At 58.2% G+C, this 55,603-nt stretch carries 57 protein-coding genes, 4 tRNA genes and 1 riboswitch (2 of these 62 running past the window's edge); of the genes, 34 read left to right on the top strand and 27 right to left on the bottom strand.

Features of this window, described 5'->3' with window-relative positions:
• Positions 1–562 carry the 3' portion of a hypothetical protein gene (locus NITLEN_RS09120; protein ID WP_121989276.1) on the top strand. The gene continues 104 nt to the left of window position 1, outside the view, so only the last 562 of its 666 coding nucleotides appear in the window; its start codon lies off the left edge, out of view; its stop codon occupies positions 560–562.
• A gap of 81 nt (positions 563–643) precedes the next feature.
• Here the strand turns inward: NITLEN_RS09120 and NITLEN_RS09115 are convergent.
• The 3 genes from NITLEN_RS09115 to gltX form a co-directional block, all read right to left on the bottom strand.
• Positions 644–717 (bottom strand) — tRNA-Gln (locus NITLEN_RS09115).
• Between the two features lie 54 nt (positions 718–771).
• Positions 772–845: transfer RNA gene (locus NITLEN_RS09110), tRNA-Gln, on the bottom strand.
• Between the two features lie 74 nt (positions 846–919).
• A complete protein-coding gene (gltX, locus tag NITLEN_RS09105) occupies positions 920–2,332 on the bottom strand; it encodes a glutamate--tRNA ligase (RefSeq protein ID WP_121989275.1) in 1,413 nt (470 codons plus the stop codon).
• A 105-nt stretch (positions 2,333–2,437) separates the two neighbouring features.
• On the opposite strand from gltX, the gene NITLEN_RS09100 reads away from it, so the two are divergent.
• Positions 2,438–3,142, top strand: a complete 705-nt coding sequence (locus tag NITLEN_RS09100; protein ID WP_181416745.1) for a ferredoxin--NADP reductase — start codon at positions 2,438–2,440, stop codon at positions 3,140–3,142.
• Here NITLEN_RS09100 and NITLEN_RS09095 read toward each other — a convergent pair.
• Positions 3,139–3,555: a 2Fe-2S iron-sulfur cluster-binding protein gene (locus tag NITLEN_RS09095; protein WP_121989273.1), complete on the bottom strand. Its 417-nt coding sequence runs from the start codon at positions 3,553–3,555 to the stop codon at positions 3,139–3,141. The two genes, NITLEN_RS09100 and NITLEN_RS09095, sit on opposite strands and share 4 nt — an antisense overlap.
• A 138-nt stretch (positions 3,556–3,693) precedes the next feature.
• Between NITLEN_RS09095 and NITLEN_RS09090 the strand changes: the two genes are divergently transcribed.
• Genes NITLEN_RS09090 through iscX form a run of 7 tightly spaced genes read left to right on the top strand, consistent with a single transcriptional unit; the run spans position 3,694 to position 8,967 of the window.
• Positions 3,694–4,167 carry an RrF2 family transcriptional regulator gene (locus tag NITLEN_RS09090; protein WP_121989272.1) on the top strand — a complete coding sequence of 158 codons (474 nt, stop codon included), beginning with the start codon at positions 3,694–3,696 and terminating at the stop codon, positions 4,165–4,167.
• Positions 4,164–5,381, top strand: coding sequence for an IscS subfamily cysteine desulfurase (locus tag NITLEN_RS09085; protein WP_121989271.1), 1,218 nt, complete (start codon positions 4,164–4,166; stop codon positions 5,379–5,381). The genes NITLEN_RS09090 and NITLEN_RS09085 overlap by 4 nt, the downstream gene beginning before the upstream one ends.
• A gap of 28 nt (positions 5,382–5,409) precedes the next feature.
• Positions 5,410–5,793 carry a Fe-S cluster assembly scaffold IscU gene (gene iscU, locus NITLEN_RS09080; protein WP_121989270.1) on the top strand — a complete coding sequence of 128 codons (384 nt, stop codon included), beginning with the start codon at positions 5,410–5,412 and terminating at the stop codon, positions 5,791–5,793.
• Positions 5,794–5,816: 23 nt separating this feature from the next.
• Positions 5,817–6,173 carry a HesB/IscA family protein gene (locus NITLEN_RS09075; protein WP_121989269.1) on the top strand — a complete coding sequence of 119 codons (357 nt, stop codon included), beginning with the start codon at positions 5,817–5,819 and terminating at the stop codon, positions 6,171–6,173.
• A gap of 13 nt (positions 6,174–6,186) precedes the next feature.
• Positions 6,187–6,906, top strand: coding sequence for a Fe-S protein assembly co-chaperone HscB (gene hscB / locus NITLEN_RS09070; protein WP_121989268.1), 720 nt, complete (start codon positions 6,187–6,189; stop codon positions 6,904–6,906).
• A 5-nt stretch (positions 6,907–6,911) separates the two neighbouring features.
• Positions 6,912–8,732, top strand: a complete 1,821-nt coding sequence (gene dnaK, locus NITLEN_RS09065; protein WP_121989267.1) for a molecular chaperone DnaK — start codon at positions 6,912–6,914, stop codon at positions 8,730–8,732.
• A gap of 22 nt (positions 8,733–8,754) precedes the next feature.
• The gene (gene iscX, locus NITLEN_RS09060; RefSeq protein WP_121989266.1) at positions 8,755–8,967 is read left to right on the top strand and encodes a Fe-S cluster assembly protein IscX; all 213 of its coding nucleotides are present in this window, start codon (positions 8,755–8,757) and stop codon (positions 8,965–8,967) included.
• Between the two features lie 4 nt (positions 8,968–8,971).
• Here the strand turns inward: iscX and NITLEN_RS09055 are convergent, their stop codons facing one another.
• Entirely contained in the window at positions 8,972–11,380 is a 2,409-nt protein-coding gene (locus NITLEN_RS09055; protein ID WP_121989265.1) for a penicillin-binding protein 1A, read from the bottom strand.
• Between the two features lie 306 nt (positions 11,381–11,686).
• Between NITLEN_RS09055 and NITLEN_RS09050 the strand changes: the two genes are divergently transcribed.
• The 5 genes from NITLEN_RS09050 (at position 11,687) to NITLEN_RS09030 (ending at position 18,275) form a co-directional block, all read left to right on the top strand.
• Positions 11,687–15,577, top strand: coding sequence for a PAS domain S-box protein (locus tag NITLEN_RS09050; RefSeq protein WP_181416744.1), 3,891 nt, complete (start codon positions 11,687–11,689; stop codon positions 15,575–15,577).
• Between the two features lie 297 nt (positions 15,578–15,874).
• Positions 15,875–16,378 carry a response regulator gene (locus NITLEN_RS09045; RefSeq protein WP_121989263.1) on the top strand — a complete coding sequence of 168 codons (504 nt, stop codon included), beginning with the start codon at positions 15,875–15,877 and terminating at the stop codon, positions 16,376–16,378.
• A gap of 3 nt (positions 16,379–16,381) precedes the next feature.
• Positions 16,382–16,717 carry an Hpt domain-containing protein gene (locus tag NITLEN_RS09040; RefSeq protein ID WP_121989262.1) on the top strand — a complete coding sequence of 112 codons (336 nt, stop codon included), beginning with the start codon at positions 16,382–16,384 and terminating at the stop codon, positions 16,715–16,717.
• A gap of 36 nt (positions 16,718–16,753) precedes the next feature.
• Complete coding sequence (locus tag NITLEN_RS09035; protein ID WP_121989261.1) at positions 16,754–17,152, top strand: response regulator transcription factor; 399 nt, start codon at positions 16,754–16,756, stop codon at positions 17,150–17,152.
• A gap of 22 nt (positions 17,153–17,174) precedes the next feature.
• On the top strand, positions 17,175–18,275 hold the full coding sequence (locus NITLEN_RS09030; protein WP_121989260.1) for a HEAT repeat domain-containing protein: 1,101 nt from the start codon (positions 17,175–17,177) through the stop codon (positions 18,273–18,275).
• 13 nt (positions 18,276–18,288) lie between these two features.
• Here the strand turns inward: NITLEN_RS09030 and NITLEN_RS09025 are convergent, their stop codons facing one another.
• Genes NITLEN_RS09025 through NITLEN_RS09015 form a run of 3 tightly spaced genes read right to left on the bottom strand, consistent with a single transcriptional unit; the run spans position 18,289 to position 23,723 of the window.
• The gene (locus tag NITLEN_RS09025) at positions 18,289–20,181 is read right to left on the bottom strand and encodes a hypothetical protein (protein ID WP_121989259.1); all 1,893 of its coding nucleotides are present in this window, start codon (positions 20,179–20,181) and stop codon (positions 18,289–18,291) included.
• 3 nt (positions 20,182–20,184) lie between these two features.
• Positions 20,185–22,032: a tetratricopeptide repeat protein gene (locus NITLEN_RS09020; protein ID WP_121989258.1), complete on the bottom strand. Its 1,848-nt coding sequence runs from the start codon at positions 22,030–22,032 to the stop codon at positions 20,185–20,187.
• A gap of 11 nt (positions 22,033–22,043) precedes the next feature.
• Positions 22,044–23,723, bottom strand: coding sequence for a hypothetical protein (locus tag NITLEN_RS09015; RefSeq protein WP_146216148.1), 1,680 nt, complete (start codon positions 23,721–23,723; stop codon positions 22,044–22,046).
• Here NITLEN_RS09015 and NITLEN_RS09010 point away from each other — a divergent pair.
• The 5 genes from NITLEN_RS09010 to NITLEN_RS08990 all read left to right on the top strand — a co-directional run bounded on the left by NITLEN_RS09010 (position 23,704) and on the right by NITLEN_RS08990 (position 28,909).
• The gene (locus NITLEN_RS09010; RefSeq protein WP_121989256.1) at positions 23,704–25,110 is read left to right on the top strand and encodes a glycosyltransferase family 2 protein; all 1,407 of its coding nucleotides are present in this window, start codon (positions 23,704–23,706) and stop codon (positions 25,108–25,110) included. The two genes, NITLEN_RS09015 and NITLEN_RS09010, sit on opposite strands and share 20 nt — an antisense overlap.
• A 123-nt stretch (positions 25,111–25,233) precedes the next feature.
• On the top strand, positions 25,234–27,093 hold the full coding sequence (gene typA / locus NITLEN_RS09005; protein WP_121989255.1) for a translational GTPase TypA: 1,860 nt from the start codon (positions 25,234–25,236) through the stop codon (positions 27,091–27,093).
• Between the two features lie 13 nt (positions 27,094–27,106).
• Entirely contained in the window at positions 27,107–27,856 is a 750-nt protein-coding gene (locus NITLEN_RS09000) for a hypothetical protein (protein WP_121989254.1), read from the top strand.
• 180 nt (positions 27,857–28,036) lie between these two features.
• Positions 28,037–28,507 (top strand): peroxiredoxin, encoded by a 471-nt coding sequence (locus tag NITLEN_RS08995; protein WP_121989253.1) that lies wholly within the window; start codon positions 28,037–28,039, stop codon positions 28,505–28,507.
• A 69-nt stretch (positions 28,508–28,576) separates the two neighbouring features.
• Positions 28,577–28,909 (top strand): thioredoxin family protein, encoded by a 333-nt coding sequence (locus NITLEN_RS08990; RefSeq protein WP_121989252.1) that lies wholly within the window; start codon positions 28,577–28,579, stop codon positions 28,907–28,909.
• A 94-nt stretch (positions 28,910–29,003) separates the two neighbouring features.
• Here the strand turns inward: NITLEN_RS08990 and NITLEN_RS08985 are convergent, their stop codons facing one another.
• The 7 genes from NITLEN_RS08985 to NITLEN_RS08955 form a co-directional block, all read right to left on the bottom strand.
• On the bottom strand, positions 29,004–29,483 hold the full coding sequence (locus tag NITLEN_RS08985; RefSeq protein WP_121989251.1) for a YybH family protein: 480 nt from the start codon (positions 29,481–29,483) through the stop codon (positions 29,004–29,006).
• Between the two features lie 6 nt (positions 29,484–29,489).
• On the bottom strand, positions 29,490–30,242 hold the full coding sequence (locus NITLEN_RS18110; protein WP_181416743.1) for a 6-carboxytetrahydropterin synthase: 753 nt from the start codon (positions 30,240–30,242) through the stop codon (positions 29,490–29,492).
• A gap of 80 nt (positions 30,243–30,322) precedes the next feature.
• Positions 30,323–30,910 (bottom strand): DUF3501 family protein, encoded by a 588-nt coding sequence (locus tag NITLEN_RS08975; protein WP_121989250.1) that lies wholly within the window; start codon positions 30,908–30,910, stop codon positions 30,323–30,325.
• Positions 30,907–32,181 carry a heterodisulfide reductase-related iron-sulfur binding cluster gene (locus NITLEN_RS08970; RefSeq protein ID WP_121989249.1) on the bottom strand — a complete coding sequence of 425 codons (1,275 nt, stop codon included), beginning with the start codon at positions 32,179–32,181 and terminating at the stop codon, positions 30,907–30,909. The genes NITLEN_RS08975 and NITLEN_RS08970 overlap by 4 nt, the downstream gene beginning before the upstream one ends.
• Before the next feature lie 107 nt (positions 32,182–32,288).
• Positions 32,289–32,717 carry a rubrerythrin family protein gene (locus tag NITLEN_RS08965; protein WP_121989248.1) on the bottom strand — a complete coding sequence of 143 codons (429 nt, stop codon included), beginning with the start codon at positions 32,715–32,717 and terminating at the stop codon, positions 32,289–32,291.
• 114 nt (positions 32,718–32,831) lie between these two features.
• On the bottom strand, positions 32,832–33,389 hold the full coding sequence (gene rfbC, locus NITLEN_RS08960; protein WP_121989247.1) for a dTDP-4-dehydrorhamnose 3,5-epimerase: 558 nt from the start codon (positions 33,387–33,389) through the stop codon (positions 32,832–32,834).
• A complete protein-coding gene (locus tag NITLEN_RS08955) occupies positions 33,379–33,786 on the bottom strand; it encodes a hypothetical protein (protein WP_121989246.1) in 408 nt (135 codons plus the stop codon). The genes rfbC and NITLEN_RS08955 overlap by 11 nt, the downstream gene beginning before the upstream one ends.
• A gap of 89 nt (positions 33,787–33,875) precedes the next feature.
• Here NITLEN_RS08955 and NITLEN_RS08950 point away from each other — a divergent pair, with 89 nt between their 5' ends.
• On the top strand, positions 33,876–34,151 hold the full coding sequence (locus NITLEN_RS08950; RefSeq protein ID WP_121989245.1) for a MoaD/ThiS family protein: 276 nt from the start codon (positions 33,876–33,878) through the stop codon (positions 34,149–34,151).
• A gap of 149 nt (positions 34,152–34,300) precedes the next feature.
• Here the strand turns inward: NITLEN_RS08950 and NITLEN_RS08945 are convergent, their stop codons facing one another.
• Complete coding sequence (locus NITLEN_RS08945; RefSeq protein WP_121989244.1) at positions 34,301–34,588, bottom strand: HU family DNA-binding protein; 288 nt, start codon at positions 34,586–34,588, stop codon at positions 34,301–34,303.
• 307 nt (positions 34,589–34,895) lie between these two features.
• Here NITLEN_RS08945 and NITLEN_RS08935 point away from each other — a divergent pair, with 307 nt between their 5' ends.
• The 4 genes from NITLEN_RS08935 (at position 34,896) to NITLEN_RS08920 (ending at position 36,369) form a co-directional block, all read left to right on the top strand.
• Complete coding sequence (locus NITLEN_RS08935; protein WP_121989242.1) at positions 34,896–35,453, top strand: hypothetical protein; 558 nt, start codon at positions 34,896–34,898, stop codon at positions 35,451–35,453.
• Positions 35,454–35,459: 6 nt separating this feature from the next.
• A complete protein-coding gene (locus NITLEN_RS08930; RefSeq protein ID WP_121989241.1) occupies positions 35,460–36,107 on the top strand; it encodes a YkgJ family cysteine cluster protein in 648 nt (215 codons plus the stop codon).
• Positions 36,108–36,154: 47 nt separating this feature from the next.
• Positions 36,155–36,231, top strand: a tRNA-Arg gene (locus NITLEN_RS08925).
• A gap of 62 nt (positions 36,232–36,293) precedes the next feature.
• Positions 36,294–36,369: transfer RNA gene (locus tag NITLEN_RS08920), tRNA-Lys, on the top strand.
• A 115-nt stretch (positions 36,370–36,484) separates the two neighbouring features.
• On the opposite strand, the gene NITLEN_RS08915 is transcribed toward NITLEN_RS08920, so the two are convergent.
• The 4 genes from NITLEN_RS08915 to NITLEN_RS08900 form a co-directional block, all read right to left on the bottom strand.
• A complete protein-coding gene (locus NITLEN_RS08915; protein WP_121989240.1) occupies positions 36,485–37,417 on the bottom strand; it encodes a porin family protein in 933 nt (310 codons plus the stop codon).
• 88 nt (positions 37,418–37,505) lie between these two features.
• Positions 37,506–37,964, bottom strand: a complete 459-nt coding sequence (locus tag NITLEN_RS08910) for a c-type cytochrome (protein ID WP_245924419.1) — start codon at positions 37,962–37,964, stop codon at positions 37,506–37,508.
• Positions 37,965–38,067: 103 nt separating this feature from the next.
• On the bottom strand, positions 38,068–38,586 hold the full coding sequence (locus NITLEN_RS08905; protein ID WP_121989239.1) for a DUF1264 domain-containing protein: 519 nt from the start codon (positions 38,584–38,586) through the stop codon (positions 38,068–38,070).
• Positions 38,587–38,865: 279 nt separating this feature from the next.
• Positions 38,866–39,630, bottom strand: a complete 765-nt coding sequence (locus NITLEN_RS08900) for a PSP1 domain-containing protein (protein WP_181416742.1) — start codon at positions 39,628–39,630, stop codon at positions 38,866–38,868.
• 242 nt (positions 39,631–39,872) lie between these two features.
• On the opposite strand from NITLEN_RS08900, the gene NITLEN_RS08895 reads away from it, so the two are divergent.
• Entirely contained in the window at positions 39,873–40,121 is a 249-nt protein-coding gene (locus NITLEN_RS08895; protein WP_121989237.1) for an ImmA/IrrE family metallo-endopeptidase, read from the top strand.
• A 12-nt stretch (positions 40,122–40,133) separates the two neighbouring features.
• On the opposite strand, the gene NITLEN_RS08890 is transcribed toward NITLEN_RS08895, so the two are convergent.
• On the bottom strand, positions 40,134–40,607 hold the full coding sequence (locus NITLEN_RS08890; protein ID WP_121989236.1) for an EVE domain-containing protein: 474 nt from the start codon (positions 40,605–40,607) through the stop codon (positions 40,134–40,136).
• An 83-nt stretch (positions 40,608–40,690) separates the two neighbouring features.
• Here NITLEN_RS08890 and NITLEN_RS08885 point away from each other — a divergent pair, with 83 nt between their 5' ends.
• Complete coding sequence (locus tag NITLEN_RS08885; RefSeq protein ID WP_121989235.1) at positions 40,691–41,506, top strand: YdcF family protein; 816 nt, start codon at positions 40,691–40,693, stop codon at positions 41,504–41,506.
• Between the two features lie 64 nt (positions 41,507–41,570).
• On the opposite strand, the gene NITLEN_RS08880 is transcribed toward NITLEN_RS08885, so the two are convergent.
• Positions 41,571–41,978: a hypothetical protein gene (locus NITLEN_RS08880; RefSeq protein WP_181416741.1), complete on the bottom strand. Its 408-nt coding sequence runs from the start codon at positions 41,976–41,978 to the stop codon at positions 41,571–41,573.
• A 97-nt stretch (positions 41,979–42,075) separates the two neighbouring features.
• Between NITLEN_RS08880 and NITLEN_RS08875 the strand changes: the two genes are divergently transcribed.
• From NITLEN_RS08875 to NITLEN_RS08865, 3 genes are all read left to right on the top strand, one after another.
• Entirely contained in the window at positions 42,076–42,846 is a 771-nt protein-coding gene (locus tag NITLEN_RS08875; protein ID WP_121989234.1) for a YkgJ family cysteine cluster protein, read from the top strand.
• Between the two features lie 34 nt (positions 42,847–42,880).
• On the top strand, positions 42,881–43,498 hold the full coding sequence (thrH, locus tag NITLEN_RS08870) for a bifunctional phosphoserine phosphatase/homoserine phosphotransferase ThrH (protein ID WP_121989233.1): 618 nt from the start codon (positions 42,881–42,883) through the stop codon (positions 43,496–43,498).
• 77 nt (positions 43,499–43,575) lie between these two features.
• On the top strand, positions 43,576–43,992 hold the full coding sequence (locus NITLEN_RS08865) for an endonuclease domain-containing protein (RefSeq protein WP_121989232.1): 417 nt from the start codon (positions 43,576–43,578) through the stop codon (positions 43,990–43,992).
• Between the two features lie 22 nt (positions 43,993–44,014).
• Here NITLEN_RS08865 and NITLEN_RS08860 read toward each other — a convergent pair whose 3' ends face one another.
• The 5 genes from NITLEN_RS08860 to NITLEN_RS08840 all read right to left on the bottom strand — a co-directional run bounded on the left by NITLEN_RS08860 (position 44,015) and on the right by NITLEN_RS08840 (position 50,454).
• The gene (locus tag NITLEN_RS08860; protein ID WP_121989231.1) at positions 44,015–45,874 is read right to left on the bottom strand and encodes a RecQ family ATP-dependent DNA helicase; all 1,860 of its coding nucleotides are present in this window, start codon (positions 45,872–45,874) and stop codon (positions 44,015–44,017) included.
• 221 nt (positions 45,875–46,095) lie between these two features.
• Positions 46,096–47,817 carry an alginate export family protein gene (locus tag NITLEN_RS08855; RefSeq protein WP_121989230.1) on the bottom strand — a complete coding sequence of 574 codons (1,722 nt, stop codon included), beginning with the start codon at positions 47,815–47,817 and terminating at the stop codon, positions 46,096–46,098.
• Positions 47,818–48,084: 267 nt separating this feature from the next.
• The gene (gene tatA / locus NITLEN_RS08850; RefSeq protein WP_121989229.1) at positions 48,085–48,384 is read right to left on the bottom strand and encodes a twin-arginine translocase TatA/TatE family subunit; all 300 of its coding nucleotides are present in this window, start codon (positions 48,382–48,384) and stop codon (positions 48,085–48,087) included.
• 110 nt (positions 48,385–48,494) lie between these two features.
• Entirely contained in the window at positions 48,495–48,779 is a 285-nt protein-coding gene (gene tatA, locus NITLEN_RS18550; protein ID WP_121989228.1) for a twin-arginine translocase TatA/TatE family subunit, read from the bottom strand.
• A 259-nt stretch (positions 48,780–49,038) separates the two neighbouring features.
• Positions 49,039–50,454 carry an SAM-dependent methyltransferase gene (locus tag NITLEN_RS08840; protein ID WP_121989227.1) on the bottom strand — a complete coding sequence of 472 codons (1,416 nt, stop codon included), beginning with the start codon at positions 50,452–50,454 and terminating at the stop codon, positions 49,039–49,041.
• A 254-nt stretch (positions 50,455–50,708) separates the two neighbouring features.
• On the opposite strand from NITLEN_RS08840, the gene NITLEN_RS08835 reads away from it, so the two are divergent.
• The 5 genes from NITLEN_RS08835 to NITLEN_RS08815 form a co-directional block, all read left to right on the top strand.
• Positions 50,709–51,296 (top strand): hypothetical protein, encoded by a 588-nt coding sequence (locus tag NITLEN_RS08835; RefSeq protein WP_121989226.1) that lies wholly within the window; start codon positions 50,709–50,711, stop codon positions 51,294–51,296.
• Positions 51,297–51,433: 137 nt separating this feature from the next.
• Positions 51,434–51,504: riboswitch (Fluoride riboswitch) on the top strand.
• A 19-nt stretch (positions 51,505–51,523) separates the two neighbouring features.
• The gene (locus tag NITLEN_RS08830) at positions 51,524–53,206 is read left to right on the top strand and encodes an ATP-binding cassette domain-containing protein (RefSeq protein WP_121989225.1); all 1,683 of its coding nucleotides are present in this window, start codon (positions 51,524–51,526) and stop codon (positions 53,204–53,206) included.
• 255 nt (positions 53,207–53,461) lie between these two features.
• A complete protein-coding gene (locus NITLEN_RS08825; RefSeq protein ID WP_121989224.1) occupies positions 53,462–54,193 on the top strand; it encodes a glycosyltransferase family 2 protein in 732 nt (243 codons plus the stop codon).
• A 17-nt stretch (positions 54,194–54,210) separates the two neighbouring features.
• Complete coding sequence (locus NITLEN_RS08820) at positions 54,211–54,504, top strand: lipid-A-disaccharide synthase N-terminal domain-containing protein (protein WP_121989223.1); 294 nt, start codon at positions 54,211–54,213, stop codon at positions 54,502–54,504.
• Positions 54,501–55,603, top strand: partial view of an ArnT family glycosyltransferase gene (locus NITLEN_RS08815; RefSeq protein WP_121989222.1) — the 5' portion only. 721 nt of this gene lie beyond the right edge of the window; the window shows 1,103 of its 1,824 coding nt (coding positions 1–1,103); its start codon is at positions 54,501–54,503; its stop codon lies off the right edge, out of view. The genes NITLEN_RS08820 and NITLEN_RS08815 overlap by 4 nt, the downstream gene beginning before the upstream one ends.

Below are 55,603 nucleotides of genomic sequence, written 5' to 3'. Positions count from 1 at the left end.
CGGAGGCGGGAGCGGGGGAAAGATGGAAGTGTTGCCGTCCCAGAAAGCGGCCCCGGCCGCTGTGTTTCTGGATACCCAGGGAACTGAAGCCGACCTGCGCCGACAACTTCGGCTCAAAACCGGTGTGGTGGAACTCAGCGCCGAAATCCCCCAGACCCGTTATTCCGTGGCGCCGGTCGGCAGCTTCGGATTCACGCCGCAGCAGGGACTTGGGTTAGCCTTGGTCTCACAGAGCCCGGATATGCCTTTGGAGCGGACCGCGCCAGCCGCCAATGCTTACGAGATCCACAAATTAGCCGACGGCAGCGCCCTGGTGGTCGGGTTCGTGAGCGCGGACCTGAAGCCGCAACTGACGCCGCAGCTACGCCCCAAGAACGTCAGGCTGGCGCTCTATTCCAATCCAACGGAGAAGGCCCCGCACATCGTCGCCGTGCCCCTCAGCAAATTGGCGGTCGATCAGATGCCTCATCGCCTGGATCCCAAGAATCCGAACAGTCCTGTTGTGTTGGAAATGGATCTACAGAGCAGCAGCAACCGTCAGTCGCCTCACGGCGGGCAATAGTCCGCCGATCAACCCACGCAGCCACCTCAACAGTCGACCGACTGCACAGTTCTGACTCAGCTGAGAGATAGAAAGAAAAAGTGGCTGGGGGACTAGGAATCGAACCTAGGTAGCCGGCTCCAAAGGCCGGCGTCCTACCGCTAGACGATCCCCCAGCGCGGTACGAAACGAAGACAGCGGCCTGAGAGTACGGCGTGGGAAAGAATTTTTGGCTGGGGGACTAGGAATCGAACCTAGGTAGTCAGATCCAGAGACTGACGTCCTACCGCTAGACGATCCCCCAACCGACGGACACAGTAATACACGGCTTGTGATTCCGTCAAGATCGATGCGGAATTATCGCCAGAATTCGGATGATTAGGCCGTGGCCCGTGCAAGCCCTTGCCGAAGACGGAGGAGAGTCCGGTCCCGGCCCAGGACCTCCATCACCTCAAACAGTCCTGGACTGGCAGTCCTGCCGGTCAAGGCGACCCGGACCGGCTGAGCAATCTGGCCCATCTTGATGCCTTCTTCTTCCACGAACTTCTTGAACGACTCTTCCCACACCGGCTTCGAAAACGCAGGCAGCGCCGCGAACCGCGCGAGCAACTTGTCTAACACCGGCGCGATGGCCGGCGTGAGAAACTTCTTGGCGGCCTCCTCTTCGAGGACGACGGACTCGCCAAAGTAGGGTCGTACCCACTCCACCATCTCGACCAGGGTCTTTGCACGTTCCTTGACCAATACCACCAGCTGCGCCAGCCACTCCAGCGATACCGCCTTCACCTGTTCGTGCAAACCGGCTTGGTCCAACAGCGGAACGAGTGCCTGCGCCACCTGGCTCGGCGGGGTCGTCTTGATGTATTCGGCATTGATCCACAGCAGCTTCTCAGGATTGAACACGGCCGGTGAGGACTGGACGTTCTTCCAAGAAAACTTTTCAATAAGTTCCTGCCTGCTAAATAACTCCTGATCCCCGTGCGACCAACCGAGCCGAACGAGGTAGTTCACCATCGCCTCGGGCAGATAACCCATATCTTTGTAAGCTATGACCGACGTGGCCCCGTGTCGCTTGGACAGCCGGGACTTGTCCGACCCCAGAATCATCGGCAAGTGGCCAAACTGCGGGACCGGAAATCCCAAGGCCTGAAAGATCGGAATTTGACGTGGGGTGTTGGTCAAATGGTCATCCCCACGGATGACGTGGGTGATATTCATAAGAGCATCGTCGACCACGACGGAGAAATTGTAGGTTGGGTATCCGTTTGAGCGGAGGATGATCAGATCGTCTGCCGCACTATTGTCAAACGTGATCTTCCCTTTAATCAAATCATCGACCACGATCTGACCTTCTTGCGGCGCCTTGAATCGCAGCGCGGCATCGCCCGGCGGGTTCGTAATCCCAAGAGTCCGGCAGCGACCGTCGTATCGAGGCGACAGTCCTTTCGCCTCAGCTTCTTTGCGGCGGGCTTCCAGCTCTTCAGCCTTACAGACACACCAGTAGGCCTGTCCTTTGTCCAGCAGCGCGAGGGCATGGCTGCGATAGATCTCCATACGTTCGGTTTGACGGAAAGGGCCCTCGTCCCAATCGAGCCCGACCCATTTCATGCCTTCAATGATGGCCTGAATGGACTCATCGGTCGAACGGTCCTGGTCCGTGTCTTCGATACGCAGCACAAAGACGCCCTTCTGCTGCCGGGCGAACAGCCAGTTGAACAGGGCAGTCCGGACTCCTCCAATGTGAAGAAACCCGGTCGGACTGGGTGCGAAGCGGACACGTACTTGAGTCATGCGTTCATCTCATGTTTAGTAGGGAAAGGCCGGTATCTATAACACGCACGGAAAAGTGTTGTACAGAATCAGACCGGTTCTGCTATGAGGATAGATATCGGTTGTATGGCAGAACTTACCCAACCAGCAGTCGTGCTTTCCACACTCGATCTGACACCCCATGTGCGGCAACTGGTCCTTCGCCCGCTCCAGCAGAAAATTCTATTTCAACCGGGGCAATGGGTCTCGCTGAAACTGCCAGTCGGGGACAAGCCGCCGCTTAATCGTGCCTACTCGATGGCCGATCCTTCTTCTCCCTATGGAGAGTTGACGCTGGTTTTTGACCGGATACCTGAAGGGGTCGGCTCAAGCTACCTCTATCGCCTGAAATCCGGCGATGAGGTTCCGATCTCTGGCCCTTATGGGAACTTTGTGCTGCCGATGCCCTTAGATCGGGAACTTCTCTTTATTGCCCGCTATACCGGCCTGGTTCCGATTCGCTGCCTCCTGAAACAACTGGCCGAAGCTCATACCAGTACCCCGGTCCTCCTCATCGCAGTTGCCCCGTCGGAGGACGAGTTATTGTTTCACCAGGAACTGCTTACCTTGGCTGTTCAATCCCCCTCCTTCCGATACCTGCCCTTGGTCATACCCGGCGGAGAAGCCGAAGCGATTGAACGAACGTTGGCCATGCTGCGTCCCCTTGTAGAAGGGCAGCCTAAAGTCATCCCGATGATCAGTGTAACAAAAGGATTTGTCCGGCCATTACGTACCGGGTTGATGGAATTCGGCTATGACCGGAAAGAAGTAAAGACAGAGACCTTCGATTAGTGCCCTTCCCTCACGAGATTTTTGTTGACGGCTGGAATCTCTACTACGATGTCCTTCGTGCCGTTCGGCACACATTGGCATCCGAGGCGAGACTGCAATGTCGTGATCGGAGCCTCATCCAGCTGATCGAATTCGTCGTCGGTCCCCTCACTACAGCTCTCAAGCCCTTGCTTGACGATCACATGGCAGGTCGAGCAGGCGCACACGCCACCACAGACATGTTCTAAATCAACCCCATTGGCCATCGCCACATCAAGAATGCTTCCGGGCAAACCGGTGGGCCCATAGGGAATCTTCGTGGGGTCGACGGCAACTTTGGTCACCGTGCCATCCGGCTCAATATAGGTGATGGTATAAGGGACCTGAGGGAGTTCGTGCGCTGCTTTTTCGATATACGGATTAGTGCCTCCCATACGCGGCGTCCTTTCTATTTCTATGCGAGAGATCCAAGATTCCGATGTTGACAGCCCCAAAAGCTGCGTGGTATCTTTAGTCCGACCTTATTGATCGGAGATCATTATAGTCTCCGATCCTATTGATCGGCAATAGCTATGTTGAAGATTTCAAAAAAAGCCGATTACGCCCTGATGGCACTCCAACACATTGCCTTGGTGCAATTCGGAGATGTGACACCGGGCCGCGTCGTCAATACCAAAGAAATCGCGGAGGAATATAACATTCCTCTCGAACTCCTGGCGAAGGTCCTTCAAACCCTTGCCAAGAACGGGTTGATTGAAAGCCACAACGGTCCCAAAGGCGGCTACCTCTTGGCTCGCAGTACGAGGCAGATCACGATCGCGCAGATTCTCGAAGGTATCGAGGGCCCGCTGGGCATTACAGATTGCTCGCATGAAAAAGAAGGTGAACTCTGCCTCCAGCGGGAACACTGTAATATCCGCACGCCGCTGCTCAAGGTTCAAGATAGTATTTATCAGCTCCTCAATAATATGACGTTGCAAGACATGATGGGCGGCACGCCCCTCATCACGATTCAGTCTCCCTCGGCACAAGGAGTCGCACAATGAAGCTCCCTATTTTTCTAGATAACCACTCAACCTCCCCGATGGACCCCCGAGTGCTGGACGCCATGCTGCCCTACTTCGTAGAGAAGTTCGGCAACGCCGCCAGCCGCAATCATGCCTTCGGTTGGGCGGCTGAAGAAGCCGTTGAAAATGCCCGGAAGCAGATCGCCAAGCTGATCAAGGCGGACCCCAAAGAAATCGTCTTCACCAGCGGCGCCACTGAATCGGACAATCTCGCGATCAAGGGCGTCTTAGAGATGTACAAGGAAAAAGGCGACCATATCATTACGTCGTCTACGGAACACCGCGCCGTGATCGATACCGCCAAAGCGCTTGAAGCGAAGGGCAAGGCGACCGTGACCTACCTGCCTGTCGACAAGTACGGAATGGTGAATCCGGAAGACGTGCGGAACGCGATCACGGACAAGACGGTCCTGATTTCCGTGATGCTCGCCAACAATGAAATCGGCACAATCAACCCGGTGAAGGAAATCGGCAAGATCGCCAAGGAAAAGGGCATCCTGTTCCACTGCGATGCCACTCAGGGCGTCGGCAAGATTCCTGTCGATGTGCAGGATATGGGCATCGATCTGATGTCATTCTCGGCCCATAAGATCTATGGCCCGAAGGGTGTCGGCGCGCTCTATGTCAGAAAGAAGAACCCCCGTGTGCGGATTGCGGCCCAAATGGACGGCGGCGGGCACGAACGCGGCATGCGGTCAGGCACCCTGCCGGTTCCGTTGATCGTCGGATTCGGCAAGGCCTGCGAATTGTGCGACCAGGAAATGGCTGCGGAGTCCGTACGCCTCGCCACAATGCGCGACCGCCTACAAGCCGGCATCATGAAAGAGATCGACGAAGCCTACCTCAACGGCCATCCGACCCAGCGCTTGCCGCATAACCTGAATATTTCCTTTGCCTACGTCGAGGGTGAATCGCTCTTGATGGGCATGAAAGACATTGCGCTCTCGTCCGGCTCCGCCTGCACCTCGGCGACGCTGGAGCCATCCTACGTCCTGCGGGCCCTGGGCGTGGGCGTCGAACTCGCTCACTCCTCTATCCGCTTCGGCTTGGGCCGTTTCAATACGGACGAAGAGATTGACTACACGATCAAGAAGGTTATTGAGATCGTGACGAAGCTGCGTGAGATGTCGCCGTTGTATGAAATGGCGAAAGAAGGAGTCGATTTGAAATCCGTTCAGTGGGCCGCTCACTGATCTCAGATAGACACAAGGAGGACGCATCATGGCATACAGTGACAAAGTCGTCGATCATTTCAACAATCCCAGAAACATGGGAAGTTTCAAGAAAGACGAAGACGGCGTGGGGACCGGTATGGTCGGCGCACCCGAGTGCGGCGACGTCATGAAACTCCAGATTAAGGTCCAGAACGACACCATCGTCGATGCCAAGTTCAAAACGTTTGGCTGCGGCTCCGCCATTGCCAGCTCCAGCCTGGCGACCGAATGGCTCAAGGGCAAAACCATCGAAGAAGCCCAGAAGATCAAGAACACTGACATCGTTCAGGAGTTGAATCTGCCGCCGGTAAAAATTCACTGCTCGGTGCTGGCGGAGGATGCGATCAAAGCGGCGTTGGCCGACTATCAGAAGAAAGCCGACACAAAGTAACAGCGGAAAGGAGCGCACGCACTATGGATGCCACGAATACCGAAGCCCAGGCCCCGGTCATTTCGCTCACGGACGCAGCTCTGAAAGAAGTTAAGCGCCTGATCAACGTCCAAGGCATCGAAGAAGGCGGTCTTCGCCTCGGCGTGAAGGGCGGCGGCTGCTCCGGCCTGAGTTACACCATCAACTTCGACGAGAAAATAGGCCAGCACGACCAGGTTTATGAATTCGACGGCGTGAAGATCATTGTGGATACCAAGAGTGCGATCTACTTGCAGGGCACCCAATTGGATTACCATAAAGACTTGATGGGCGGGAATTTCAAGTTCGTCAATCCGAACGCCAACAAGACTTGCGGCTGTGGAGAATCGTTCTCCGCTTAAACGAGTGACGCGCATGGATGGACACACACATCATCACACCAACGACCGGCGCGAGCTGCAAATGGCTCGCAGCATGTGCTGGCACTGCCAGTCCGAGGTCTCCGGGGAATACTTTTGCGATCGCTGCGTGAAAGTCCAGCCGGTGTCGAAGGAACTGGATTACTTCACCTGCTTCGGCATTCCTCGCCGATTGGCCCTCGATCAGCAACAGCTGGAAACCAAATTCTACGAATTAAGCCGGGCATTCCATCCCGACTTTTACCAGAATAAAAGCGACGCCGAGCAGACCATCAGCCTCGGCAACTCGGCCATGTTGAACACCGCCTATCGCACACTGCGAGACCCGATTCAGCGCGCCGAGTACCTGCTGGACCTCGAAGCCGGCTCCGTGAAAGAGATCCGAACGACACCGCCGGCCGACCTCTTCGAAGAAATTCTTGAGCTGCAGGATACGCTCGATGAATTCCGCGCCAGTGACCGAACCTCCGACGCTGCCGCTGCGCTCCGTTCACAACTCCAATCCGAACGCACCGCACTTGAGGGTCGGCAACGAGACATGGAAACCCAACTCCAACAACTCTTCGGTCGATGGGATAGCCTGCAAGACCGCGGTGACGCGACCGACCAGGCACGCGCTGAACGAGACCGTATCCTGAAAGACATGCGGGACACACTCTCCAACCGCACCTACGTCAAGAACATCGTCAACGACCTCGTCGCCACCATCGCGTAATCACCATGGCACGCATCGTCGGCATAGACCTCGGAACAACAAACTCCCTTGTCGCCTATATGGACAACGGCGTACCCCGCGTCATCGCAGGCCGCCATGAGCGGGCAATGGTTCCTTCCGTCGTCGCGCTGACCGACAACGGACTCATTGTCGGCGATCCGGCCAAAGAACATCTGACTAGAAATCCTGAGCGTACGGTCTATTCAGTCAAACGCTTCATGGGCAAGGGCCTGGCCGACGTTCAGAACGAACTGGCCTACTTCCCCTATACCCTTACCGAGAAAGGCGGAGTCATCCGCATTAAGCTCGGCGAGAAGACCTATTCGCCTCCGCAAATCTCGGCCATGATCCTGAAGGAGCTGAAGCTCCGGGCGGAAGCCTTTCTCGGGGAGAGCATTACCAAAGCCGTCATCACCGTACCCGCATACTTCAACGACAGTCAGCGACAGGCCACCAAGGACGCCGGCATGATCGCCGGGCTTGAAGTCTTGCGCATCATCAACGAACCCACCGCCGCCTCGCTGGCCTATGGGCTCCAAGAAAAAACGCAGGGCACGATCGCCGTCTACGACCTGGGCGGAGGGACCTTCGACATTTCCATTCTCAAGCTCAAGAACGGCATCTTTGAAGTCCTTGCCACCAACGGAGACACCCATCTGGGCGGCGACGACATCGATCGGATCATTGCCGATCTGTTTCTCGGAGAGATTCAGAAGCAGTTCGAACTCGATCTGAATGCCTATCCCGACCACATGCAGGCAATTCGCCTCGAAGCCGAACAGGCAAAGATTCGCCTCTCGGACACACTCACGACCACCGTGAGCCTGGAACTTCCTGACGGCAAGGGTCTCTTCACCCGCGAACTCACCCGCGAGCAACTGGAGTCGCTCTGCGACGCCTTGGTGGAACGTACGCTGGGCCCCTGCCGCCTGGCCCTCAAAGATGCGGGGCTGAATGCAACCGGCATCGACGAAGTGGTGCTTGTCGGCGGCTCGACCCGTATGCCGCTGGTCCGGCAACGTGTGCAGGCGCTCTTTGGCACCCAGCCCCACTGCGAGCTCAACCCGGACGAAGTCGTGGCCCTCGGTGCCGCAGTGCAGGCCGACATTCTGAGCGGCGGCACAACCGACATGCTCCTCCTCGACGTGACGCCCCTCTCGCTCGGCATCGAAACGATGGGCGGCGTGATGAGCAGCCTGATTCGCCGCAATACCACGATCCCGGCCAGCGCCAAGGAAATGTTCACGACGTATGTGGACGGACAGACGGGTGTCGATATTCACATTCTGCAAGGCGAACGGGAGCTGGCGAAAGACAACCGCAGCCTGGCCCGTTTCCGGCTGAAAGTCCCCCCGCTGCCCGCGGGAGTTCCCCGCATTGAAGTAACCTTCCTGATCGATGCCAACGGCATCCTCAATGTCATGGCCAAAGACATGCGAACGGGAGACACCCAGTCCATCGAGGTCAAGCCGTCTTATGGGTTGTCGGATCAAGAAGTCGAGCGGATGATCGACGATTCGTTCAAGTTTGCCGCGGACGATGTCAGCGCGAGAAAATTGATTGAAGCCCGGCTCGACGCCGGAGCCCTGATCATCACCACGGAAAAATCGTTGACCGACGGCGCACCGCTCATCTCAACCGACGAGGCCACCGCCATCCGTCAGGCACTCTCAGTACTGGCCGCGGCCAAGGATGGGAACGACACACGCACTATCCGGGCGCGAATGTCTGAGCTTGAACAGGCCGCAAAAAGCTTGACCGTGGCCATGTTGAACGACTCTCTCAAACGAGGGCTACAAGGGAAAAAGGTCTCTGAGATTACATAAATCCTGAAAACGAGGACGAGTGATGGATTTGAAGTGGCAGAATACAGAAGATATTGCGATCCGACTGGTCGAAGAGCATCCGGATGCGGATCCGCTGACCGTTCGATTCACGGATATGCACGCCTGGATCGTGGCGCTGCCTGATTTTAAGGATGATCCGAAGAAGTCGAACGAGAAGATCCTCGAAGCGATTCAGATGGCCTGGCACGAGGAATACCAGGACTCACAAGCCTAGTCATTCACGGCGACGTCATCCCCTCCCCGACTGGCCCTCCTTCAGGAATCTGATCCAGCTTATAAAAATCAGTCGGCCCGAGACGGCGGGCAGCCGATTGCGTCGGCTCGCTTCCTCTGGCAAACAGCTCGACGGAGCCTTTTTCGCCATCTCCTTCTTGTTCTGACTCCAGCAGCCCGGTGGTCGGATCGACTTTCACATACGTGATGCCTTCAGGAATTTCAAACGGCACCACCGGCAATTGGAGCAACGCCTCCTTCATGAACTGAATCCAAATCGGCAGCGCCGAACGAGCGCCGGTCTCGCTCTCTCCCAAGGGGCGGCGATCGTCAAACCCGACATACACCCCCGTCACCAGGTTCGGAGCCCCGCCGATAAACCAGGCATTGATATATTCGTTCGTCGTGCCGGTCTTCCCCGCGATTGGTCGATCGATCACTTTCGCCGCCTGGCCGGTCCCTTTCTGAATCACATCTTCCATCATGTTGGTGATCAGATAGGCCGTCTCCTTTGCGATCAGCTCGTGCGGCTGATCCTCCGTGGTCTCCAACGTCTTGCCGGTACTGTCCTTGGCCATCTTGATGACAAACGGCTCCGCTCTCGTCCCTTTGTTCAGAAAGACGCCATAGACCGAGGTCAATTCCAACAGCCCGATAGAGGACGATCCCAGCCCCAGGGATAAATCTGCGGGAAGCGGACTCGTGACACCGACCGTTCGCGCAAACTCAATGACGTTCTTGACGCCCACTTTGTCCAACAATCGCACCGTGGCCAGATTGTGCGAATGCGCCAGCGCATCGCGCAACGTCACCATCCCGTGGAATTTCCGTCCATAGTTCTCCGGCTTCCAGATCTTGTCGTCTGCCTCCTGCTCGTACACCACCGGCGCATCAAGAATTTGCGTCGCAGGACTCATCCCCTGCGCCATGGCCGTGGCATAGATCACCGGCTTAAACGCTGAGCCTGGCTGACGACGGGCCTGGATCGCCCGGTTATATTCGCTGCGGGAAAAATCATAGCCGCCGACCATTGCGCGGATGGCCCCCGTCCGGGGATCAACCGCGATCAGTCCGCCTTCGACAAGCGGTGTCTGCTCCAAGGTCAATTGCATCCCGTCCTTGGCGGGCTTCTTGACGCTGACCTCGATCACATCGCCCGGCCGCAACGTTTTCTTGACGTCAGGTACCATTACCGCGTCCTGCGTCGGATCAGTCCCCTTCAAGACGCGTTTGGCCCAAGCCATGTCATCGAAGAGCAGCTTCGCCGTCTGGTCCCCGAGTTGGACCACATAGTGATCTTTAGCCTGCTTCAACACGATTCCGTCGAGAAAATCTCCCGCCTTGATCGGCTGATCCGAAAGCGGAGCCCCGGGAATCTGCACCGTCGCAAGATCAACCGTCTTCTTCGGCCCGCGCCACCCCTGGCGTTTGTCGAGATCCCGTACTCCCGCAAGAAACGCGCTCTCCGCGGCCCGCTGCATCTCCAGGTTCAGCGTGGTGAAGATCTGCAACCCGCCCTTGTACACCATGGATTCGCCATATTTCGCCACCAATTGCTGGCGCACATGCTCCACGAAGTAGGGCGCCACGTGCTCGCTGCCGGGCCGACGGAACTTCAGCTCCTCGGCGATCGCGGCATCGCGCTCCGCGACGGAAATGAAGCCCGCCTCTTCCATCCGCGAGAGCACATGCTCCTGACGCTTTTTCGCCCGCTCGTAGTTCGTAAACGGGGAGAACCGGCTCGGCGACTTCGGCAGGCCGCCCAAAAACGCGGATTCGGCGAGCGTGAGTTTTTCAATCTCTTTCCCAAAATACGATTGCGCCGCAGACGCTACTCCGTAGGACCCTTGACCGAAATAAATCTGGTTCAAATAGGTTTCAAGAATCTGCTCTTTCGTGGACACCGCTTCCATCTTATACGCCAGGATCAACTCCCGCAGCTTCCGATCATACGATCGCTCCGCGGACAAGAAGAGGGACCGCGCCAGCTGCTGCGTAATCGTGCTCGCCCCTTCCACCTTCTTCCCGCCATGGCGAATGTTGGTCCACGCGGCTCGCAGAATCCCGATATAGTCCAGCCCGGGGTGCTCGAAGAATCGCACGTCTTCCGTCGCAATCACGGCTTGCGTCAATGTTTTCGGGATGCGGTCCAGCGGAGTCAGCGTCCGCCGCTCGATAAAAAACTGGCCGATCGGCTGGCGATCGTCGGCATACACCGTCGTGACCAAACTCGGTTGGTATCCCTGCAACAAATCTAAGGGAGGAAGATCCTGAGCCAAATGCCAGATCACGCCGGCTGCAGCCGTGACGCCCACGATGCCGAGCGCACACAACGTCAACAGGGTGATGTGCCACCAACGCCAAGGACGACGCGAAGGCTGCTGTATTTCAACGAACCGGTCGTCGCCAGGCATTCAGACACGCTCCAAAGGGAAAAAGAATTCGGCAGGATCGCCCCGTCACCTTACAATGCATCCCCCCAAAACTCAAGCAGACCAGTCAATCAGACTCGACACACCAGAGGCGTTCCCTCCAGAACACGTAGAGCAGACACCTGCCGGCCGGCCCACGCACCAACCGCTCAAGATTACACAGGATTTTACCGAGAAGATAGCTGGAGATGTGGGACAGTTCTGCGCTCCTGCAGCCCATCATTGCCGTAAGGAATATCGCCTAACAAACGGAACCCCCGCATTCGAAACCGGATGCCACTGAATGTCATGAAGCCTATCCTGCAACCGCACGATGAATACCGACGCCAGGACGCCCTGCTGCGCTATGGCATCCTGGACTCCGAAACTGAGCAGGCCTTCGACGATCTGTGCCAGCTTGCGACGCAGATCTGCGGAGCCCCCATGGCCTACATCGGCTTCATGGATCACACCCGCCTCTGGTTCAAATCCAGCATTGGCATCCCTCAGACCGAACTACCGCGAGACCGCTCGCTCTGCGCACATGCCATTATGCAATCGCATCCCATCGTGCTGCCGAACGCCTTGGCCGATCTTCGATTCGCGAATCATCCCATGGTCACGGGAGAGCCGTTCATTCGATTCTATGTGGGAATACCACTCCTCACTGCCGACGGCCATGCGATCGGCACCCTCTGCGTGCTCGACCGTCATCCCCGCCATGTCAGCCCCAAGCAGGAGCAGGCGCTCACCGCTCTGGCACGGCAAGTCATGAGCCAAGTAGAGCTCCGCCACCGCACGAGACAACTCCTCCACAGCGCACAGGCCCAGCGGCAAACCGAAGCGATGCATGAGCGCATGCTCCTGGCGTTGGGACACAGCACCGAAGGTGTCGCTCTCCTGACCAAAGAAGGCCGCTATACATTCGTCAACGACGCCTTTGCCGCCATGCATGGCTTCCGTCCCATCGATCTCATCGGGCAGTCCTGGACGGCGTTGTATCCACCCGAATGGGTCGCCAAACTTGACGACCTGTTTTTCCCGCTTCTGCGACAGCACGGCACCTGGCAGGGAGACCTGGTCGGCCGCACGAAATCCGGCGAATCCATCTGGGTCGAAGCCTCCTTGAGGACGCTCCCGGAACGGCACCATGAAGAACAGTGGCTGATCTGGACCTGCAGCAACATCACCAGGCAAAAACAGGTGCTGAAGGAAATCGCCGATACCCGGGCGCGGCTGCAAACCGTCCTCGACTCCGCCACGGAAATCGGCATCATCGCCACCGATCCACAGGGCACCATTACCCTCTTTAACTTCGGCGCCGAACGTCTGCTGGGCTACCGGGCGGATGAAGTGATCGGACAGCGCACCCTCGAATTTTTCCACCTTCCATCGGAAATAGCCGAACGCGGGCAACAGTTGTCCGCACGATTCGGACGCCCCCTGGCCGGGGCCGATGTTCTGGTTGAAGCCGCACGCATGGGAGGCTACGAAGAGCGGGAATGGACGTACCTGCGCAAAGACGGCGACGACATCACCGTCAACCTGGTCGTCACGCCCGTGCGCGGGCCCGACGGTACGCTGACGGGCTTCCTCGGGATTGCGAAAGATGTCACCGCCTTGAAACAGGCGACACTCCAGACGGAAGCCCAGCAAGAATTATTATCCGCGATCTCCGACGTGCAGAAGGCGTTTATCTCAGACATTCGGACCGACGAGATGTTTGCCAGACTGCTCACCCGACTGCAAACCCTCACACGAAGTCCCTACGGAATCGTCGGGGAGACGGAGCTCGCCAACGATGCGCCCCCATCTCTCCGCATCCATGCCCACACGATTGCCGCGGCCGCCGATTCGGACACGTCGCCACACCGACCAGACAAGGGCATTCAACAATATCTGAAACGGATCCTGGCGACCGGAGAGCCCGTTCTGGTCAATGATTCCCCCCACTCGTCATTCCGAACATTCCTCGGCCTCCCGCTGCTGGAAGGCGACAAGGTCGTCGGCATTGTGGCCGTGGCGGGACGACCGGACGGCTATCCCGCGTCATTCATCGACTACCTGAACCCGTTTCTTCAAACCTGCGGTCAGATCCTGCAATCCCATCGGAACACGATGCAGCGACAAACCGCTGAGCACGCGTTGACGCGGCACACCGCGTGGATACGGGCCATCCTGGACCATGCCGCCGACGGCATCATCACCATCGACGAGCGCGGCGTTGTCACCTCGTTCAATCCCGCGGCGGGACGGATTTTCGGCTACACCGCCGACGAGATCATTCACACCAACATCTCCCGCCTCATGCCGGAGCCGTACCAATCAGCCCATGACGGCTATCTCCAACACTATCGCCAGACCGGTCACGCCAACGTCATTGGGAAAGAAGTCGAAGTCGCCGGGGTCAAGAAAGACGGCACCGTCTTTCCGATCGATCTCACCGTCAGCGAAGTCCGGCTCGCCGACAGCCGGTTCTTTACCGGATTTGTCCGGGACATCACGGCCCGCAAGAAATCTGAAGAAGCGCTGCGCCTCGCCGCCGACCATCTTGAATCGAAAAACCACGAACTGGAACAGGCGCGGGACCAGGCGTTAGCGGCGACTCACGCCAAGAGCGCCTTCCTGGCGACCATGAGTCATGAAATCCGCACGCCTATGAACGCCATCATGGGCATGTCCGAGCTGCTCTTGGAAACACAGCTGACGGAAGAACAGACCGAGTACGTTCACCGCTTTAACCGCGCGATACATGCCTTGCTGAATCTGATCAACGACATCCTGGACATTTCGAAAATCGAGTCCGGCCATCTCAAGCTGGAAGATATCCCGTTTGATCTTCGAGAGCTCGCGGAAACCACGGGGGAGCTCATGGCGGAGCGCGCGCATACCAAAGGCCTCGAACTCATCATCCGCATCGACTCCGATGTTCCGCGCCTCGTGAACGGCGACCCGACACGCCTCCGACAAATTCTGATCAATCTTCTCGGCAATGCCATCAAGTTTACCCATCACGGCGACGTCACTCTCCACGTACAACGCCACGGCCCCGATTCGAAGGATCAGCTCCACCTCAGTGTGACGGACAGCGGGATCGGAATTCCGAAAGACAAGTTGGATACGATTTTCGAGAACTTCATACAAGTCGATTCCTCCACCACGAGAAAGTACGGCGGCTCCGGCCTTGGGCTCAGCATTTGCCGACGTCTCGCCGAACTGATGGGCGGACGGATCTGGGCCGAAAGCACGCTGGGCGCAGGAAGCACCATGCATGTCATCCTATGCCTTCCGCAGGTCGTGCCGGACACGGCCGTAGCGGACGAACCTGCTGCGCTCTTGACCGGAACGCGGATCTTGGTGATCGACGATCACGAGGCCCAACGTCTTGTCTGCCGCGACATCCTCAGTGGATCGGGTGCGCGGATCGTTGAAGCCTCCGACGGTCCTGCCGCCCTGGCCGCGTTGCAGGCCGCCTACAGCAACGGGGCCCCGATGCACCTCGTGATTCTCGACTGTTACAGACCCACGATGGACAGCGTCTCCATCGCAGAGGCGATCCAGGCGGCTCCCCACTTCGCCGACACCCCCATCGTCATACTCACATCGGACAGCAGGAACGGGAATGCCGCGCGCGCAAAGGCGTTGGGAAGTATGAGGCACATCAATAAACCCATCCGCCAAGCCGCCCTGCTCAACCTCGTCGAGACCGCGCTCAGCAACGGCCGCCTCCTGCCGAACCAACCGGTCATCCCCATCCCGGCAACGACGGCGCTGGAGTCCTGCCGGCAAACCGAACCACTTGCTCCAAAGCGAATCCTGCTGGTTGAAGACCTCGAAGACAATCGAGAGCTCCTCGCCCTGTTCCTGAAAGGAACTGCCTACGAACTGGTGTATGCCGAAAACGGCGCCGTGGCCGTCGACTATTTTCAGTCAAGACCGTTCGATCTGGTGCTGATGGATATGCAAATGCCGGTCATGGACGGCTATGCCGCTACAGCCGCCATCCGTGAGTGGGAGTGCCGCCAACAACGTCCGCCGACGCCGATCTTGGCGCTGTCAGCCAACGCGCTGGTAGAGGAAGTGGCGAACAGCCTGGCGGCAGGATGCACCGCCCATCTCACCAAACCGATCAGAAAGAAAACACTACTGGACGCCATCCGCACCTATACACAAACACCGCTGAAGCAGGAGGCCGCCTGAGAAGGCTCAAACACAGCTCATGGGAGCGCTCCGTGATAGCGCCACGTCCCCAACACGAATTGCGGCGAGCGGACTGTACTAAACCTCTGATTCAACCGATAAAGGACAGGGGCCTGCTGGAACCTATCTGTGCGGTCACCCCTGTTCGACTGGGATCCAGGCAGCCTACCGGCGGCGCGGCCCAATATTCGCTACGACGTACGCTCCTAAATGAGAGGAGCCGCCACAAAATCGGTGCCATCACAGAAGTCGATGAGTCTCGGCTGTCCCGGTTTCGGAATCCACGAGGAGGCTCCTATGTCTCACACGATTTTATGCGTTGAAGACGAACAAGACACCGGCGATCTTCTGCAAGCGCTCCTCGATCGCGAAGGCTATCACGTCGTGCGGGCCGCCGACGGCCGCCAGGCCATCTGCCTCATAGAGACGATGCTCCCTCCCGCATTGATTTTGCTGGATATTGTCGTGCCCTACGTCAATGGGTTTGAGCTGCTGGCAGGATTGCGCGCCAATCCCGACTGGAAACATATCCCGATCATCATGCTCAGCGCCGATTCCTACGAACCGGACATTCAACGCGCACTCACTGGTGGCGCCACGGGCTATGTCGTCAAACGACAAGGATTTCAGGAGCTCCTCCAGACACTGAACCGCATCCTCGTTCCCCCTTCGGCCGCCAAGCAGACCCCAGCCGTCCCTGCTGGAGCCAGCCCCGGACCCCTCCGGATGAAGCGGGCGCGTCAACGCCCGTCGATGCGACCGCCTGGAGTACGAGCCCAGAACCGAAAGAAAGCGGCCTGACGCATGAACCAGACCTTTCCCGACCAGCCCATTGCGCACCCCGATCTGCCGATCGTCCATGTGGAGCAGGATTTCGAACCCCTGCTGCCAAAGTTCATGACGAACCGCAAGCGTGAGGTGGTCACGATGAGCGAGGCCCTGGCCCGGCAAGATTTTGACACGGTGCGAAAAGTCGCCCATGGCATGAAGGGCGCGGGCGGCAGTTTTGGATTCGACCTTGTCACCGCCAGGGCCGCGACGATCGAACAAGCCGCGAAGACAGGGTCGGCGGCTTCAATTGCAACTGAGCTGGCGCTGCTCGCAACTTATCTGGAACAGGTCCAGGTGGTATTCGACTAGCCCGCTGTCACAACGACGGAGCGAGAAAGGAAGGCTATGACGGACGCAACCCCTGCGGGGAAACCCACATTACTGATGGCGGAAGACGAGGAAGATACCGCCAGCTTGATCAGATTTCTCCTGGAGCGCGCCGGATACCACGTCGTCCATGCGTCCGATGGCCACCAGGCGCAGCACTTGATTGATACGCTGGCGCCGCCGAGCCTGGTCTTGCTCGACATCATGTTGCCGCACGTGAGCGGCCTGCAACTGCTCCCGTATATTCGGAACAAGACCGAATGGCAGCGGGTTCCGATCATTATGCTCACCGCAGATTCCAGCGAGCATGACATTCAACAGGCGCTGGCCACAGGCGCGAACGATTACATGGTGAAACCCTTCAACCCGCGCGAACTGACCGCACGACTGAGCCGCTTCCTCAAAGTCGCGGCCTAGCTGAAAATAACCAGTGATAGGCGTGACCGACACGACTCTCTCTCAGCCGATTGTCGACGTGGGATGGCTGATGACCTTCACCATCCATGGCTTGATTCTCGTTCTCCTCGGATGGATGCTCATCATCCGTCGCCTCCGCGCCTCGACCGACCGGCGGCGCCAACAGATGGTGGCCGTCTGGCGTCCGATCCTGGCCCAGAGCTTAATCGAAGCGCCTGACGCCCTCCCACCAATCCATCCCCGTGACCGGGTGTTGTTTCTCTACTTATGGAACCATCTGCAGGAATCCATCAAAGGAGAGTCGTCGGACGAGCTGTGCGCGGTGATACGGCGGACCGGCATGGATCATGTCGTGCGCCAGTACTTGGCCAAAGGAACGTTGCGACAGCAACTCCTGGCAATCGTCACGCTCGGCCACTTGAAAGACCTAACGATCTGGCCGCGCCTGGTCGACCTGGCCCATGATGCCAATGCGTTTCGCTCCCTTGAGGCCGCCCGCGCCTTGGTTCGCATCGATGCCCCGAGGGCCATTCCTGTGCTCGTCCCATTGATCTCTCAACGCGCCGATTGGTCCCCGCTTAAAATCCTCGCGATCTTGAAGGGCGCAGGGGATGAGCAGGTAGCCCAAGCACTGGGCGAAGCCGCCGTGATCGCAGAACCGCGTATTGCCGCCCGGCTCATCCGCTTTCTCCCCTCGATCAAGAGTCATCGCGCCTTGCCGCTGATCCGGCCTCTGCTGACACGGCAACCGCTGCACGAAGATGTGCTGGCCAGTTGCCTGGTACTCTTTGGGCAATGCAGCGACCCGCGCGATCTTCCGATCGTTCGCCAGTACTCGGCCCACTCAACCTGGTTCATCCGCGTCCAAGCCGCCACCGCACTCGGAAAAATGGGAGTGGAAGAAGATGCCGCGATCTTGATTGGATTGCTCAACGACGAACACTGGTGGGTGCGCTACCGGGCCGCGGAAGCCTTGTCCGTCATGCCCACAATGACCGATGATAAGTTAGCCCTGCTCGTACAAACCCTGCCTCCGGGCGAAGAGCGCCGCATCCTGACGCCCTTTGTTGCCAAACGGTTCGAGGCGCCCCTGGCTCACACGCCCGGCCTGTCGGCCGCCTGATTGCGCGGGCGCGTTACCGAGCGGCGAACGTGAGCGTATGACTCCCCGTCAACTCAGGAAGCGTCACGATCATCCCCCGCTGTTCAATTCCTTTCAACGTCGAGCGTGACGGATCAAATCGCCAGCCATCGGGCACTTCCAGCGTCAAACCGGCCACAGCCGCTGAAGTCGCAACCGTGACGGTCCCGCCTCGGTCATTGTGCGCCACATCCAGCTGCACCTGATTGCGCGCCGCCCACCAGCGGCCGAACGCTCTGACCGACCCGAACCAGGCGTAGGGCCGCACGCCGTCGACGAACCCTTTCTCAAAGGCCAGCTTGTGATCGAGAATGTTCGGATGGATGAGCACGACCATTGACCCGCCATACCGACTGATCTGGCGGGCGACCTCCAGGGCCTCCGGCAGCCGGTCGCCCATTTTCGGCAGCTCCTCGTCTTCAATCGTGACGGGAAACTCGAACAGCTCGACTTCACTGTCCGTCAATCGGTCGTAGTTCAATTGATAGGGCAGATGAGTCAGCGAATTATTGGCGGTCGCCGTTGAGCTGTACTGATACCCCGTAGCGAGCAAGGCCTGAGGAAGGCTGAACGGATTGGAGAGTTCGCCCGGCCTGAAGGACACGATGGACTGGCCGGAAAAGTGATCGATCAAGAATTTGCTGACGCGCAATTCTCCGAGGATGCTCGCATTCACGGCCGTCGTCCGATCTTTCACGAACGGCGCATAGGCGGGATAGGCCTCGCGCCCCGTCCCCATCGGAAACCGGTTGAACACTTTCGAGTGCGCGATCGTGTGGCTCCCTAGCTCCATGCCGAGATCCGCGAGACGCGCGAGATACCGCACCCCCTCGTCGTTGAAGAAAATATCATCGTTGTAGTCGCGGATATATTTCACCTGAATAAAGTAGGTGCCGACCAGCCCCTGGCTGTGCTCATACTCCGCGTAGTCCACCGCATTTTTGATGGACTGCGTAAAATCCACATCGTGCGTGAGCATGACCGACAGCGACTTGCCGAAGGGCACCGTGCCCAGCGTGACCGCGCCTGCCTGGGCGGTGCGATAGATCGACTTCAGCAGCCGCAACCAGACATCGAGGGTCGGATCGAACTGATTGTCGTAGGTCCGAACGAGTTCCTCTCCGCGATTGTTGTATCCCTTGAGGAGCAAAAACCCGAGATCGAGCCCAATGGCATAGGCCCGGCCCTGGCCATAGGTTTTCTGCGTGACAGCTGCGGTGCCGTCGTCGAATCGGGCAAGCGGGGCGACGCTTTCGGTATACCCACACGTCCCCATCACCTCGACGCCCTTGTCCCGAATGCCTACACGCAAGTGCCGCTCACGCGGGTCCGTCAGTTCCGCCAGCAGCGGGTTCGATTCCGCCAGGTGCAGGTCGTACCGCTGCCGTGAGACCACCGCCTCGCGAAAACCGAAAGTCTCATTCAACCCGCCGCCCAATACCTGCACCCCGATCAATGTCCCGCCGGCTTTAGGAAACTCGGCCAATGCCTGGAGCGCGTCGGGCGCCAGCACCTTCCCCGAGATCATGGGATAGACCAACACCACCTGATGTGTCAGGGCTTCGCGAATATCGCGCGTGATGCGAAACGGGACGCCGATGGATTTGAGCCCATGCGCCAGTCCCAGCCAGGAGGAATCCGGATCGGTCAATAAGATCGCCAGGCGGCTCTTCGAGCCTTCTCCATAGGTCGCCCACGCCGTCGGCACGCGCGGCGGCACGACAGTGGCATGACCGGGCCCCGACAGGCCGGGGAACCGATGGAAGTCCTGCTCAGGAATGTTGAGGGGCTGAACGGACCGCGAACCAAGCCATACCCAAGATCCTGCCACGATCGAGAGAAAGAGCGTGGCCATTCCGGTCAGGCGGATGAGGGTCGATCGTTCCATTGGCTACCAGTGATAGAGCAGGTTCAGATTGCCGCCTCTGCGGACGTAGAGAAATCCGCGATCTTCGTAATAGCCCGACGCCTCAACCGAGAAGCGCTCCGTGACGGGAAACGTCACCCCCCCTTGGAGCGTCCGGCTCTGCACCCGGGTAAAATCCTGCGCGGCTACGATCCGCTCACCCGACGTGCCGAACGATCCCGACGCAAAGACCTGCACCCGCTCCGTCGGCCGCCAGGTCAATTGCGACGCCAACGTAATAGCTCCGGTGTTGGGAATGGCATAGACCTTTTCGGTCAGCCAGAGATTGAACGGCAGGAAGATGGTCAACCCTGGCATGATGAGATCAATGTCGTCTTTCTTATAATTCAAGCGACGATAGCCGAACGACACTTCGAACGGAGCCAGCGCGTCATGGACGCCGCCTAACCCTTGCGCTAGCTCGCCGACGAACGAGTAGTTCGGGGCGAAGTGCGGATTGACGGTTCCTTGTGCCGCGACGTAGCCCCAGGCCCGCTTCCAGAGCGGGCTGTACAATTCGGCCGACAACGGCGTGTCGTGCGAGCCAAAGCGATTGATCGGTTCGGCCCGTACCACTACGGTTTGATCGCCGATCGGCTTAGCCACCTCGAATAACAGATCGCGCTCATCCGGCTGGCCCCGCGTGTAGGTGTAGTACCCGTAGCCAACCTTGGCATAGTCGCGATAGGGCAGCCGCAACCCGGCCAACCCCTGCCCCACGGCTGCCCGCGGCGAAACCAGCAACTCAGATTGCACGTTGCGCAATTGCTGCTCGATGTCCGGATCGTGCGTCTCGGCCGCCAGCGCTTCGTACCGCGCCAAGGCCTCGGTTCGATCGCCCCGCCAATGCGCCACTTCGGCAAGCCCGCGGCGCGCCTCTTTATGATGAGGCTCCTCCCGCACGACCTGCTCATACAGGGTCTGGGATTCAGGAAATTGTTGTTGCCACGAGAGCACCTGCGCCACCGCCACGCGAACATCCTGATCCTTCGGATGGCGCGCCAACACCTCGCGATACAACGACGTCGCTTCGGAATGAGCCCCCTGCCACGATAGGACACGCGCCAAGGCGCTCCGCACCTCATCATTGTCAGGATAGCGGCGCAGGCCTTCACGGTAGAGCGCAACCGCATCGCCGTACTGCTGCGCCACCTCACGCTGATGCCCGCTGTCCAATATCTGTCTCGCACCGCCGGAGACAGACTCGGTCTCCCGGACGATAGTTGGCACAACGGTCGGATGTTGAACCGGCGGAGTGCTTGTCGGCGTCACCTCAGCCTTCAGCGAATGGAGGCGCGCCGCGAGCTCTGGATCGCCCGTGGCCTCGACGACGCGCTGATAATACGGGATGGCCTGGTCCGGATGCCCACTCCACAACAGCACATCGGCGAGCCCGGTCAGCGCATCCAGATGCTGCGGATAGTCGCGGAGGACTAGGCCATACTCATGTGTGGCCTCGTCGTAGCGATGTTGCCACGAGAGAATTCGTCCAAGAGCAACGCGGCTGTCATCGTCGAGGGGATGGCGGGATAGCACGTCCCGATAGAGCGCGCTCGCTTCGTCCCATTGCTGCTGCCAGGAGAGGAGCTTCGCCAAGCTTGCACGCGCTTCATCATTCTCCGGGCGCGCCGCCAAATACCGGCGATAGACCGCGATGGCCTCCGGAAACTGTTTGCGGTGCTCCAGAGACTTCCCCTGCTCCAGAAGCTGGCGTGGCGACGGCTCGGCGCTGGTCGCCTGCACAGTTATGACAAGCCCATCAATTCCGGTCGTCACAAGGAGTGCCAAGAACGCGACGCACGCAATACGTTTGATCTGACCTGTCCGCAACATGCAATCGCTCGTCACTCCCTTCTTGAGTCACCCTTACCGCCGGACTCCACCAGCGCTCGAAATCCATCGATGTCGTGAATGATCACGCCTGAAAAACTGGAGTGCGCGGTCATGTCCACAATCCGCGTCACTGCGGCGGACACCTCCGCGCGAGAACGGCCCGCAAAGGTGAGCCGCTCCGGCCTCACCGTAAACCGGTGATGAATGCGGAACCATTCACGCCGGGCCGAGAGGTTCAATCCCCCTCCCCCTGCCGGGGGCATCCACTGCAGCAGACGCCGATCATAGTCCAGCATCGCGTCAGCCCGGGCAGAGTCCGGCTCACGGCGCAGCACCACATGCTGCTCAACCGGGAGCGGAGTCGTCTCTACCGCCAGCCACACCCGCGTCCCGACGAGATCGCCATAGCGCAGGATGTCTTCGGCAATGTCCTGCACTTCGTCCAAGTCCGTGCGATAACTCATCACCGCCACTTCATCGACCCGATCCATGACCGCATAGGCCAACGGCCGCCCGGCAAGGGTCGGCGACGCCAACCAAAAGGGAATCACCATTGAAAGACGAACCCGTCCGCCAATGACGTCTTTCAGCGTATCAATCGTCTCGATATAGCGACGGAGCTGGGCCTCTTCCTGCAAAAAGCCCGGCAAGAGATAGGGCTCAATATCCAGCTGAATCCCGGACAGCCCGCCAGGTTTCATCAGAGCCAGGAGTCGCTGTATCTTATCGGCGAGTCGGTGAGGTTCCTGAATCGCTTCGGGATATCCGTCCAACGCAAATGCCGCAATCCCGGCCTCCTGCAGTGTCATCAGCAGCCTGGCATAGTGACGCCAGAGCGCGTCGTCATCCGCCTGGGACGGCATTTGAATGAGCACTCTGGAACAGCGCTGACTTCGACAGGTGGCCAGCAATGCATCCGGATCACGAATCGCCTCGCGATACGTCCACACCCAGAATCCGATTTCGGCAGGCCTCGCGGGCCTGACTGACGGCTGCGCGGCCTCAATCTGGTCAAACACGATGTGCGCGCCGGCCGCCTCCGTCGAGACCACGAGCGCAGTCAGCGACCGAAGATCCAGCTTTCGACCGATCTCCTTGAGCGACAGCGTGAGATCGAACGGGCCCGTCACCGTCGCAAGCGGGAGATTGTCTTCCCGTCGCCCCGCAGCCCGATCTTCCAATGCCACAACGACCCGGCCCGTCGCGTGACCGCGAATCCGCAGCGTCTCATAGGACAACAGGTCCACGGCAATTTCTGCCTGGTGCAGGGGAATGCGCCGACCGCACCGCAGCCCGCTTCCGGCAGCCCGCTGCAGGTCGATCCCGTCCTGGCTCCGAGGCTTCCGGTCTTGGCAGGAGCCGAACACACGGGCATCGCCGAACCCGCCGCGAAGGTCAAGAATAGGCTCAAACGGTCGATAAGGAAGGGAGGGTACGGCAGCAGGCGGACCACTGAGCGTCACGACGGGAGTGGTGCGCTCACCGACATACGACAACTCGATCTCAGAAACAGCAGGTGGAATGAGCATGGAGAGAGGCACCGATACATCGTCTGCGTACCCCTGGACTGGCAGAGCCGCGACCGACACGACAACGAGGGTCCAGGTCCACCACCGGGCAGAGGAACCCATCCACCGGCAGGCTCGACGGCGGATGGACCTACGCTGACCGATGTGGATCGAGACGTTCATATCGCTCTCCGAATGGCTGTTCTTGCTCTACCTTCTCGGCCTGACCGCGGGATACTTGATGTTGGATGTCGTCGCCGCGATTCATCTGCGGCGCTACATGGAAGAGCGTTCGCTCAACAGCCTCCCGCATGGCTACACCGGATTCGAACCGCAAATCACGCTGCTCGTTCCCGCCTTCAATGAAGAAGCGACCATCGTGACCACGGTCAAATCTCTCCTCCAGCTGAGCTATTCGGAATTTGAAATTGTGGTCATCAACGACGGGTCGAAGGACAAGACGTTAGACGTCCTGATCAAGGAATTCGGACTGATTCCCTTTCCCGAAGCCTATGACGCCCGGCTGGCCACGCAACACATCCGAACGATCTACCATGCCCCGGCGCAACTCAATCTGCGGGTCGTCGATAAAGACAACGGCGGTAAAGCGGACTCGCTCAACGCGGGGATCAACATTTCGCTGTATCCGTTATTTTGCTGTATCGATGCCGATTCCATTCTCCAGCGCGACAGCCTGCGGCTGGCCGCACAGCCCTTTCTGGACGACCCCCACACCATTGCCTGCGGCGGCACCGTGCGGGTCGCCAACGGCTGCGAGGTGAAGAACGGATTTTTAATGAAGGTCGGACTCCCGACCAATATCCTCGCGCTGTTTCAAATCGTCGAATACCTGCGCGCCTTCCTGTTCGGCCGGCTCGGTTGGTCTCCGATCAACGCGATGCTCATCATTTCCGGCGCCTTCGGCCTGTTCCATAAGGACACCGTGATCGGGGTCGGCGGCTACCGCCACGATACGATCGGCGAAGACATGGAACTCGTTGTGCGGCTCCACCGGCACATGCGGCTCGCCGGGAAGCCCTATCGCATCACCTTCGCCCCCGACCCGGTTTGCTGGACCGAGGCCCCGGAAGACCTCACGACGCTGAAAAATCAGCGCATCCGGTGGCAGCGCGGCCTCTGCGAAAGCCTGATGAAAAATATTGATCTCTTATGTCATCCCAAAGGCGGGGCCGTGGGCTGGCTGGCGTTCCCTTTCATGGCCCTGTTCGAATGGCTGGGCCCGGTCATCGAAGTCTTCGGCTATGCATTCGTGACCGCCGGATTTATCTCGGGCTTCATCTCCTTTCACGTCTGGCTGGTCTTGCTCTTGGCCGCCATCAGTCTCGGCATCCTGCTCTCGGTCAGTGCATTTTTTTTGGAGGAGATGTCGTTCCATGTCTATCCGAAACCTCAACATGTGCTCCGGCTTCTGCTCGGGGCAATTTTTGAGAATTTCGGCTATCGACAATTGAACTCTCTCTGGAAATTGATCGGGTTGTATCGTTGGCTGGTCGGCAAGAAAGCCGCCTGGGGAGCCATGACGAGGACCGCATCCTGGCACAGCAAGTAGCCGCCAAGAGAAAACCTTCCATTCAATAGATCGTGGCTTGTGCGGGAGATAAGACTTCGGCTATACTGCGCGATTGCGCCTCACTGTCGAGGCGCCTTTTTTTGACCACGAGACCACACCACCATGACACAGTCACGCGCCCCCCACGACCGCCGGAACGATATCCGGAACATCGCCATCATCGCTCACGTCGACCACGGGAAAACGACCCTCGTCGATGCCGTGCTGCGACAGACCCACGTCCATCGCAAGATCGACGACATGGGCGAACGCATCATGGACTCGATGGACCAGGAGCGGGAGCGCGGCATTACCATCCGAGCCAAGAACGCCAGCGTCATCTACAAGGGCGTGAAGATCAATATCGTCGATACGCCTGGACATGCCGACTTCGGCGGCGAGGTGGAACGCACGCTCCGGATGGTGGACGGCGTGCTCATCCTCGTCGATGCCAAAGAAGGCCCCATGCCACAGACCACGTTCGTCCTGCGCAAGGCGCTGGCCCTCGGGCATAAAGCCATCGTCGTGATCAATAAGATCGACCGGCCCGACGCCGTCATCGACGATGTCGTGAACCGCACCTTTGATCTCTTTGTTCATCTGGGCGCCACCGACGAGCAGCTCGACTTTCCGATCGTCTACGCCGCTGCCATCAAGGGCCAGGCCACGCTAGACGTGAATAAACCCGGCACAGACATTACGCCGTTGCTGGACACCGTACTGGAAAAAATTCCCGCTCCGGCCATCAATGCCGAAGCCCCGCTCCAAATTCTGGTCCTGGCCCTCGTCCAGGATCCCTATAAAGGCAAGATGGGCATCGGAAAGATTCAATCCGGCTCCATCGCCCGCCGGCAGCCGGTGATGCTGCTCGGGAAAGACGGCGCCCAGACGCTTGGCAAAGTATCCGACCTGGCCGTGTATTCCGGCCTTGAGCGAGTCGATGCCGATCAGGCCGCCGCCGGAGAGATCGTGGCCGTCGCGGGCCTCGATGAGGTGAGCATCGGTGATACCATCGCGGATGCGGAAAACCCGATTGCGTTGCCCCGCGTGACGATCGATGAACCGACCGTCCAAATGAGCTTCTCCGTCAACAACAGTCCGTTTGCCGGACGCGAAGGGAAGTACCTGACGTCGCGGCACCTCCGGGACCGCCTCTTCAAAGAACTCGAAACCAATGTGTCCTTGCGCGTGCATGAAACCGACAGCGCTGATCGGTTCCTGGTTGCCGGCCGCGGCGAGCTGCATCTCGGCGTCTTAATCGAGCAGATGCGGCGCGAAGGCTACGAACTCCAGGTCTCGCAACCAGAAGTCATCATCCATCGCGACGACAATGGGAAAGCTACGGAGCCCTACGAAGAACTCACCATTCAAGTGCCTGAGACCTACCAGGGAACCGTCATTGAAGAGATGGGGAAGCGCCGCGGCGAGCTCCGCCATATGCGCCTCATCCATTCCGACGTCGGCACCAGCGAAATGCACCTTGAGTATCATATTCCGACACGCGGCATCATGGGCCTCAAGAACCTGCTGTTGGCCAAAACCCGCGGAACGATCATCATGCACCACGTATTTGCCGCCTACGAGCCGGCTGAAGAACGTGATTTGATGGTGGCGCCGCATGGCTCCCTCGTGGCCCACGAAGACGGCACCAGCACCGGCTACGCCATCTTCATGACGCAGGAACGGGGCACCATGTTCATCGGCCCGGGCGTCGATGTCTATCGCGGCATGGTGATCGGTGAAAACAGCCGAGACGAAGACCTGGACGTGAACGTCTGCAAAGAAAAGCATCTCTCCAACATGCGCGCCTCAGGAACCGACGAAGCGTTGGTGCTCACGCCGCCACGGGAAATGAGCCTGGAGTTCGCGTTGGAATATATCGGGCCGGATGAATTGGTGGAAATCACTCCGCTCAATCTGCGCCTGCGCAAGCGATTGCTCAATGCGGATGAACGCCGCCGAGCCAAAAAGTCCGGCAAATAACGAGTCGCTGACCATGCGTATCAAGAAAAAGATCCCCAAACCCTCAGCCAAACGCCCGCCGCTCTACTTCATCGGCTATCGAGGCACGGCGCCCGGCTTTGATGAACTCACGACTTGGTACAACCGCGAGTACGGCGGGCCCCTGACGATTCAACCGGAGGCCGGAGCACCGGAGTCTTGGCAGGCCAACCATGGCCCCTGGTCCGCCCATGTCGTGATGCCGCTGCCGGCCACGCACACTGCCGATATCATGAAGAACCTGGCCTGGGAACACGATCAGATGGGAGCCATCGCCCCCACACTCATGCCCAATCGAGATATGCCTGACTTGGTCTTATTCGCAGCCCGCCTCGCGCGCGGCCTCACGCTGCTGACGCAGGGCACGGCCTATGACGTCACCACGCAAGCCTACGTGAACCCCTCGGACTGGCAGAATCGAACAATGACCAGCTTCCTGGCCGACGATCATGTCGCCATCGTGCACGACGACCAGACCAAACCGGACCACATCTGGTGTCACACGATGGGTCTGAGCAAATTCGGCCTGGATGAAATCGAAACGTTCTACGGTAAAGGGCTTCCGGAAAGCGCGGCCAAAGACTTACTGACTGAGTCCGCGACAGAGCTGCTCCGCGTCGGGCAATCCCCCAAAGTCGGCACCGCCTTCCGTCTCCCACTGCTGGGTCGGACCATCCGGATCGTCAACTACCGCACCGCAGCTCCTACCGGCCGAATGATCGGGTTCCGCGAGCTCCAGGGATAGGCAAAGTTCTTGTAATTCAGCAGGTTGCCGCCCATTGCCTATGACGATAGGCCTTTAGGGCCGTTGACAACCTTTCAAACCACGAGGTACAAAGTTCAAAGGTTTCCACAGAGGGGTTCTCTCAATCTGAGACCTCAAATACGCCCACAGGTAGCGATATGTTCATAAGGAGGCATAGCAATGAGTGATGTAGCGGCAGAAATTAAGGTTGGCGATACCGCCCCGGATTTTAACCTGAAGGACCAGGACCAGAAGGATGTGAAGCTGAGCGATTATCGCGGCAAGAAAAACGTCGTTCTCGCCTTTTATCCGTTGGACTGGAGCCCGGTGTGCCAAGGGGAGAACAAGTGCTTGACCGATGACTTCCCCAAGTTTCAGAACGCCAATGCCGAACTCTTCGGCATCAGTTGCGACAGCTTCTTCTCGCACAAGGCCTGGGCGGATTCCATGGATCTCAAGCACCGGTTGTTGGCCGACATGCATCGGACCACGGCAAAAGCCTACGGCCTCTATTTTGAGCCATTGAACTGTTCCAAGCGCGCCACCGTCATTGTCGACAAGAACGGCAAGGTGGCCTACGCAAAAGTGCAAGAGATCAAGGTTGCCCGCGAGGATAAAGACATCCTCGAAGCACTGGCGAAACTCGGTTAAGCATCTGACAAAGAAGGGGGAGGGGGTCTTCAAGAGAACCCTCCCCCCTTCATATTGGGAGACACGCACATGGCAGGAACCGTCGAAGATGTCCGAGATGAGAACTACAAAGAGTTCACCGACAGTCCCGGTGCCGTCGTCGCCTATGGTCTCGCCACATGCGAACCCTGCAAGACCTACGACCCTATTCTCGAAGAAACCGCGGCAAAATTTCCGGGCATCAAAGTCGGCAAGGCCAAGATGCACGTCCCCGGCCGCTGCCGCGAGATTAAGAAAACCCACACGTTTGAAACCTACCCCACGACACACTTCTTCGCGAACGGCACGCTCATTCTCACCCGCGAAGGCGTAGTCGAACCGGCTGAACTTGCCGCGCTGATTTCAGACCACCTTGTGAAGTAATCTCCCCCTGACTTCGAGTCTTCGCTAGCGCTCACCGTAGATATCTCAGCGCCTTCACGACTCGCCATTGTGAAACGACCAACCGGTATGGCCGCTACTGCACGGCCTTCGATTTCGAACAGTGATCATGAAAAATGCGCCAGGCCGACTGCTCTTTCCGCAGTAAACTGGTACAGGTCCCGGCATCCTGGCCTTCGATCTCGCCATCTCTGATGGCTTGAAACACATAGTCGTAGATCGCCCAGGCCGTCGCCCCCTCCAGACCAGTCTTGAGATTCGACACTGTCCCGATAAACCGCAATCGATTGCCCTGCTTCAACTCTGACTCATACTCGCTCAACCATTGTTCGATCGCCGCTTTGGTCTCCGCCTGGCCATCCTGAGTCCCCATATAGTCGTCCGTATACAGCATCAACACCGACTGCTTGTCTCGTGACTCTGAAAAGGTCGCGGTACCGGCGACCGCCTGCGTGATCGTGCGCTGAACAGCCTCTTCATCTTGCCCGGCCCATGCGGACAGACTCCACCCGAGCAAGACGGCAAGCAGAATAATCCGCAGCGGCAGGGATCCCATACGAACCTACCCGTTGTAGTCGAAGGAAAGATCGCGAGACTGTATGATCCGAATATTCTTCAAGGCCCCGGATGAGAGCCGGGACACCAACGCGTTCCAGATAAACTCGGCTAGATTCGCCCCACTGATCGAAGCCGCCTTCAGGACCTCGCGGAGATCCTGTCGATCGAGTACCCGGAGAACCTGTTCCTGCACCAGACGATCCAGAGCCCCGATGTCCGTCACCATGCCGGTAATCGGATCGATCGCGCCGTGCACCGACACAAAACAATCCCACGTATGCCCCTGACGGCTATCAAGCAACGCCGTGAACGAGTAGCGCCGAGTGACGCTGGCCACATCCAGCCCTCCGGCCGCCGTGACCTCCGCGTAAAGGTCCTCATCTTCATAGAGACGGATCGTGTCTAACGTGCCGATATCCGATTGAGCAACCAGTTTGGTCCAGAGGACGCACGCGATGTTTTCTGATGTCGGAATCCGGTCGCGGAAATAGGGCAGATCGAGATTGAAATTCATGTGATCGAACTCTTCGATCACCGCAAGCAGCACCTGCTTGAGATCGAATAAGTTGATGACCATGCCGGTTTGGGGATCCACTTCGCCGGACACGGTGACTTCGAGCATGTAATTGTGCCCATGGGCGGGCGCGTTATAGCAGGGGCCAAAGACGGCGCGATTCTTCGCCTCATCCCACTCCGGCTTGATATAGCGGTGAGAGGACGAAAACTCGATGCGTTTGGTCAGCTGGACATTCGCCATGGTTCATCCTTCATGCGAGGCTCGTCATTTCTTCCAGACTGGTTCCAAAGGTCGTTCGGCAAGGCTGCTGACGGTCCTTTTCAGCGGACTGTGAGATCCTTCAACCATTCTTCTCGCATACTGCCGGGAACCGGCGCGTCCGCCTGATATACGCCATGGTGCACGGACAGCATCACCGGCACGCGCAAATCCGCCAGCAAATCCTTTACCGATGGCGGCACCTGGAAGCGGACAAAATGTACGGCGCTGATCTTCGTCTCGTGGCTATGACCGCCTTCGAACTCGGCATACAGACGCTCACTCCCAACCGTGAGAGCCACCTTCTGTCCATGATCCAGCCCCATGAAGGCATCAAGCCATTCTTTCATTCTGGCGTCATCGGTGATTTCGATCAACAACGTCGCGCTCAATTCACCTACCGTCGGAAGCAACGCACTGTAGACATCCAACTCTTCTTGCACCTTGGCCGGATCAAAGATTTGCTCGACACGCACCATCTCCTGAATCTGAAACAGCAGCGTCTCCCGATTTTCGAACACCAGCGTGATCAGCGGTCCGATTGAGATCCGGCGGCGTTTCTTCAATTCGATGATGCGGGCACGATACCCTTCGCGTTGCCGCTCGTAGTCGGCATAGGGAAGAATATCGCTGAACATCAACGCATTCATGACGACAACCCATAAGCATCGCGGACAATCTGTATCGGATGCTTCGTCGCTTTCCCGCCCACATGCGCCGGCGCTCCGGCCTGATCCAGCTGAAGACCGGCCAACGGACAGTCGGACGCCACGAGATCGGCCGGCACCTGCTCGATGGCCTGCACCGCTTTCTTGGCAACGATCATCGAGAGCGGGAAAAATTCCGTTTTAGCCGACCAGGATCCGTCATGGCCGGAGCATTTTTCGATGACCTCGACCTGCGCCCCGGCACACTCCATCAACTCTTTTGATTTGAAACCGATATTCTGATCGCGGAGATGGCAAGGGATCTGATACGCCACCCGGCCTGGCTTGTTCACAAAATCAGTGGCGAGCACGCCTTCCCGCTTGAGCTTCATCAGATACTCGCAGACATCGAACGTCTTTGAACTCACTTTTTGTGGCGCGTCGCCGCCGAGCAATTCTGGATACTCCCGTTTGAGCATCAAACTGCAACTCGGCACGGGCACCACAACATCATACCCCTGCTCGACCCAGGGCAGCAGAGAGCGAAGGTTCGCCTGGGCGGCTTTCTGCATGGCGCCGGTATCTCCGATATCGAACGAGGGCATCCCGCAACATTGCTGCTCAGGCACCACCACGTGAACGCCATTCTTTTCCAAGACCTGCACCGTCGCCTTCCCGACATCCGACGCCTGGTAGTTCACCAGGCAACTGGCGAACAGCGCCACTTTCTTCTGAGGCGCTTTCGCCGGCGCCGGTTGCGGGCGGCGCTGAAACCATCGCGGGAATGTCTCGGTGGAGAAATGCATGATCTTCCGATCGCGATGGACTCCCACCACAATCTCCATCACCCGGCGCACGCTCTTCAGTCCCAATGCCCAATTGGACAGCCGGGCAGAGATCGTCGAGAGTCGCCCGATGAAATCGGTCTGGATCAACAGCCAATCCCGCCAGCGCACCCCCCGTTCAACAGCATACCGCTGCTTCCACAACACCATAAGCTTGGGGAAATCCAACGCATACTGGTGCGGCGGCGTATAGGGACAGTGGTTGTAACAGAGCTTGCAGTAGTAACACTCGTCCACCACCTGCTGATGCTCGGCCGACATCACCTGCTCTACCTGGCCGTCGTGCCGATCAATTCCGTCTAGAAGCGTGCTAAAGGACGGACACAAATTGAAGCAGCGGCGGCATCCGTCGCAAATCTCATAGACGCGCAACGTATCCTTCGCCAATTGCGCGGGATCGACCGGCTGAATCAGACTTAAGCCTTTCACGACGGGTATTGTCTCCTGTTGATCGGATAGAACACAAGGCGGAAAAGACGAAGGGTGGATCAGGCCCCGGCCCGACCCACCCTTCGTTCCAATTACCTATGACCCGATTAGACCGGCTTCAAGCCGTCGAGCCCCTTCTGGAACCGGTTGGCATGCGAGCGCTCGGCCTTGGCCAACGTCTCGAACCACTCGGCCAGCTCGGCAAATCCTTCATCCCGCGCGGTCTTGGCCATCCCGGGATACATCTGGGTGTACTCGTAGGTTTCCCCTTCGATCGCCGACTTGAGATTGTCTTCGGTATTGCCGATCGGCACTCCAGTGACCGGATCCCCGACTTCCTTCAAGAAGTCCAGATGGCCGAACGCATGGCCGGTCTCGGCCTCCGACGTATCGCGGAACAACCCGCCCACATCCGGATAGCCTTCGATATCGGCACGGCGCGCAAAATAAAGATAGCGACGATTGGCCTGCGATTCGCCGGCAAATGCGCCCTTCAAATTTTCGTGGCTCTTGGTTCCCTTTAAACTCTTCCCCATAGCGTCCTCCTTCTATGACGACAAATTACGAGCGTTCGTGATGATCACCCTCTGCATTGACGGTACGGCGTATAACATAGCCCGCGCGTGGGGTTCAACGGGTGACGCGGCTTATCACGCAGCTATCCACTGCGGCAGCTCCAGCTGCATCTCGGCCAGTGTCTTGTAGGCTTGATCTTTCTGGGATACCACAGGATTCACGGCCGGCCAGTCGATGGCCAGCTGCGGATCGTTCCAACGAATGCCCCGTTCATCCGACGGAATATAGTAGTCCGTACACCGATACATGAATCCGGCCCGCTCGCTCAACACGCAAAACCCATGCGCATAGCCTGAAGGAATATAGAGCTGTCGCCCGTTTTCAGCCGACAGTTCGACCCCATGCCATTGTCCGAACGTCGGCGATCCCGCTCGAATGTCGACCGCCACATCGAACACCCGCCCCTCTACCACCATCACCAGCTTTCCTTGGGGACGACTGAGCTGATAGTGCAACCCCCGCAATACATTCGCGTGCGACCAGGAAAAATTGTCCTGCACAAATGTCGCCCCGATGCCCGCCTCTCGATAGCGCTCCTGATGATACGTCTCCACGAAAGCCCCGCGCGCATCGCGCCAGAGCTTCGTCTCGATCACCAGCAGACCTTCCAACGGCGTCGCGCTAACCTGCATGCCCGCCATCCGGATCGACAACGTCAGGCTGGTCGGGGTACAGTTGCTGAAGCCGGTCGATTAACGGCTGGGCTTCCGGCGTACTGGACCTCGTGGGCGGGCTTGGCGGATGATCCCATGTAATCGTGGTGATCCCGGCATCGCCCAAGATCGATTGGATCGCTTCCATGCAGGCATCCAGTGTGAGATCGTTCCCATGGCGAAGATCCAACACGCGCTCGCGCTTCGAGACCGGTGGCGGCCCCGTATGCACTAGCGCCCAACAGCGCTCAAAGAGCTCGTCTCTCACAGGCTGGGGGATATTCAACGTCGGGAGATCGGACGTGCACAGCGCCGATACGAACAGGACGAACTGCAAATCCGGCATGCCGGGATTATAGATATCCAACGATTGCATAATAGCGCTATTATCGGGATGCGGCGCGACTGAGTCAACGCCTACCCGCGAGACACACCTGAACACCAGCATACGAAGGAGCGGCACCGATGGTGACCATTACTCTGACCGGTCAACTACAAACCGCCGACGGCGAGCGAGACATGGCCTGCGAGATTCCGACGTCACTCACCGTCCGTCAGGTTATTCAACGCCAAGGCTTTCAACTCCGCCATTTACTGCAACTGCTGCGGGAAAAGAAAGTGCTGGTCACAATTAACAAACGCATCGCGAGTGAAGACTCGCTCGTGCAAGATGGCGACGCCATTAGACTGGTTGGCCACGACGGCATGGGCGGGAGCGGCCTGGCCCCCTCGCATTCCTGAAACATCGTTGCGTCTTGCGCAAAATACCAAAATACAAAGGGCTGGCCTCCGAGTAGGGAAGCCAGCCCTTGCTTCTGTCGCCATCTGCAGCGGATGAAGCCCCTGAGAGCATCATGGCGCTGCACCGATGCCGGACGGAAATACCTCGATTACTTCTTTCCGAGGATTGCGTCCTTGGCCACCTTCGCGACGCGGAACTTGACCACTCGCTTGGCCGGGATCTTGATCGGCTCACCGGTCTGCGGATTCCGGCCCATCCGGGCTTTGCGGTTCGCCAACACCAACTTGCCGATACCGGGTACCGTGAAGACATTCTTCGCTTCACGATAGGCCAAGGCGGCGAAATCGTCCATCATCTGGACAGCGGCCTTCTTGGTCAAACCTGCTTTTTGGGCCATGTAGTCGGCAATCTGCGACTTCGTCATTGATTTTGCCATTCGGGAACCTCCTTAGAAAGTGAGAAGAAGAAAAACCACAAATCGAATGTTGACTCGCCTCTCTGAGAACACGCTAAACGTAGAATCGTCTGGCGAAAGGCCCTTCAACAACACTCCCACCATGAAAACCCGCGAGAGTGTAGCCAAGAGTCCCCAGGCTGTCAACGAGAAAAACACAGGCCAGGCGTGGGGAAATGCCTACAGTGCCCTCTTGCAGTTCAAAGAGACCCCGGCGTAAAGTACTGAAACGCCTCCGGCCAGAGAGGCCAGACAGCGCAGAAATACGAGCTCCAGTGAAAGGATGATCATGGGCAGAGAACTTCCGATTCTACCCGCATCTGCGCAAGCAGACTCAACGGAACAGGCTGAAAACTTTGTATATTCTCGCGTATTCTGCCAGAAAGAGAATTCGCCGCCGCTCCGGCTCTTGATCGATTTCCTAAAAGCCCGCGGTCAGACTCCTATTGTGCCAAAGAACATCGATGACGCCGCCCTGGATGAGTGGGCCTGGGTCCAAATCTCGCTTGGTTATCACCGCGACCGCAAACCGGTTCAAATATTTTGCGTGCGGGATCGCGGCACCTATCAGGACGTGTTCGAGCAGGAGCAAACACGATTCCGGGATCTACTGACGGCCTATGAAGATATTGAAGCCCAGCTCGCCCTTGAATTCGTCAATCGGGCGCAGTTCATTCTCACTACCCGTTTTATAAAAGACGATATGACCGACGAGGGCTATGACTTTAACGGCTGGATTCTGGAGTTCTACCAGGAACAGTGCAACGGCATCGTCCAGATCAACGACCAGGGTTTTTACTCACCCAAGGGCGACCTCATTGTCGACATGTCCCCACCGGAAGAATAAACCGTTGTGTCGAACAGACCGACACCGCCGACCAGGCCCTCTTCACTTTCCGACAAAACCTCGCACTGGTTCGAGCGGGCTGCGGCAGCCCTCTTAGGACAGCTGCCCTGTCGTCAGGGCTGTTGCCATTGCTGCATCGGCACGTTTCCCGTCACGATCCTCGATCGACAACATCTCCAAGAAGGACTCGTCCGTCTTCCGGACACGCAACGCCGGGCCATCCAACAGAAGGCTCAAGATCAGGTAGCGACTATCGAAAGCCAATTCCCAAACCTGACCAGCTCACCACTGCTGGACGGTTGGCCCGACCACCTCACCGAGCAAGTGGCCGAGCAATTCCAAGACATGCCCTGCCCCGCACTCAGCGCAGACGGACATTGCGAGGTCTATGCCTTTCGGCCGCTCACCTGTCGCTCCATGGGCATCCCGCCGGAGCAAGACGGATGCGTCGAAGGCGCCTGCGACATTCAAACTGCCGTCCCAATCATTCGCCTGTCCCCTCCATTTCGAGAAGAAGAAGACCGCCTGGCAGGAGAAGAGTCCCAACAATTGACGACGCTCCGCCTGAAACTGCAATGCCCGGGCGAGGAACTCCTGCTCCCCTATGCCTTCCTCCCCCAAGAAGCCCTTCTGCCTCCTTCACGCTCCGCCTAGACAGAGACTTTCGCCCTGTGGTAAGGTGCCAGTCCTTGCTTACGGGAGCGCCTGTAGCTCAGCTGGATAGAGCATCAGCCTCCGGAGCTGAGGGCCACAGGTTCAAATCCTGTCAGGCGCACCATCAGCAAGCACCGGCGAGGAACACGACCGCACAAAGACCTCTGCATCGCACATATCCTAGGTGGGCCGTTAGCTCAGTTGGTAGAGCAGCTGACTCTTAATCAGCGGGCCGTAGGTTCGACCCCTACACGGCCCACCAAAACCCTTCTCGATTTTCTCCAAATTATTCTGTTCGCTCTTCATGTCGGCAAGCCGCCGGCACGGCTTGGGTAGATCAGGCTCTGTCTTGCCTGTTACAGCTCACATCCTGCCCTCTAGAAGCGATACTGTACCCCCAGAGAGATATTGGTATTGAAATACTCTCGGCTGGCCATATTGGACACGCGCTGTGAGCGCTGCACGCCCAGCGTCATGATCGCTGCGTCAGAAAGCCGATATTGGAACTCCGCAGAGCCTTGGTGAGTGGTATCCACAGCCCCGCGATTCGAATCACCCACAATCTCACTCGTAAATTCTTTGCGCCGGTACGCATACCCGACGACCAAAGAGAGCGGCTCAGAGATCTGTACCGTAGCGCCGATCGACGTAAAATGCTGGCGATAGGAGACGTCGTCTCTAAATTGGGTTTGCTCGCGTCCGTCGGCCAGGCCCTGTTCAAACAAGTAGGCCAGGCTGAGCGTGACCCGCGGCAGTACCAGCCACTCTACTTGCGGCCCCGCGCTCCAGAAGGCGGTATCGCGCTCGGCAAACACGTCATTAAATCGCCGCAAGCCATACCGACCAACGAGCGTCCCGACTAACGTATCCGACAACCGCCGTTCAAGCTGCACGCGCCACACATGGGAGGTCACGCGCTCTTCTTCGGGAAGGCGAAGCCCAGTCCGGCGTTCCGTATTGGGGCCGAGAAAGAGATTCGGAACAAACCGGTATCGGATCAGAATGGACGTATCGGCATCCAGCGCCTGCTTCAGCTGGATACGGTAGTTACCGTGATTGAAAATTGGATGGTCTGTGAATAGGAAACCCGCGGCTTTCACCGATACTTCCGTATCGCCAAGATTTGTCGGGCGCGAGCGGTGGCGAAGATCGATCGACGGTTCCCACACCACATCGCTGGCTTTATCGACAGGCACGACCACCGGTTGACTAGGATCTTCAGCCATCGCCAGGCGCCGCGAGGACGAGAGTTCGAATACGTTGTCAGTATAGAGGACTTTAGTCCCAGCGGTGGCCGTCCATTCAGCCATCGCGCGACCAGGAGCACCGAGCAGAGCGAAACAAATGACCGCGAAGACGCACGCTCGGCGGGAAAGAAACCGAGCCCGGCCGCTCAGACTACGGCTGTCCGAAGGATCGCACGTAGAGCAGGACATGCCAGGCTTCTTCTTCGGTAAGAACCAGCGGAACAAATGAGGCCATATCGGTACCCGGACTCCCATTCTTGAGAATCCAGATGAGCTCACCGTCCGTACGAGCAGCCTGCCAAATCTTGTCGGTGAAATTCCGCGGGAGTTTTCCGACGAGCCCCGGAATATCGCCCAACCCCTTGCCGTCTTTCCCATGACAGGTCACACAAAACGCCTTGCCATGAAACAGGGCCTGTCCCTTGTTGATATTCTCGGGCGTCGCCTCGAACGGGTTGGACCAGGTCCTCGCTTCATCAATTTTGTCGGCCGGGACACGGGGTTTGAGTACTGCCGATTCAGTCGCAGACGCCACGATAGGGCCTTGTCCGATCATGACCATGATAAACAGGCCCAGCAGCACCCAATACCGATAACACGGCATCATCATGACAGTCCCTCTCCCTCCGCAATGGAATTCGGCCCGCGCGGCGAAAACTTGGGAAGGGGCCAGCCCGCGTCAATACAGACGGAGCTGGCCCTTCAACAATTGCCTACTTGTCAGAATGACCGGGGAAGCTGTGCCCGAGTGACTGCGGGAAGCTCACCGAGCCGTCCGGAAATTCCTGTCCGTGCTGCCACAAGTGGTAGATCACGCCATCGGTCCCGGCGGCGACTTCCGCCACTTTCGCGGCTTGATCGGCTGGCATGTCAAGAATCTGGACGCGGCCCGTGGCAATCTCGACCTTGTGATCGTGGAAATGCCGGTGCCACTGAATGGCAGGCAACTTTCGAGTCAGGTCTTTTGAAACGAAATACTCAATCGCGACGAGCTTGGCCTTGGGATCCGTGGAGTCGAATAGAAGACATTGGAGAATCTTATCGGAGATTCCCTTGCAATAGTGATGGAACGGTCCACCGGGTTCTCCGTTGGGCATCAAGTGAGGAGCCTGCACGTGGATGTCGAACCCTTCAACCGGTGATTTCGGCTCTCCGCTCATCGCCTTCTGGGGCGCCACTCCGGCACAGCCAATAGCTGTCACCGCGATCAGAACTAACAGTCCTTTTTTCATCACGTACGACCTCCTGATATAGGGTTGGAATACGGCACGGAACCGATCTGCTGCTCCTCCTTGAACGTTCACTCTACTGAGAGCGGAATGGGCAGAAAAGGATTCGGAATAGTTTCGTCGGGCAGTTCGATCCATAGGGCATAGATCACGACCGAGAATCACTCAATCGCTTGCGGCATCCTGATACTCTTGCGGGTACGACCGGTCCCATCTGGCCAACGGCAGACAACGCACCGCAGCATGCGGAATGAAATACGGGATTGAGCGAGACCGTCGCCGTTAGGAAGATCGGGCTGGCGAGGTCGGCCGTGAGGGCGTGATGAGTTTCTGAACGGGCGACGCCACCGCACCCTGCGCGTCCATCATTTCGAACATGAGACAGCACTTCAATCGTCCACAGACGCCGAGCAGCCGAGGATCTTCGACTTGCAGCCCCATCGTTCTGGCTTGCTTCACGGTGACGGGCTTCACCTCTGTCAGAAAACTGGTGCAGCAGAGCACCAGGCCGCAGGTATCGAGTCCACCGAGCCTTCTCGCCTCTTCACGCACCCCAACTTGGCGCATCTCGATCCGACCGCCAAAGCGCCTGGCCAGGTCACGCACGAGCTCACGGAAATCGATGCGATCATCTGCGGTATACACAAAGGTCAACTGCCGGCGCTGGAGGGCGCCATAGACCTCCACCAGCTTCAGCCGAAGCTTCATCTCGCAGGCCTTCGCCCGGCAATAGGTCAGCGCCTCTTGAGACAAGCGCTCCAGCCGCGAGACCAGCGCGGCATCCTCTCCGTTCGCCTTGCGGAGAATCGGTTTCAGCACGCGCATCGGTGGAATGAACGGCGTCTCGTACGGCGCGGCATAGACCACTCCGTACGTCACTTCGCCGTCAGCTTCGAGCAAGACTCGGTCGCCGGTCCGCAAATGCAAATCCCCGGCATCCAGTTTTTTGACCTCTCCGCGATCCCGGATCTTGACTTCAGTCAGCCGGACCGATTGGGGAAAAGCCTTCACCATCTCATCGATTGTGACCTGATGCATAGGCGGCATGATACACGAGTTCATCCTGAAGAGAAACCTGCTAAACGAACCTCTCTCGGTCTTTCCAGCGCAGCGACCGGAACGACCAATCAATCGTAACGCATTGATATAGCAAATTTATTATGACATCGGCGCATTCGAACTTTGTGGTAAGGTATTCGTACCTTGACCGTCCGAATGCCTGAGAGGGCCAATACCGCCTCTCCCGATGCTGTGGTCTCACAGCGGGCAAATAAAGGAGCCGTGCTTGCATGATACGAATCCCGACCAGAGTCGTCCTTCCCTTCGGCTATCAGATTGCAATCCGCCAACTGACGGACACTGAAATGGATAAGCGCGATGCCAACGCTGATGGCATCTGGGATGATGACAACCGGACAATATATATTCGAAAGCGCCTCCCGATGACTAGGCGCCGCTATATTCTCGCGCACGAGCTCGGACATGCCTGGCTCGACTGGCAACATCGCCATCTCGACGAAGGCAAGGCCAGGACCTGAGACACGACGGCATCACACCGTAGCCAGCTTCAGGATGTACTCCCATTCCCCGTTCGTCACCGGCTGAACCGACAGGCGCGACCCCTTCTGCAACAACGCCATACCGACGAGCGCCTTCTCTGTCCTCAGAGAATCGAGCGAAATCGGTGTAGCAAAGGTTCGAACATAGCGGATGTCGACCATGTCCCAGCGCGGTGCCGCGGGATCACTGGCAGGATCAAAATGCTTGTGACTCCGCTCGAACTGGGTTGGATCAGGATACGCCGCACCGGCCACTTCCGCGATCCCCACGATGGCCGGCGGATTCGCGTTGCTGTGATAAAACAACACCTGGTCACCCGGCTTCATCGCCCGCATGAAATTTCTGGCCTGATAGTTCCGCACGCCGTCCCAACAGGTCGTGCGCTTCGGAGCCCGCGCCAGATCCTCAATCGAGAATACCAACGGCTCGGATTTCATGAGCCAATACTGCCGTGATCGCGACATACCCTGCATCCTCTCTTGGTCGTTTTTGCGACTCCTGCTATGCTGCGCACTCCAACATCCGCCGCCATCCCCAAGGAACGTCAATGGAACTGACTCCCGTTTTCTTCGGCCTCTATAAGCTCGTCAAGTATGGGGTCTACCCGCTCACCTGGATCGTGACCCTCGCAGGGCTGACCATGCTGTTGGCCTTGCGGCCGCCCTCCCTCGCACGACAGCGCTGGATCCGCATGAGCTCCATCGCTCTGATTGCGCTGCTACTCATCCTCACATCCCCGCTGATCGCACACTTGCTTGTAGCCACGCTGGAAGGGAAACACCTTCGATCAGGACTTCCAGAACCAGACGCAAATGGCACCATCGTGGTGTTAGGTAGCGGCATTCGCGACTCCGGCTCGCTACGCCCCAGCACCGAACTGACGGAAGAGTCCATGCGGCAAACAGCCTGCGGCGCAGATTTATACCATCGCGGCATCACCCCATCGCTCCTCGTGACCGGCGGGGACGCCCGCGTGTTTGGCTCAGGGCCCACGGAGGCGGCCGTCATGAAAGAATGGGCCGTTCGCCTCGGAGTTCCCGCCGCGGCCATCATCATAGAAGGCCAAGCCCGGACTACCTACGAGAACGCCGCGAGAACCAAACACCTGCTCGGTGACCGTGCATCGATTATCTTAGTCACCGCTGCGATCCACATGCCAAGAGCGGTGGCGCTCTTCCGGGCCCAAGGATTCGCCGTCATCCCTTACCCCTGCGGATTTCATGCAAAAAATCGCGCCTTGGACGGATGGAATACCATTTCCGTCTTCGATGTCCTTCCCGCCATGTGGGCCTTCCGAGAAATATCGGGAGCGATCGAAGAACTCGCCGGCATCGCTGTATATAGGCTTGCGGGGAAGCTATGAACGCAGCACGCTTCGATTTGCCACCCGCTATCCAGCCACCTCCGGCTCCACATCAAGAATCGACTCAAGATTCCATTACACCCTGCTCACCTTGCGCCGACGCCCGCCCACGAGCCTCGATAAACGCCAGCAACGCCCGATACGTGAGCTCTCTGGTTCTTGCTTTGCTCCCCGCTTCCGATCCGACATTGGATTCGACATACACGCGATCGGCCACATGCACGCTGGCTTGATTGCAAAGACTCCAGATCTCATGGAGAAAACCTTCCGGCAACCCCACCTGCATGCCTTCAGATTCGATCCGGTCATCAAGCAGGGCCAACAGATCTGAAATGGCATGGTCCGGCCGATAGACCGTCGCGGCAAAACCAAACCGCTCCTGAGCCGAGGTCTCCTGCCTGGCCTGCTCCACCAAATCCTGCATATATTCTTTCAACAAACCGATCACATGACCAGAAAGCATAATCGCCATTATCGGCATTCCACGGAAGGGGAGCAAGAGAGCCCTGCGGTTGACCCTGCGGCAACGGCTTCTCTATGATGCGCCAATCTGACACCATCGAGAGCTGATGACCGAACGATACGACATTTCACTCAACACACCGGCAGGGCAACTAACCAGTGCGGTGGAGGTCCCGACCGGCTTCGTACCAGTCTCGGCGATTGTCCCGATGATGCGGAGACTGGGAGAAGAAGCCCAGGCCCTGGAAGAGCGCCGAAGCGTTGAAGCGGGACAGGCCGTTTCATGTCAAAAAGGCTGCGCCGCCTGCTGCCGCATGCTCGTCCCGGTCTCAGCCCCTGAAGCCTTTGCGCTTCGCGATTACGTGCAGACCTTGCCGGAAGCGGAACACGCCCGTCTGGCTCAACGGTTTGCCGTCACGCGGACGGCCCTGCTGGCCCGTGGACTCTGGAATAACTTGATCGCGATGGGTGAATCGACCGCCCCGCCGGACGACGCCGCGCTGGAACCGATCAATCGCGCCTACTTTGCGCTTCGCCTTCCGTGCGCCTTTCTGGATCAAGACGTCTGCACGATCTACGAACACCGCCCGGCAGCCTGTCGAGAATTGCTGGTGACCTCACCGGCCGAGTGGTGCCAGGACCCCATGCAACATCCAATTGCCGCATTGCCGGTGCCGGTGCGGATCGGACCGGCCCTGAGCCTCTTGTGGGGAGAACTGACGGAACAACCACCGAAGCTGATCCCTCTCGCGACCGCGCTGGATTGGGCCGCCCGCCACGCGCAGGAGAATCAGCCGCGCTGGCAGGGAACCCACATTCTCGATCGCGCACTCGATAAAGTCTGGCGGTTCCTGAGCCAGGCGTTTCAGCCGAAATGATGACATGACACAACACGGTAAAGGAGAATCTCGAATGCAGAAACCAGTGATTGCCTGTTTGGATTTGGAAGGCGTACTCGTGCCGGAAATTTGGATCAATGTCGCCCTGAAGACCGGGATCGAAGAGCTGAAAATTACGACTCGGGAAATGCCGGACTACGACAAACTGATGAAGCGGCGACTCGCCATCCTCGACGAGCACAAATTGACCATCGCCGATATTCAGAGCGTGATCGACAAGATGGGGCCGCTGGAAGGCGCGCCCGCCTTCGTCACGTGGTTACGTGAGCGCTGCCAGGTGCTTATTCTCTCGGACACGTTCTATCAATTCGCGCTGCCGCTCATGCGCCAACTGGGTTATCCCACGCTGTTCTGCAACCAGCTCGAAATCGATGGCAGCGGCCGCATCGCAGCGCATCACATGCGGATGCCGAATCAGAAAAAACATTCCGTCGCCGCCTTCAAGTCATTGAACTTCTTCACCATGGCCGCCGGCGACGCCTATAACGACACGGCCATGCTTGGCGAAGCCGACGCCGGATTCTTTTTCAGGCCGCCCGATCACTTGCCAAAAGAGTTTCCGAACTTTCCGGTGACCCAGACGTACAGTGAACTACAGGAGCGGTTTGCGAAGGCGGGGAATCTGGTGTAGCTTTCAGCCGTTAATTATTCCTCCCCTTTGTAAAGGGAGGCCAGGTGGGGTAGAGACCGCCGAGATGATTGTGATTGATGGCTAGAACCAAACAAGGACAACCCGGATTTCTAAATCTGAAGCGCCGGCTTCGCTCCGATATGACCGGACCGGAGAAGCAGTTGTGGTTACAGTTGCGATCACGCCAATTGCAGGGGCTCAAGTTCCGCCGACAACACGGCATTGGGCCGTACATCGTGGACTTCTATTGTCCGGAACGGTCGCTCGTTCTTGAAATCGACGGAGACAGTCATGCCGGCACCGAGCAAATTCTGAAGGATCAGGAACGAGACTCATACCTCAATTCCCTAGGCCTTCAAGTCATCCGTTATCTGAACGGCGACGTTACGAATAATCTGGCTGGCGTGCTTGAGGACCTGCAAAAACAACTATCGGCACACTCGACCTCCCCTCACCCCCACTTACGAAGGAGGGGAATAGAAGCTGAGAACTGACGGCTGAAAGCTGACAGCTTCCTTACTCCCCGTTTACAATCTCCAGCACCCGGCGGCCATAGCGTTCGACTTTTGCGTCACCGATGCCAGGGATTTCCAGTAAGGCCGCCTGGGTGACCGGCTTGTGGCTGGCAATCGTGCGCAATGTTTTGTCATGAAAAATGACAAACGGCGCCACGCCCTCTTCTTCCGCCAGTGTCGTTCTGAGCCGGCGAAGCCGCTCATACAACTGGGGATCACCCGGCACAGAGAGTTCGATCGCACGAGACGGCCGCCGTTCAGTCACTGACGTGGTCGCTCGCGCACCGACCGCTCCCTTGATCGCCGGCGGTCGTGCGTCGAGAACACGGGTCCCGTTCAGCACCTCACGGCCCAAGCGCGTCAGGTCGAGCAAGGGATACTCCTGGCCGATCACCGCCAGATAGCCCGATTCGATCAAATCCTTCACCGCGTGCGTGACCGTCGTTTTTGACGCATCACGGCACAAGCCATAACTCTCACAGCGCTCGGCACCTTGCGACAGGATCACCTTCGATTGGCTGCCGCGAAGGATCTCCACGACACGCGTCAGGCCGAATCGCCCGTCACACCAGGCGACAGTTTGCAGCACCGCCTTCGCGCAGGCGGTGTCGTCGTGAATGGATGCCGGAACGTCGCGCACCTCGCTCACACAACGATCACACAGACCGCAGGGTCCCATGGCCCGCTCCTCGGCATCGCTGAAGTAGTCCAGAATCGCCAGCTGGCGGCAGGTGCGAATCGACACATAGGCCAGCATCTCGCGAAGCAACGTCCGCATACGAGCCGCGCGCTCGCCGCTCGCCGGATCTTTCGCAGCCTGCTGAATAAAATATTCCTGCGTGGAGAGATCTCGCTCGTGAAACAACAGCACGCAAGCAGCCGGCAGGCCATCACGCCCGGCGCGGCCAGCCTCTTGATAGTAGGCCTCGACACTCCCGGGAATATCGATATGGACAACCAGCCGCACATCCGATTTATCGATGCCCATACCGAACGCGTTGGTCGCGACGAGAATACGGAGCTGTCCTTGGCGAAACTCATTGTGAACAAGCCGCCGTTCCTCATCGGAGAGCCCGGCATGGTAATAGCCGACGGAAGGATAGGTTTGTCCTAACCAGCTCGCGACGTCCTCGACCGTCCGGCGGGTGGCACCATAAATCACAATAGTGCCCGTTTCGCATTTCCGAACCAAGCGATCCAACTCCGTCAGCTTCTCTCCAAGAGACGAGCAGAGCCGGACGGACAAGGCCAGATTTTCCCGACGGAATCCCGTCACCATTGCCAACGGGTCTCGCAGGGTCAACCGTTCACAGATATCAGCCTGCACCCGCGTCGTGGCCGTCGCCGTCAACGCCAAGCAGGGCGGATTGTTGAGCTCCTGGCGAAGGCGCCCGAGCTTCATATAATCGGGTCTGAAATCATGCCCCCACTGCGAGATGCAATGCGCTTCATCGACCACCAGAAGCGATACCAAACATTTTCGAACCAAACGAAGAAATCCTTCGTGCTGAATCCGTTCTGGCGCCACATAGAGCAGCTTGAGACTTTGAAGGTGGAGACCTTGGATGACCTTATCCCGTTGCTGCTCGGTCAAACCGGAATGAAACGCGGCGGCGGAAATCTTGCGCTGCTTCAGACTCTCGACTTGATCCTGCATCAAGGCGATGAGCGGAGAAACCACGAGAGTTAAACCGGGCAAGAACGTCGCAGGAAGTTGATAGCAGAGCGATTTGCCCTGGCCTGTCGGCATGACCACCAGCGCATCGCGACGGGCCAGAACGGCCCGCATAACGTCTTCTTGCCCCGTCCTAAACTGGGCAAGACCGAACTGCTGTCGAAGCTGTTTTTGTAAATCGTGCACGGTGTGTTCGGGAATGAATCAATCCGCCTGCCGATGGAACGGGCAAAGTATAGACGAGCGCTCGCCTATGGACAAGCGGCGGCGTAAAGAAATGAAAATCAGCATATGAAGTCCGTCCCCTGAAAAGCAGAAGCCCCGCGGGGGATCTCCCCGCGGGGCTTCTTGGATTGACTACGTGACGCGGATCAGCGCGTCACGAGCAAATGCTTTGCAAACTTCTCTTAGAAGTTCATCCAGAGCTGGACGTAGCCCCATTGTTGATTGGTGCTGGCGCCGCCCAAGTTGTGGTGAATGTAGTCGCCGGCAAACAAGTAGCCATAGGCCGCCTGGAAGGACAGCTTGCCGTCCATCATCATATGGGTCCAGGCCACGTCGATTTCGTCTCCGATATGCTTCTTGGTGTTGTCGATATTCGAGAATACGTACGCACCCTGCGCACCGCGATACCAGTTGTCACGGGCATTCGCGAGGTTCAGGTTGGTGTACCAGATTTCCACATGATCGTCCTTGCTCGGGCGAGCTTGGAAGTTCACCGAGGGGCTCATCATGTTCTTCCAGGCTTGGACATCCATGTAACCCATGTGGATGTGGTTCGTCGGGAAGAAGTTTTCAAACGTGTTGGCCGTTCCGCAAGACCCTGATGCGGCACCACCCTGACCGCAATTGTTGCGGCCATCGCCTGAGGCGTAGTCGAAGTTGAACGCCAAGCGCGGCTTCCAGGCCATTTCGTACGCCGTGTAGCCGATCCAGTTTCTGGTCGCCCAGGCATTGATGCTCAAGCAACGGCCGCTGCTTTGACAACCACCCGCTCCGCCAGCCAACGCGCTGCCGGCTCCGTTATCACCCATGGAACCGAACTGATACACTATTTCGTTGGTCGCATCGAAATTGCCCTTGCGCATTTCGATCCGGTTACCCACCGTGTGGCGGACTTGGTTCGCATGCTTCGGCGCACCCTGGCCAAATGCGACATCGGTAGTCACTTGACCGGAAGCCAAGCCGTTCCGATAGAAAATGTAATAGGGTTCGATCAGGAAACCCGGGACGGCCTTAATTTGGTTGTAGAAAATCACCATGTCGCCGTCAGCAGAGGCAGAGTTGGTCGTGCCGGCAATATTGTTGCCCAAACTGCCGACCGGGGCAGCCTGACCAAGATCAGACTCTGAAGTCTTGAACCAGCCCAAATAGGTATCGATGGACTTGGTGCTGTACTGCAACATCACACCGTCATGGGAATAACCGGTGTTGGCCCAATCGAAGTGACCGAACAATGAATGGTTACCGAAGACAATATACTGGCGTCCGGCCTTCAGGCTAAGGCCCTGGACTCCGGCGAAGTTCCGAACCAACATATAGGCAGCGCGGACACCGAGGCGCCCGTTATTGCCGCCGCCGTTGGCAGTCGATCCATTGTGGTTGAGCGCATCCACGCCAGCCGCACCGTTCGTGCCTGCGACTGTTCCGTTGCCACCCCAGGTGGCCGAGTCGATCAATTCCATATAGAAATTCACGTCCGGCGAGAGGTCGTACCCGATACCCAACCGCACCCACTGTTGGACATACGAGTCGTTCGCCCGTCCTCTGGTACCGTTTGCTCCCGGTGAACCGGTGGCTCCAAACGTGTTACAAGCACCGGCCACTGAGCCAAATGTGTTGCCGAAGCAAGCCGCGTTACGCATTTCCGGCCGCACGCGGACATCCGCGCGGATCCAGAAATTCTTGAGATCGAAATTCTTTCCGATCTTCGGATCGTAGAGTTCGTACGCTTCCTTTTGCGGAATCGCACGGGGGATGGCAGGAAGATTCGTGATCTTCTCGCCTTCGGGCAGTTCAAACGACGCTTGGGCCGGGACTGCCGTGACCGACATACCCGCCGCCATTACGGCCGCGCTGAAGAAGGTGGCCATACTGGCCAGCCTGGTCCGTCCTTGGATGCTTCTCATAGCGTTCCTCCTGTGAATTGGATAACAGCCCCTGTTGGCTCCACTCCCACAGACAGGCTGCCGACTTGAGATCCAACTACTTCCACTACGACGATGTCCTAGCACCGACTCCGGCCGATATCGCGATGGCCAAATCCGTTCGCTTCCGTCATTGCTCTACGTATGTAGTTACCACAGCATCAATTTTTCGCCTTGCAATTTCTCACTTTCAGTCAGACGTCGCGCGTTCCGCTTTCTCCGGTCCCCAAAGACTCCGATGCCTCGGGGTTACGCCTGTCCGGACTGGCTGATGGACTTGGCCCCGTCCTCCGCCTGCTTGCCGGCTGCGTTGATTTCCTCTTCCGCCTCTTTCATCGACGCCTGGAAATCCTGCTCGACCATCTTCACTTCCTGCTGAATCATGTTGATCTCGGGCTCCACCGACTTCCGCAGATCTTCGGCCGTCTCCTTGAACCCCTTGACGGCCTTCCCGACCTGACGCCCGACTTCAGGCAACTGCTTGGGCCCAAATAACAGAAACGCGATCACCAGGATAATTAAGACTTCGCCGGCGCCTAATCCAAACATCTGGGAAACCTGTGACGCGCGACGGATGACCGGGCACGCGTCTATTTCTGGTTAATCCGTTTTTTCTCACCATGCCCGTCACGCGTGACTCGTCACCCGTTCCGTCTGCGTTATCCCTGCTTCGTCTGTCCGGGCTGCGCGACCGGCGCGGCCTGCGGCTGCTGTGGCGCCGCTTCCGGCTGGCCCATCACATGCGCCTGCACTTGCGGTGGCGCCATCGAAGGCTGCTCGCCCGGCGTCACATCAATCGCATCGGCTTCGTGCACTGATTTTTTAAATCCCTTGATCGCTTTGCCAAGTCCCTCGCCCAGTTGCGGCAATTTACCCGCGCCGAAGATGATCAACACGATGATCAAGATCAGCATCAATTCCATCCAGCCGAAGGAGCCAAACATGTCTTACCTCGCGATGCGCACGCTGTCCGTCTAATTTTATCGACGCTCTCCCAGATCCCGTACGAAAGATGGGAGAGATACCTAAATCGCGGGGAAGGCTATAGAAAACTCAATGGCAAGTCAAGGGAAAACTCATGGAACGGGCTCTGGGAGAGAGGCGGACGGGAAGAGAAAAGGGAGCCGAGGACCGGAATGTTTCGCGTCAGCCTAGCCCTCCTTACGGAAGAAGGGCTAGGGAAAGGCCTGACGGGAATTCTCGTTACCGGCAGAGAAAATGAAGATACTCAATCGGGCTGGGCGGCGCGGTGAGCGCCACGTTCAGCGTATCGGGATCGTAGCCGACGGTTTCCAAATCTCGTGACGTCGCGGACAATTCTTCCTCAGTCAGATAGGCCACGGTGTCCGGCACCCCCGTGCGCTTGAGCGAAAGCAGCATCCCGTTCAACGTTTCCCGTTCGTCCCTCGGCATGTTCTGCTGCAATGGAAACTCCAGCATGCGGCTATAGGGGCTTTCGTAAGCTTCGTTCAATGCCTTGATAGTCTTCAGCACCAGACGATCCTGCTCCCACGGCTGCAACTTCGGTCCCGCGGATGGATGGGTCGCCAGAAGATCCATGAGCGTAATGACATTGGTATTCAACGACCGGCCGATAAACTCCCGCTGCGGCTCGATGGTGACTCCGCCTAGCCCCAGATGTTTCGCCATCACCTCGACCAGCGCAAAATTAATCATGAAGCTGTACTGCCCGCCGAACTGGCCATAGCAGGGCTTGTCCGGATCGTTGAGCACCTGCATATCCGCCGTGCCGGCATCGAACGCACTGAACCCGATCGCGCCGGGAGCCAGCAAGCGCTTGGCTTCCTTCAAGGTCGCAAAGGCCCCCAGATTGATTGGAACCAGCACCTGTTCATCGATGGTCTTCAGAAATTCGGTGATCGTCTTGCGATAGGGCACATCTTTCCACTCCACCTTCCGGTATTCCTTCTCCCAAACCAAATCGTCGAGGAAGGGCGGAAAGGTCTTGAGCGTTTCGATGTCTTTAGCTTCGAAGGCCCGGACAAAGCCCGACCAATCCTGAATAGTGGCATGGAGCGATTCGCTCAGGTTGGGACGGAGGAACTCTTCTTCGATCTCACCGGCGTTCTTCGCCATGAGCTTGGTCGGCAGATCATTCCACAATTCATTGCAAATAATTCGATCGACGGATTGGTCAGCCGCACCGGACACATGATCGACGGTGGCCAGCTGAGCCTCCACGCGATCGTTGTGCGGCGCGAGATCCGGATGCGCCAATGCCCGATCCAGAACCGACTGCTCCCAATCGACCAGGACATACGTGACGCGCGGATAGACCTGCCCAGCCTTGTCGATCACTTTCAGGTGGCTCAAGAAACAGGCGGCGAGATTGCCGTTTCCCGGGCCCCATTCATGCACAATGAGCGGAGCTGTCGCGGCCCCTTTGGCTTTGTCCCGCTTCATCACCTTCTCGAAGTAATCCGCGGCCAACGCATGCGCTAATCGATAGTCCGCCGACGCGAACGTCTGGTAATAGGTCCGCAACTGGTCGCCCCGAAGGCGATAGAACAGCGTATTGAGATGGGCTTGCCACTGATCGAGCGGCTTGTAGTCCCCGATCAACTGCGGCAAGGCATCGGCGTCTTGTAACGTGCTCATGTGGTTCCAGTCCTTGGCAAAAGTCAGATTTGTAACAGACGCGTGAGGATCGTCACAATGTGAGCGTGAGATGAACGCATCACTCCTCCAGCGGCGTCTTGGAACGCGCTCACGCATTCCAGCCCCCGGTAAAGAATCGCGATTGTAACAGACGGCTCGAAAGCGCCGCAATCGGGGAAATGCGGCCTCGTCGCGGTCGATTTCCCCTCCTTCGTAAGGAAGGGCCAGGGGAGAAATTAGAAGAGAGTCCAGGCGTGACCTTGACTCGCACTATTGAGGAGGTGTACCAGACCTTGCATATGAGCCGCCTCCTTCTCATTACCCTGACTACCCTACTCGCTGCACCGGCCTCCAACTGGGCCGGGGAACTGCCGATCACCAAGAATCTCCCCATCCCAGAGTTTCAGAATCGGCCGGAAGATACCAAGCCGTACGACTTCGATGCCCCCCCGCAGGGAATGTTTCGTTCCATTACGATGGCCGAGGGATTTGAGGAAGAACTGGGCTTTCGCCAGACGCATGAAATAGTCCCAGTGAAGCCGACCGAACGATTTGCCGCTGAGACACCGGCCATCTTCATCGTCTTCGCTCTCCATCAGCATTACCAAGCATTCAAGGTATTCGGCCAGTGCTTCCCCGAAGGGATACCCGGCGTCAAACCGGACACGATCGTCAGTGAGGACGCCATGCACATGGCCTTGGAAGATGAGAGCGGGTATTTAAAACTACTCCCGCCGAACGAACGCTGGACGCCGGGGCGTTACAAAGTCGAAATCCACGCCGGCGAACAGGTGAGCGAGATGAGCCTCATCGGCACGATGCGGTTTACGATCGTCAAATAATGCGCGACGGGCGCGGCCCGCGCGACGATGCGAGTGCGGACAACGCCGCTAGACCGGCCTGGATTTCGCGCATACCCCGCTCGTCTCACGGCCTCTTTATTGACGGCCGGACGACGGGCGTATATAAGCATTGAGAGATTCCTGACGGTGATGGGGTTCACCGGAACCGCCTGCGGTTTTCACCCGGGCTGATAACTCCTACGCACCCTCTGGTAGGAGCTGTCGTCATGGCCACACCGGACCCTGCATTTCCTCAATATCAACTCCGCAATATCCTCGACGACATCCTCATCCAATTGGGGTTGCTCATCCGCCTCGAATGGAAGATGCTCAGCCTCCTCTTTTCGTATGCCGTGGCAATCGGCATGTTCCTGCTCTGCGTGCCGATCGCTGTGCAGGAGTTGGTCAGCACCTTTTCCTTTGCCGTCGAGCCGGCCATGATCTTCACGCTAGCCCTCGTCGTGGGCTGCGCCCTGACTGGGGCCGCGGCCTTCCGAGTCGTCCAAGCACGCGGCGCCGAAACGCTCCAGCAGCGGATCTATACCCGAATCGCCATCGCCTTTACCGACACCCTGCCGCGGCTGAAAGAAGACTCGTTTCTCCCCCAGCATGCGCACCGCTTCATAGAAGCCGACCTGCTGACCCGCGCCCTGGTCGCCATGATCTCCGACCTCTTCAACGTCGCCGTCGTGGGCACAATCGGCATGTCGATGCTCATCTTGTTCCACCCCTATTTCCTGCTCTACAACGTCACGCTGATCGTGGGTTTCGTCGCGCTGCTCACGCTGTTCGGACGGGGCGGCTTCCTGATCACGCTCGAAATGTCGCGGCTGAATTATGAGATCTACCACTGGATGCAAAATATCGCCGCCAATCTCCCTCACCTGCGTGCCGCCGGACACAGCCCGTTCCTAATGCAGAAAACGGACGCCTTGACCAAGGCCTACGTGCGCGTGCGGCAGCGCCGCTCCGACCTGCTGACCGGCCGCCAGTACAAAGCGGCGGCGTTCTGGCAAGTCGCCGGCCACACCGGCATGATCGCCACCGCCGGCCTACTTGTCTCGGCCGGCCAATTGACCGTGGGCCAGTTTGCCGCCGCGGAATTGCAAGCAGGCTTACTCCTCCTGAGCATGGACACGCTGGCGCGCCGCATGGTGCACATGTTCTTCGCCTTCGTAGCCTTCCGGGAAATGAACGCCTTTTTTTCGCTGCCCCAGGACGAGCCCGGCGCCAAGGCCACTGTCCCGGCAGGACACTTCGGGTGGGAAGGAATCTCGGTCATCGCGCGCAATCTTTCCTTCGCCCATCCGAATGCGACCCCACTGTTCGAGCATCTGAATTTGGACGTAGTCGCCGGGGAAAAGATCGCCCTGCTCTGCCGGTCTAACGTGCAAAAAACCGCCGTGGCCAAGGTCCTGGCCGGTCTGCTCCCGCCCACCGGCGGCGTGGTGAGGTACAACGATATCAATCTGGTCGAAGTGAGCCTGGAGTCGATCGATCCCTATCGCAGCTTGATGCTGGACTCGCTGCCCACGCTGCTCGAAGGGACGATCGAGGACAATCTAACGCTGGGCCGCCCCGCCATTTCCCATAACGATATTCTGTGGGCGCTCCGTTTCGTGGGACTCGACGAAGAGATCGAACACTTTTCGGACGGCCTGGCCACGCACGTGACGGGCCACCGCGATCAATTCACGTTGAGCCAGACGCTGTGCCTCCTGCTCGCCCGCGCCATTGTCATCCGGCCGCAGGTCCTGATCATCGACGGCACCCTGCACAACATGAATCCCTCCCTGCGCGAAACGATTTTGCGTCGGCTGTGCGCCCAGGACGAACCCTGGTCGGTTATCTTCGCGACCACCGATCCGGCGGTTGCCTCCTATGTCGATCGCCGCATCACGGTCGAATGACCGGTGAGGCTATGCCACGGCCCTCGTTTGACGGTCTCCGGACCATTCGTTAGAATGCCGGCGTGACGATGTTGCGACACTCATCAAGACCGCGCGGCGCCTCATGAGCCCAACACCTCATCTGTGGCCTTCCGTTGTCATGCCCATCAAGGATGAACGGGACAATCTCACCCCGCTCACGAAACAGATGATCACGGCGCGTGTGGAATCCACTATAGTCCTGTGCCCCCGTTCGTGCAGGAGCCGCCACGCACGATGACCAATTCCACTCGCCCATGGGCCTCCGTCGTCATTCCCATCAAGGATGAACGAGACAATCTCACGCCGCTGACCGAACAGGTGCTCAAGGTTCTGTCGGCGCGCGAAGAATCCAAAACCGCGCCGTTTGAGCTGGTGTACGTCGACGACGGCAGCAGCGACGGCAGCAGCGAACTGCTGGACCAGCTAAAACAAACCTATCCGGCCGTCCGCGTCCTGCACTTCGACCGCAACTACGGGCAGTCTTCCGCCTTCGACGCCGGATTCAAATATTCCACCGGTGACCTGGTCATAACACTGGACGGCGATCTGCAAAATGATCCCGCCGATATCGACAAGATGCTGCCCCTTTTACAGAAATTCGATCTGGTGTGCGGGTGGCGCACCAGCCGCAACGATAATCTCGTCAGAAAGCTCTCCTCGCGCATCGCGAACGCCGTGCGCAGCGCCGTGACCGGCGACCGCGTGCACGATACCGGCTGTTCCTTGAAAATTTTCCGGCGCGCCGTCGTGGACAAGCTGCAGCTCTTCACCGGCATGCACCGGTTTTTCCCGGCCTTAGCCCTCATGCACGGCTTCACCGTCACCGAAATTCCGGTCAGCCACCATCCCCGAGCGCATGGCATTTCCAAATACGGCGTCGGCAACCGGCTCTTCAAGAGCCTCTACGATCTGATCGCCGTGCGCTGGATGCAACATCGCTGTTTACGGTACACACTACGTCACTAACTCGCAGTCCTCTTTCTATGATCACAACTGAAACCATCTGGATCGTCACGGGATTTCTCGGCCAGGGCCTGTTCTTCGGCCGCTGGATCGTACAATGGCTCGCCTCGGAACGGAGCGCGTCCAGCAAAGTGCCGGTCTCCTTCTGGTACTTGAGTCTCGTCGGAGGCCTCATCACGCTGGCCTATGCTATCTATCGGAAAGATCCTGTCTTCATTGCCGGGCAGAGCATCGGCGCCGTCGTCTACGTGCGCAATCTCATGCTGATCTATCGCCCGAAACACACCGACCCCGCCAAGAGTGATCAGGGATGAGTGAGTCCTCTTCGCAGATACCCGGACCTTCGTCCGAACATGCCTCGCCCGTCATTCGTCATATCGGGTTACTACTGGCCCTCTGCGGCATCTTATTCTTTTGGAATCTGGGCGCCCTTGGCCTGACCGATCGCGACGAAGGGCGCAACGCCGAAGCCGGGCGAGAAATGCTCGAAACCGGCGACTGGATGAGCCCCACCTTCAACTACGAACCCCGCTACGCGAAACCTGTACTCGTCTACTGGCTGATGAGCGCCTCGTACAAGACGTTCGGCGTCAGCGAATTCGCCGCGCGATTCCCATCGGCCTTCTTCGGGCTCGGCCTGGTCCTGATGACCTATCTGTTTCTCACGCGCCTACGCGACTCGAATACGGGTTTACTTGCCGCATTGATGCTGGCGCTGAATCTCCAGATGATCGGGCTCAATCGCATGGCCCTGACCGACAGTGTGTTGATTTTTTTCACCACGCTCTCACTCTTCGCCTTCTGGCTGGGATTTCAGACCACGCGCGAGCGACGCCCCTGGATGTGGGTCTATTATGCCGCCATGGGCATTGCGACGCTGGCGAAGGGACCGGTGGGGTTCCTGGTTCCTCTGATCGTCGTGGCGCTCTATCTGTCACTCACGAAACAGTGGCGATCCTTCTGGCAAGAGGGACGACCGCTCGCAGGCACGGCGCTGACAATCCTGATCGCGCTGCCCTGGTACGCGGGCATGTGGTGGCTCCACGGCAGCGAGTACACGGCCTCCGCGCAAGCCAATACCGTCGGGCGCTTTCTCAAGCCGATGGAGGGACACAGCTTCGGATTCTTGTTCTACCTTCCAGTGTTGCTGCTCGGCTTTTTCCCCTGGAGCGGCTGGCTGATTTTTGCCTGGCCGCAGACCTACAAGAATTGGCGCGCAGAACGTAAGGCCTTAGGCGTGACGCACGAGACGCCTGGCGAGGGAACAGATCCATCACCCGTGATCCCTGCTCCCTTACAGTCTGACAAACTAGACTGGTTCGCCGCCGCCTGGATCTTCGCGACCTTGGTGTTTTTCACGCTCTCTTCGACGAGACTTCCCCATTACATCGGCCCGCTCTTTCCCGCTGCCGC

The sequence above is a fragment of the Nitrospira lenta genome, from assembly GCF_900403705.1.
Lineage (GTDB): Bacteria > Nitrospirota > Nitrospiria > Nitrospirales > Nitrospiraceae > Nitrospira_D > Nitrospira_D lenta.
The sequence above is the reverse complement of the archived record's forward strand: the minus strand, read 5'-3'. Positions and strand labels throughout refer to the sequence as shown.

Excerpts from the sequence above, each read along its gene's own strand:
- gltX (WP_121989275.1), bottom strand. The coding sequence starts at position 2,332 with ATGACTCAAGTACGTGTCCGCTTCGCACCCAGTCCGACCGGGTTTCTT.
- NITLEN_RS09100 (WP_181416745.1), top strand. The coding sequence starts at position 2,438 with ATGGCAGAACTTACCCAACCAGCAGTCGTGCTTTCCACACTCGATCTG.
- NITLEN_RS09095 (WP_121989273.1), bottom strand. The coding sequence starts at position 3,555 with ATGGGAGGCACTAATCCGTATATCGAAAAAGCAGCGCACGAACTCCCT.
- NITLEN_RS09090 (WP_121989272.1), top strand. The coding sequence starts at position 3,694 with ATGTTGAAGATTTCAAAAAAAGCCGATTACGCCCTGATGGCACTCCAA.
- NITLEN_RS09085 (WP_121989271.1), top strand. The coding sequence starts at position 4,164 with ATGAAGCTCCCTATTTTTCTAGATAACCACTCAACCTCCCCGATGGAC.
- iscU (WP_121989270.1), top strand. The coding sequence starts at position 5,410 with ATGGCATACAGTGACAAAGTCGTCGATCATTTCAACAATCCCAGAAAC.
- NITLEN_RS09075 (WP_121989269.1), top strand. The coding sequence starts at position 5,817 with ATGGATGCCACGAATACCGAAGCCCAGGCCCCGGTCATTTCGCTCACG.
- hscB (WP_121989268.1), top strand. The coding sequence starts at position 6,187 with ATGGATGGACACACACATCATCACACCAACGACCGGCGCGAGCTGCAA.
- dnaK (WP_121989267.1), top strand. The coding sequence starts at position 6,912 with ATGGCACGCATCGTCGGCATAGACCTCGGAACAACAAACTCCCTTGTC.
- iscX (WP_121989266.1), top strand. The coding sequence starts at position 8,755 with ATGGATTTGAAGTGGCAGAATACAGAAGATATTGCGATCCGACTGGTC.
- NITLEN_RS09055 (WP_121989265.1), bottom strand. The coding sequence starts at position 11,380 with ATGCCTGGCGACGACCGGTTCGTTGAAATACAGCAGCCTTCGCGTCGT.
- NITLEN_RS09050 (WP_181416744.1), top strand. The coding sequence starts at position 11,687 with ATGAAGCCTATCCTGCAACCGCACGATGAATACCGACGCCAGGACGCC.
- NITLEN_RS09045 (WP_121989263.1), top strand. The coding sequence starts at position 15,875 with ATGTCTCACACGATTTTATGCGTTGAAGACGAACAAGACACCGGCGAT.
- NITLEN_RS09040 (WP_121989262.1), top strand. The coding sequence starts at position 16,382 with ATGAACCAGACCTTTCCCGACCAGCCCATTGCGCACCCCGATCTGCCG.
- NITLEN_RS09035 (WP_121989261.1), top strand. The coding sequence starts at position 16,754 with ATGACGGACGCAACCCCTGCGGGGAAACCCACATTACTGATGGCGGAA.
- NITLEN_RS09025 (WP_121989259.1), bottom strand. The coding sequence starts at position 20,181 with ATGGAACGATCGACCCTCATCCGCCTGACCGGAATGGCCACGCTCTTT.
- NITLEN_RS09020 (WP_121989258.1), bottom strand. The coding sequence starts at position 22,032 with ATGTTGCGGACAGGTCAGATCAAACGTATTGCGTGCGTCGCGTTCTTG.
- NITLEN_RS09010 (WP_121989256.1), top strand. The coding sequence starts at position 23,704 with ATGTGGATCGAGACGTTCATATCGCTCTCCGAATGGCTGTTCTTGCTC.
- NITLEN_RS09015 (WP_146216148.1), bottom strand. The coding sequence starts at position 23,723 with ATGAACGTCTCGATCCACATCGGTCAGCGTAGGTCCATCCGCCGTCGA.
- typA (WP_121989255.1), top strand. The coding sequence starts at position 25,234 with ATGACACAGTCACGCGCCCCCCACGACCGCCGGAACGATATCCGGAAC.
- NITLEN_RS09000 (WP_121989254.1), top strand. The coding sequence starts at position 27,107 with ATGCGTATCAAGAAAAAGATCCCCAAACCCTCAGCCAAACGCCCGCCG.
- NITLEN_RS08995 (WP_121989253.1), top strand. The coding sequence starts at position 28,037 with ATGAGTGATGTAGCGGCAGAAATTAAGGTTGGCGATACCGCCCCGGAT.
- NITLEN_RS08990 (WP_121989252.1), top strand. The coding sequence starts at position 28,577 with ATGGCAGGAACCGTCGAAGATGTCCGAGATGAGAACTACAAAGAGTTC.
- NITLEN_RS08985 (WP_121989251.1), bottom strand. The coding sequence starts at position 29,483 with ATGGGATCCCTGCCGCTGCGGATTATTCTGCTTGCCGTCTTGCTCGGG.
- NITLEN_RS18110 (WP_181416743.1), bottom strand. The coding sequence starts at position 30,242 with ATGGCGAATGTCCAGCTGACCAAACGCATCGAGTTTTCGTCCTCTCAC.
- NITLEN_RS08975 (WP_121989250.1), bottom strand. The coding sequence starts at position 30,910 with ATGAATGCGTTGATGTTCAGCGATATTCTTCCCTATGCCGACTACGAG.
- NITLEN_RS08965 (WP_121989248.1), bottom strand. The coding sequence starts at position 32,717 with ATGGGGAAGAGTTTAAAGGGAACCAAGAGCCACGAAAATTTGAAGGGC.
- rfbC (WP_121989247.1), bottom strand. The coding sequence starts at position 33,389 with ATGCAGGTTAGCGCGACGCCGTTGGAAGGTCTGCTGGTGATCGAGACG.
- NITLEN_RS08955 (WP_121989246.1), bottom strand. The coding sequence starts at position 33,786 with ATGCAATCGTTGGATATCTATAATCCCGGCATGCCGGATTTGCAGTTC.
- NITLEN_RS08950 (WP_121989245.1), top strand. The coding sequence starts at position 33,876 with ATGGTGACCATTACTCTGACCGGTCAACTACAAACCGCCGACGGCGAG.
- NITLEN_RS08945 (WP_121989244.1), bottom strand. The coding sequence starts at position 34,588 with ATGGCAAAATCAATGACGAAGTCGCAGATTGCCGACTACATGGCCCAA.
- NITLEN_RS08935 (WP_121989242.1), top strand. The coding sequence starts at position 34,896 with ATGGGCAGAGAACTTCCGATTCTACCCGCATCTGCGCAAGCAGACTCA.
- NITLEN_RS08915 (WP_121989240.1), bottom strand. The coding sequence starts at position 37,417 with ATGGCTGAATGGACGGCCACCGCTGGGACTAAAGTCCTCTATACTGAC.
- NITLEN_RS08910 (WP_245924419.1), bottom strand. The coding sequence starts at position 37,964 with ATGATGATGCCGTGTTATCGGTATTGGGTGCTGCTGGGCCTGTTTATC.
- NITLEN_RS08905 (WP_121989239.1), bottom strand. The coding sequence starts at position 38,586 with ATGAAAAAAGGACTGTTAGTTCTGATCGCGGTGACAGCTATTGGCTGT.
- NITLEN_RS08900 (WP_181416742.1), bottom strand. The coding sequence starts at position 39,630 with ATGCCGCCTATGCATCAGGTCACAATCGATGAGATGGTGAAGGCTTTT.
- NITLEN_RS08895 (WP_121989237.1), top strand. The coding sequence starts at position 39,873 with ATGATACGAATCCCGACCAGAGTCGTCCTTCCCTTCGGCTATCAGATT.
- NITLEN_RS08890 (WP_121989236.1), bottom strand. The coding sequence starts at position 40,607 with ATGTCGCGATCACGGCAGTATTGGCTCATGAAATCCGAGCCGTTGGTA.
- NITLEN_RS08885 (WP_121989235.1), top strand. The coding sequence starts at position 40,691 with ATGGAACTGACTCCCGTTTTCTTCGGCCTCTATAAGCTCGTCAAGTAT.
- NITLEN_RS08880 (WP_181416741.1), bottom strand. The coding sequence starts at position 41,978 with ATGGCGATTATGCTTTCTGGTCATGTGATCGGTTTGTTGAAAGAATAT.
- NITLEN_RS08875 (WP_121989234.1), top strand. The coding sequence starts at position 42,076 with ATGACCGAACGATACGACATTTCACTCAACACACCGGCAGGGCAACTA.
- thrH (WP_121989233.1), top strand. The coding sequence starts at position 42,881 with ATGCAGAAACCAGTGATTGCCTGTTTGGATTTGGAAGGCGTACTCGTG.
- NITLEN_RS08865 (WP_121989232.1), top strand. The coding sequence starts at position 43,576 with ATGGCTAGAACCAAACAAGGACAACCCGGATTTCTAAATCTGAAGCGC.
- NITLEN_RS08855 (WP_121989230.1), bottom strand. The coding sequence starts at position 47,817 with ATGAGAAGCATCCAAGGACGGACCAGGCTGGCCAGTATGGCCACCTTC.
- tatA (WP_121989229.1), bottom strand. The coding sequence starts at position 48,384 with ATGTTTGGATTAGGCGCCGGCGAAGTCTTAATTATCCTGGTGATCGCG.
- tatA (WP_121989228.1), bottom strand. The coding sequence starts at position 48,779 with ATGTTTGGCTCCTTCGGCTGGATGGAATTGATGCTGATCTTGATCATC.
- NITLEN_RS08840 (WP_121989227.1), bottom strand. The coding sequence starts at position 50,454 with ATGAGCACGTTACAAGACGCCGATGCCTTGCCGCAGTTGATCGGGGAC.
- NITLEN_RS08830 (WP_121989225.1), top strand. The coding sequence starts at position 51,524 with ATGGCCACACCGGACCCTGCATTTCCTCAATATCAACTCCGCAATATC.
- NITLEN_RS08825 (WP_121989224.1), top strand. The coding sequence starts at position 53,462 with ATGACCAATTCCACTCGCCCATGGGCCTCCGTCGTCATTCCCATCAAG.
- NITLEN_RS08820 (WP_121989223.1), top strand. The coding sequence starts at position 54,211 with ATGATCACAACTGAAACCATCTGGATCGTCACGGGATTTCTCGGCCAG.